The 56233-nt window shown below is 69.5% G+C and carries 50 protein-coding genes, 1 tRNA gene and 2 pseudogenes (1 of these 53 cut by a window edge); 25 read left to right on the forward strand and 28 right to left on the reverse strand.

Annotation, left to right across the window (positions count from 1 at the left end; all coding sequences use genetic code 11):
- From LXN57_RS32705 to LXN57_RS32715, 3 genes and pseudogenes are all read left to right on the forward strand, one after another.
- Positions 1-192: pseudogene (locus LXN57_RS32705) on the forward strand (IS5/IS1182 family transposase); the annotation flags it as partial.
- Positions 186-323: a hypothetical protein gene (locus tag LXN57_RS32710; RefSeq protein ID WP_251802058.1), complete on the forward strand. Its 138-nt coding sequence runs from the start codon at positions 186-188 to the stop codon at positions 321-323. The pseudogene LXN57_RS32705 and the gene LXN57_RS32710, both read left to right, overlap by 7 nt.
- Positions 320-598, forward strand: coding sequence for a hypothetical protein (locus tag LXN57_RS32715; RefSeq protein WP_251802059.1), 279 nt, complete (start codon positions 320-322; stop codon positions 596-598). Before LXN57_RS32710 ends, LXN57_RS32715 begins: the two co-directional genes overlap by 4 nt.
- Here the strand turns inward: LXN57_RS32715 and LXN57_RS32720 are convergent.
- The 3 genes from LXN57_RS32720 to LXN57_RS32730 all read right to left on the reverse strand — a co-directional run bounded on the left by LXN57_RS32720 (position 551) and on the right by LXN57_RS32730 (position 2266).
- Positions 551-1585 carry a tyrosine-type recombinase/integrase gene (locus LXN57_RS32720; protein ID WP_251802060.1) on the reverse strand — a complete coding sequence of 345 codons (1035 nt, stop codon included), beginning with the start codon at positions 1583-1585 and terminating at the stop codon, positions 551-553. The genes LXN57_RS32715 and LXN57_RS32720 overlap by 48 nt on opposite strands.
- Positions 1585-2109, reverse strand: coding sequence for a hypothetical protein (locus LXN57_RS32725; RefSeq protein ID WP_251802061.1), 525 nt, complete (start codon positions 2107-2109; stop codon positions 1585-1587). Before LXN57_RS32725 ends, LXN57_RS32720 begins: the two co-directional genes overlap by 1 nt.
- Positions 2110-2181: 72 nt before the next feature.
- A tRNA-Leu gene (locus LXN57_RS32730) sits at positions 2182-2266 on the reverse strand.
- Between the two features lie 183 nt (positions 2267-2449).
- Here LXN57_RS32730 and LXN57_RS32735 point away from each other — a divergent pair.
- The 6 genes from LXN57_RS32735 (at position 2450) to LXN57_RS32760 (ending at position 12985) form a co-directional block, all read left to right on the forward strand.
- Complete coding sequence (locus LXN57_RS32735) at positions 2450-4090, forward strand: tetratricopeptide repeat protein (RefSeq protein WP_251802062.1); 1641 nt, start codon at positions 2450-2452, stop codon at positions 4088-4090.
- 126 nt (positions 4091-4216) lie between these two features.
- Positions 4217-6838 carry a fibronectin type III domain-containing protein gene (locus LXN57_RS32740; protein ID WP_251802063.1) on the forward strand — a complete coding sequence of 874 codons (2622 nt, stop codon included), beginning with the start codon at positions 4217-4219 and terminating at the stop codon, positions 6836-6838.
- Between the two features lie 22 nt (positions 6839-6860).
- Positions 6861-7850 (forward strand): AAA family ATPase, encoded by a 990-nt coding sequence (locus LXN57_RS32745; RefSeq protein WP_251802064.1) that lies wholly within the window; start codon positions 6861-6863, stop codon positions 7848-7850.
- 401 nt (positions 7851-8251) lie between these two features.
- Entirely contained in the window at positions 8252-9172 is a 921-nt protein-coding gene (locus LXN57_RS32750; RefSeq protein ID WP_251802065.1) for a DUF58 domain-containing protein, read from the forward strand.
- Between the two features lie 41 nt (positions 9173-9213).
- On the forward strand, positions 9214-11388 hold the full coding sequence (locus LXN57_RS32755; RefSeq protein ID WP_251802066.1) for a transglutaminase TgpA family protein: 2175 nt from the start codon (positions 9214-9216) through the stop codon (positions 11386-11388).
- A 223-nt stretch (positions 11389-11611) separates the two neighbouring features.
- Positions 11612-12985: a serine hydrolase domain-containing protein gene (locus LXN57_RS32760; protein WP_251802067.1), complete on the forward strand. Its 1374-nt coding sequence runs from the start codon at positions 11612-11614 to the stop codon at positions 12983-12985.
- A gap of 106 nt (positions 12986-13091) precedes the next feature.
- On the opposite strand, the gene LXN57_RS32765 is transcribed toward LXN57_RS32760, so the two are convergent.
- Positions 13092-14561: a HAMP domain-containing methyl-accepting chemotaxis protein gene (locus tag LXN57_RS32765; RefSeq protein ID WP_251802068.1), complete on the reverse strand. Its 1470-nt coding sequence runs from the start codon at positions 14559-14561 to the stop codon at positions 13092-13094.
- 112 nt (positions 14562-14673) lie between these two features.
- Positions 14674-14919 (reverse strand): hypothetical protein, encoded by a 246-nt coding sequence (locus LXN57_RS32770; protein WP_251802069.1) that lies wholly within the window; start codon positions 14917-14919, stop codon positions 14674-14676.
- 554 nt (positions 14920-15473) lie between these two features.
- On the opposite strand from LXN57_RS32770, the gene LXN57_RS32775 reads away from it, so the two are divergent.
- The 3 genes from LXN57_RS32775 to LXN57_RS32785 all read left to right on the forward strand — a co-directional run bounded on the left by LXN57_RS32775 (position 15474) and on the right by LXN57_RS32785 (position 20827).
- Complete coding sequence (locus LXN57_RS32775) at positions 15474-17333, forward strand: PP2C family protein-serine/threonine phosphatase (protein ID WP_251802070.1); 1860 nt, start codon at positions 15474-15476, stop codon at positions 17331-17333.
- A gap of 159 nt (positions 17334-17492) precedes the next feature.
- Positions 17493-19634: a two-component system sensor histidine kinase NtrB gene (locus tag LXN57_RS32780; protein WP_251802071.1), complete on the forward strand. Its 2142-nt coding sequence runs from the start codon at positions 17493-17495 to the stop codon at positions 19632-19634.
- Positions 19631-20827, forward strand: a complete 1197-nt coding sequence (locus LXN57_RS32785; protein WP_251802072.1) for an HDOD domain-containing protein — start codon at positions 19631-19633, stop codon at positions 20825-20827. Before LXN57_RS32780 ends, LXN57_RS32785 begins: the two co-directional genes overlap by 4 nt.
- A gap of 32 nt (positions 20828-20859) precedes the next feature.
- Here the strand turns inward: LXN57_RS32785 and LXN57_RS32790 are convergent, their stop codons facing one another.
- Both LXN57_RS32790 and LXN57_RS32795 read right to left on the reverse strand, forming a co-directional pair.
- Positions 20860-23055: a PAS domain S-box protein gene (locus LXN57_RS32790; protein WP_251802073.1), complete on the reverse strand. Its 2196-nt coding sequence runs from the start codon at positions 23053-23055 to the stop codon at positions 20860-20862.
- Positions 23056-23067: 12 nt separating this feature from the next.
- A complete protein-coding gene (locus tag LXN57_RS32795) occupies positions 23068-24201 on the reverse strand; it encodes an FIST N-terminal domain-containing protein (protein WP_251802074.1) in 1134 nt (377 codons plus the stop codon).
- 110 nt (positions 24202-24311) lie between these two features.
- Here LXN57_RS32795 and LXN57_RS32800 point away from each other — a divergent pair, with 110 nt between their 5' ends.
- Positions 24312-25403: a response regulator gene (locus tag LXN57_RS32800; protein ID WP_251802076.1), complete on the forward strand. Its 1092-nt coding sequence runs from the start codon at positions 24312-24314 to the stop codon at positions 25401-25403.
- A gap of 10 nt (positions 25404-25413) precedes the next feature.
- Here LXN57_RS32800 and LXN57_RS32805 read toward each other — a convergent pair whose 3' ends face one another.
- The 6 genes from LXN57_RS32805 to LXN57_RS32830 form a co-directional block, all read right to left on the reverse strand.
- A complete protein-coding gene (locus LXN57_RS32805; protein ID WP_251802077.1) occupies positions 25414-27384 on the reverse strand; it encodes a PAS domain S-box protein in 1971 nt (656 codons plus the stop codon).
- 146 nt (positions 27385-27530) lie between these two features.
- Positions 27531-29159, reverse strand: a complete 1629-nt coding sequence (locus LXN57_RS32810; RefSeq protein ID WP_251802078.1) for a methyl-accepting chemotaxis protein — start codon at positions 29157-29159, stop codon at positions 27531-27533.
- Positions 29160-29530: 371 nt separating this feature from the next.
- A complete protein-coding gene (locus LXN57_RS32815; RefSeq protein WP_251802079.1) occupies positions 29531-31285 on the reverse strand; it encodes a DUF1996 domain-containing protein in 1755 nt (584 codons plus the stop codon).
- Positions 31286-31587: 302 nt separating this feature from the next.
- Complete coding sequence (locus LXN57_RS32820; RefSeq protein WP_251802080.1) at positions 31588-32859, reverse strand: lactonase family protein; 1272 nt, start codon at positions 32857-32859, stop codon at positions 31588-31590.
- A 122-nt stretch (positions 32860-32981) separates the two neighbouring features.
- Positions 32982-33470, reverse strand: a complete 489-nt coding sequence (locus LXN57_RS32825; RefSeq protein ID WP_251802081.1) for a MarR family transcriptional regulator — start codon at positions 33468-33470, stop codon at positions 32982-32984.
- Between the two features lie 7 nt (positions 33471-33477).
- On the reverse strand, positions 33478-34725 hold the full coding sequence (locus tag LXN57_RS32830) for an FAD-dependent oxidoreductase (protein ID WP_251802082.1): 1248 nt from the start codon (positions 34723-34725) through the stop codon (positions 33478-33480).
- A gap of 44 nt (positions 34726-34769) precedes the next feature.
- Between LXN57_RS32830 and LXN57_RS32835 the strand changes: the two genes are divergently transcribed.
- The gene (locus LXN57_RS32835; protein ID WP_251802083.1) at positions 34770-35003 is read left to right on the forward strand and encodes a nucleoside triphosphate pyrophosphohydrolase family protein; all 234 of its coding nucleotides are present in this window, start codon (positions 34770-34772) and stop codon (positions 35001-35003) included.
- On the opposite strand, the gene LXN57_RS32840 is transcribed toward LXN57_RS32835, so the two are convergent.
- The gene (locus LXN57_RS32840; RefSeq protein ID WP_251802084.1) at positions 34986-35258 is read right to left on the reverse strand and encodes an Atu4866 domain-containing protein; all 273 of its coding nucleotides are present in this window, start codon (positions 35256-35258) and stop codon (positions 34986-34988) included. The genes LXN57_RS32835 and LXN57_RS32840 overlap by 18 nt on opposite strands.
- Position 35259: 1 nt before the next feature.
- Complete coding sequence (locus LXN57_RS32845; protein ID WP_251802085.1) at positions 35260-35982, reverse strand: SDR family oxidoreductase; 723 nt, start codon at positions 35980-35982, stop codon at positions 35260-35262.
- Between the two features lie 67 nt (positions 35983-36049).
- On the opposite strand from LXN57_RS32845, the gene LXN57_RS32850 reads away from it, so the two are divergent.
- On the forward strand, positions 36050-36913 hold the full coding sequence (locus tag LXN57_RS32850; RefSeq protein ID WP_251802086.1) for a helix-turn-helix transcriptional regulator: 864 nt from the start codon (positions 36050-36052) through the stop codon (positions 36911-36913).
- A 50-nt stretch (positions 36914-36963) separates the two neighbouring features.
- A complete protein-coding gene (locus tag LXN57_RS32855) occupies positions 36964-37683 on the forward strand; it encodes a DUF8817 family protein (protein WP_251802087.1) in 720 nt (239 codons plus the stop codon).
- A gap of 106 nt (positions 37684-37789) precedes the next feature.
- On the opposite strand, the gene LXN57_RS32860 is transcribed toward LXN57_RS32855, so the two are convergent.
- Genes LXN57_RS32860 through LXN57_RS32870 form a run of 3 tightly spaced genes read right to left on the reverse strand, consistent with a single transcriptional unit; the run spans position 37790 to position 38986 of the window.
- Entirely contained in the window at positions 37790-38227 is a 438-nt protein-coding gene (locus LXN57_RS32860; RefSeq protein ID WP_251802088.1) for an SRPBCC family protein, read from the reverse strand.
- Positions 38220-38564 (reverse strand): ArsR/SmtB family transcription factor, encoded by a 345-nt coding sequence (locus LXN57_RS32865; protein WP_251802089.1) that lies wholly within the window; start codon positions 38562-38564, stop codon positions 38220-38222. The genes LXN57_RS32860 and LXN57_RS32865 overlap by 8 nt, the downstream gene beginning before the upstream one ends.
- Positions 38561-38986, reverse strand: coding sequence for an SRPBCC family protein (locus LXN57_RS32870; RefSeq protein ID WP_251802090.1), 426 nt, complete (start codon positions 38984-38986; stop codon positions 38561-38563). The genes LXN57_RS32865 and LXN57_RS32870 overlap by 4 nt, the downstream gene beginning before the upstream one ends.
- A gap of 315 nt (positions 38987-39301) precedes the next feature.
- On the opposite strand from LXN57_RS32870, the gene LXN57_RS32875 reads away from it, so the two are divergent.
- The gene (locus LXN57_RS32875) at positions 39302-40303 is read left to right on the forward strand and encodes a carbon-nitrogen hydrolase family protein (RefSeq protein ID WP_251802091.1); all 1002 of its coding nucleotides are present in this window, start codon (positions 39302-39304) and stop codon (positions 40301-40303) included.
- Between the two features lie 51 nt (positions 40304-40354).
- Here the strand turns inward: LXN57_RS32875 and LXN57_RS32880 are convergent, their stop codons facing one another.
- Together LXN57_RS32880 and LXN57_RS32885 are read right to left on the reverse strand one after the other, a co-directional pair.
- Positions 40355-40822 (reverse strand): GyrI-like domain-containing protein, encoded by a 468-nt coding sequence (locus LXN57_RS32880; protein WP_251802093.1) that lies wholly within the window; start codon positions 40820-40822, stop codon positions 40355-40357.
- Positions 40823-40881: 59 nt separating this feature from the next.
- Positions 40882-41253 (reverse strand): helix-turn-helix domain-containing protein, encoded by a 372-nt coding sequence (locus LXN57_RS32885; protein ID WP_251802094.1) that lies wholly within the window; start codon positions 41251-41253, stop codon positions 40882-40884.
- A gap of 107 nt (positions 41254-41360) precedes the next feature.
- Here LXN57_RS32885 and LXN57_RS32890 point away from each other — a divergent pair, with 107 nt between their 5' ends.
- Positions 41361-42512, forward strand: a complete 1152-nt coding sequence (locus LXN57_RS32890) for an epoxide hydrolase family protein (RefSeq protein ID WP_251802095.1) — start codon at positions 41361-41363, stop codon at positions 42510-42512.
- Positions 42513-42548: 36 nt separating this feature from the next.
- Here the strand turns inward: LXN57_RS32890 and LXN57_RS32895 are convergent, their stop codons facing one another.
- Positions 42549-43253 (reverse strand): helix-turn-helix domain-containing protein, encoded by a 705-nt coding sequence (locus LXN57_RS32895; RefSeq protein WP_251802096.1) that lies wholly within the window; start codon positions 43251-43253, stop codon positions 42549-42551.
- Positions 43254-44149: 896 nt separating this feature from the next.
- On the opposite strand from LXN57_RS32895, the gene LXN57_RS32900 reads away from it, so the two are divergent.
- The gene (locus tag LXN57_RS32900) at positions 44150-44440 is read left to right on the forward strand and encodes a hypothetical protein (RefSeq protein WP_251802097.1); all 291 of its coding nucleotides are present in this window, start codon (positions 44150-44152) and stop codon (positions 44438-44440) included.
- Between the two features lie 12 nt (positions 44441-44452).
- Here the strand turns inward: LXN57_RS32900 and LXN57_RS32905 are convergent, their stop codons facing one another.
- Entirely contained in the window at positions 44453-44944 is a 492-nt protein-coding gene (locus LXN57_RS32905; RefSeq protein WP_251802098.1) for an SRPBCC family protein, read from the reverse strand.
- A 163-nt stretch (positions 44945-45107) separates the two neighbouring features.
- Between LXN57_RS32905 and LXN57_RS32910 the strand changes: the two genes are divergently transcribed.
- Positions 45108-45971 carry an FAD binding domain-containing protein gene (locus LXN57_RS32910; protein ID WP_251802099.1) on the forward strand — a complete coding sequence of 288 codons (864 nt, stop codon included), beginning with the start codon at positions 45108-45110 and terminating at the stop codon, positions 45969-45971.
- Positions 45962-46213 carry a (2Fe-2S)-binding protein gene (locus LXN57_RS32915; RefSeq protein WP_251802100.1) on the forward strand — a complete coding sequence of 84 codons (252 nt, stop codon included), beginning with the start codon at positions 45962-45964 and terminating at the stop codon, positions 46211-46213. The genes LXN57_RS32910 and LXN57_RS32915 overlap by 10 nt, the downstream gene beginning before the upstream one ends.
- 7 nt (positions 46214-46220) lie before the next feature.
- Here the strand turns inward: LXN57_RS32915 and ligD are convergent, their stop codons facing one another.
- On the reverse strand, positions 46221-47384 hold the full coding sequence (gene ligD / locus LXN57_RS32920) for a non-homologous end-joining DNA ligase (protein ID WP_251802101.1): 1164 nt from the start codon (positions 47382-47384) through the stop codon (positions 46221-46223).
- Positions 47385-47603: 219 nt separating this feature from the next.
- On the opposite strand from ligD, the gene LXN57_RS32925 reads away from it, so the two are divergent.
- Entirely contained in the window at positions 47604-48572 is a 969-nt protein-coding gene (locus LXN57_RS32925; protein ID WP_251802102.1) for a hypothetical protein, read from the forward strand.
- Positions 48573-48643: 71 nt separating this feature from the next.
- On the opposite strand, the gene LXN57_RS32930 is transcribed toward LXN57_RS32925, so the two are convergent.
- Positions 48644-48898, reverse strand: coding sequence for a phospholipase D-like domain-containing protein (locus LXN57_RS32930; protein WP_251802103.1), 255 nt, complete (start codon positions 48896-48898; stop codon positions 48644-48646).
- Between the two features lie 166 nt (positions 48899-49064).
- On the opposite strand from LXN57_RS32930, the gene LXN57_RS32935 reads away from it, so the two are divergent.
- Positions 49065-49643, forward strand: a complete 579-nt coding sequence (locus tag LXN57_RS32935) for a peptidoglycan-binding domain-containing protein (protein WP_251802104.1) — start codon at positions 49065-49067, stop codon at positions 49641-49643.
- A 3-nt stretch (positions 49644-49646) separates the two neighbouring features.
- Here LXN57_RS32935 and LXN57_RS32940 read toward each other — a convergent pair.
- The 3 genes and pseudogenes from LXN57_RS32940 to LXN57_RS32950 all read right to left on the reverse strand — a co-directional run.
- Positions 49647-49976 (reverse strand): annotated as a pseudogene (locus LXN57_RS32940) (Fpg/Nei family DNA glycosylase); the annotation flags it as partial.
- 233 nt (positions 49977-50209) lie between these two features.
- Positions 50210-51859, reverse strand: a complete 1650-nt coding sequence (locus LXN57_RS32945) for a carboxylesterase/lipase family protein (protein WP_251802227.1) — start codon at positions 51857-51859, stop codon at positions 50210-50212.
- Between the two features lie 424 nt (positions 51860-52283).
- Positions 52284-52676 (reverse strand): MarR family winged helix-turn-helix transcriptional regulator, encoded by a 393-nt coding sequence (locus tag LXN57_RS32950; RefSeq protein WP_251802107.1) that lies wholly within the window; start codon positions 52674-52676, stop codon positions 52284-52286.
- A 380-nt stretch (positions 52677-53056) separates the two neighbouring features.
- Here LXN57_RS32950 and LXN57_RS32955 point away from each other — a divergent pair, with 380 nt between their 5' ends.
- Both LXN57_RS32955 and LXN57_RS32960 read left to right on the forward strand, forming a co-directional pair.
- The gene (locus tag LXN57_RS32955) at positions 53057-54028 is read left to right on the forward strand and encodes an aldo/keto reductase (protein ID WP_251802108.1); all 972 of its coding nucleotides are present in this window, start codon (positions 53057-53059) and stop codon (positions 54026-54028) included.
- Between the two features lie 97 nt (positions 54029-54125).
- Positions 54126-55217: a Gfo/Idh/MocA family protein gene (locus LXN57_RS32960; RefSeq protein ID WP_251802109.1), complete on the forward strand. Its 1092-nt coding sequence runs from the start codon at positions 54126-54128 to the stop codon at positions 55215-55217.
- A 127-nt stretch (positions 55218-55344) separates the two neighbouring features.
- Here the strand turns inward: LXN57_RS32960 and LXN57_RS32965 are convergent, their stop codons facing one another.
- Positions 55345-56233: the final stretch of a S9 family peptidase gene (locus LXN57_RS32965; protein WP_251802111.1), read on the reverse strand. The gene runs 1142 nt beyond the window's last position; 889 of the gene's 2031 nt are visible here — the last part of the coding sequence; the start codon falls outside the window, past its right edge; its stop codon occupies positions 55345-55347.

The raw sequence follows: 56233 nt of genomic DNA on the forward strand, positions 1-56233 counted from the left end.
GTCGACAACCGCACCTACAACCGGCTCCTGCGCGGCCTGCGCTGGCAAGGCGAACGCGGCTTCGCGATCCTCATCGGCCGCTGGAAAGCCCTGCGCCGCACCACGATCAGCCCACGCCGGATCGGCGACATCGTCACCGCCGCGCTGCACCTCACCCATTTCGAATACAAATACCTAACCGGATCTTGCTGAGATCAGCTCACTGCAACGGCCAGCCGATCACCCGCCGCCGATACGACTACCTGTGGCAACGCCTCGGCAATCACCTGCCCTGGGTAGCCACCCAGCAGGTCAGCATCACTGGCTACGGCACACCACCTTGACGTGGGTCGAGCGCAATTTCGGGTATGCGGTCGCCCGCGCCTATGCCGGCCACAACACCGGCCGCGACATCGGCGTCACCGCCACCTACGTCCGCGCCGACATCCACGAAGTCGCCCAAGCCCTCGCCGCCCTCACCGGCGAACCCCACCCCCTGGCCGACGCCGAGCCGGGCTCAGAAAACAGGACGGCTGACCCCAGCCAAATCAGGTTAGGGCCAGCCATCGACCTACCGCGGAGCAGAGCCGAGCGGATGCTGCTCTCCCGTCAGCGCTGACAACGCGTCCGCCAGCTCATGCATGCTCGCCTTCACATATCCAGCAGTGGCGCCAATATCACTACCGGTCGTCTCGGCATGGCCCGCATACGCGCGCGCCACCGCGTACCCGAAGTTGCGTTCCACCCAGGTGATCGTCGTGTGCCGCAACCAATGCGCACTAATCTGTTGCGCCGCCACCCACGGCAGCCGCGCCCCGATCCGCACCCACAGGTGGTCGTAGCGCCGGTACGTGATCTCCTGACGGTTGCGATACCGCAGCAGCTGCCCGGTTGGCGGAGCCTTCCGCTGTACGGCATGCGCCTGCAGATGATGCATCAACGTCGGTGACACCGGCTGCCACCGAAACGTCCCGCCCTTCTCCCGCAGCAGGATCAGGCACTGCTCCGCATCGAGATCCACCGGCCGCAAACCCAGCGCACCACCACGCCGGCACGCGGTCTCCACATGCAACCGGATCAGCAGCCCGTCGAGCTCGGGATCGTCGCCACTGCTCACCGCCACCTCGTACAGCTCCGACAACCGGCTGTCCGGCAACGCCCGACGCGTCGACGCCAGCCGCTTCGGTTTCGCGACCTTCAGCGCCGGGTTCTCCGCCTCGGTCATGAACCCATCAGCGGTGGCCCGCCGGTACAGGCACCGCAACGCGGAGATGACGTGTTCCTCCGCGCTGCGCCCGCCCCGGCCGTTACGCCGCTGCACCCGTTTGGCCTTGACGTCGGCGATCAACGTGCGGATCTCCGACGGATTTACTTGATCTATACGCCGATCGCCCCAGCGTTCGACCGCCCGGGCCCAATACGTGCCGTATGCCTTCCGTAGCCCCGCCGACACCGACGCCGACACCACCGGCACATACTCAGCAAATGTCGGCGCTGTAGGCCGCACCGGCGCGCCGGCCACAAGATCGTTCGGCGAGATTCCCATCCGCTCCAGCAGCATCCGGGCCGCGTCAACAGTCGACTGATCGAGCCTCGGCTCCTCCATCAGGCGCCAGCTCCCCACGCCTCGTTGAAGACCTGGGCGACAACCTCGTCCAGAACGACCGGCGGGTGCACCACCAGCAGACCACCCTCGGGGTAAGCAGCCAACAGCACCCGGCTTCCCACCCCCAGCTCGCACCACCGGCGAGCCGCAATCGGCAGATTCACAAAGCCGCGAGCCTTCACACGGAAGATGCCCCGGCTATCAGCGAAAATCGCGATCAATCCTTGGCTGACTCGGATATCGAGGCGTTCGTTCGGCTTCCAGCCCAGCGCCGTCATGATCGCCTTGTCCGAGATGCGCCCGCCGGTGTCCAGCGTGCTCAGCCCGTAAACGGCAGTGCCGACCCGCTTCCGTTCGAGCTTGAGCAACGGCAGAGGCGGCCGGGCGGCCAGTGCACCACGCTGGTTCCAGGCCGGCACCTCGGCGGAGCGGGCAGGGATGACCGGCGGGATGACCGCGGATCGAGATTGATCGCTCACGGCATCCCCCGCCCAAGCGAGGTGACCGATCTTGACCGTACCCAAGATGGGCGATTTGCGTGGTCAGGCATGCCTGACCACCAGTACGTTGAATAACGCACGGATGCGACAAGGTTGTGTCCGGAGGGGGACTTGAACCCCCACGCCCGATAAAGGGCACTAGCACCTCAAGCTAGCGCGTCTGCCATTCCGCCACCCGGACCTGCATTGCTGCCTATTGAGGGCCGACTTAGGTCGGCGTCCCAGCGGGCCGCACAGGAAAGAACTTTACACGGCCTCGGGCGGGGGTTGCAGGGAGGGTGGGGGTGGGGACAAAAGGGGGCATACGCCCGGGTTGAGTGGGGTGGGGTGGCCTGGGCGTTCTGTTGCGGGCAGCATGGCCTGCGTGTCGCAGCCATCGCCTCTTGCTCCCGCTCGGCAGCGGGCTCTTGCACTTGCCTCGTCGGGGGATCTGGCGGGGGCCCGGGCCATGCTCGAGCAGGCGGTGGAGCTGGGGAAGATCAATCTTTCCGAGGATGATCCGGACGTTCTTCTCACCGGCTTCGAGCTGGGGCGGGTGCTTCAGCAGAGCGATGATCCGATGGCGGCCCGGCGGGTGCTGGAGGAGGCTTACGCGGCTGGGCAGTGGCGGCTGGGGGACTCGGATCCGCTCATGTTGCAGATTTCGCACGACATCGGGGTGGTGGCCGAGGAGCTGGGAAATCGGCACGAGGCTCGTAAGGCCTTCTCCCGGGTAGCTGAGTTGGGGCCGGGCGCGTTGGGGGCCGGGCACTGGGCGGTTGCCCGGGCTCGGGCCTATCTGGGGCCGGACCAATTAGACGTACGGGGGAAAAGCGCTGCGCCTGTGGGTGATGCGCCGACCACCGTGTTTGAGGCCGTGCCTCCGGAGCCTCGGCGCGGTGAGGTGCTGCCGCCGTCGGACGCCAACCAGCAGGTCTGGACCGCGCCCGAGATGGTCAGCGGGCCCCGGCGGGCGCCGGTCGAGCAGCCGACGATCGCGCAGCCGGCCATCGACCCGCGATCCGGGTCGTCCGCGCCTTACCCGCACAACCGTCAGATACCGGCCCAGCGGTCCGAGGCGATCCAGCCAACTACGCCGGCCACCCAGGGCACGCCGTTCAGCGCAACCGCCCACCCGAGTACGCGACCCGACCCGAGCACGGCGCCCGGCACTCCCGCTTACCCCGGCGCACCGGTCACAGGCGTGGCCACGCCCGCCAGCGAAAGCAACCGACTCCGCCCGGGCGCGTCCGGTAATGAAGCCGCCCCGCCCCACCCGAACGCGCCCGCCAGCGGAGGAGCCTTCCACAGCGCGCCACCCGTCGGCCCCTTCTACCCTGACGATGGCGGCTATGCGGGGCCGCCGTACGGCGATCCCGCCCATCCGGGCGTGCCGTCGAGCGGAGGCCCCTATCCGGGGACGCTGCGCGGGGAGCCGGCCTACCCGGGCGCGCCGGGCAGCGGTGGCCCCTACGCGACCATGCCGGGTGAGCCGTATCCGCACGGGTCGGGTTACCCCGAGGCGCCGGGTGCGGGCCAAGTGTTCGCGCCTGCGTACCCGTCCGGCGGCTCTGGCCCGTACGTGCAAGCAAGCGACAGCCCCGCCGGGCGTAAGGGGCTCGGGGTTTTCGCCGCTGTGGCGGCGGTGCTGGCGGCCGTCATTGCTGTTGCGGCGCTGGTCTTCGTGCTGGCCAGCCGGACGAGTGACTCGTCTGACAATGACAATGTGCCAACTCTGGCGGGGCCGGCGCCCACCGATGTGCGGCTGCGGGACACCGGGGCCACGGTCGGCGTCACCTGGACGGATCCGACCCGGGCCACCGTGTCCTTCATGGTCATCATGGGGCGGCCGGCGCAGGAATTGAAGCCGGTCGGGACGGTCGGACCTGGGCAGACATCGTTCGAGATGACTGGGCTCAATGCCACCGTCAACTACTGCTTCGCGGTTGTCGCCGTCTACAGCGGGAATCAGTTCGCCACGTCGCCGCAGGCGTGCACCAGCCGGGCTTCGGCTACTCCACGATAGATGCTGGTGACTCTCCGGAAGAGATGATCACTCTGCGCTACCGTCCTTATCCACAGCGGGTATCGACGCCTGCCGCACTCCCCTATGATGGCCTGCGTTCCGGGTTCCAACGGGGAGGAAGTGGCAGTGACCAGCGCAGACGAGGTGACCGTCGACCAACCGAAGCGCCGCAGGCGCCGCGGCTATCTGGTCACTGTGGGCACCGTCCTGAGTCTGGCTGGTGGCCTCGCGCTCACCGTGCTGGGGCTGGGTTCGGCCGACCAGGCCGTCGCCAGTTTCGACTCCGCGTCGTGGGTCTGGAGCAAGACCAAGGGCGAGGTCGCGCGGATCAACGGGGTGACCGCCAAGGTCGACACGCGGGTCGACGTGCCCAAGGCCCGCGGCCACCAGGTGCAGATCGTGCAGAACGACCGCTTCGTGATCCTGCGGGACGTGAACACCGGCGCGATCGGGTCGATGGACCTGACCACGCTGCAGGAGTTCTGGAGCGCCTCCTCCACCTCGGGCATCGGGGTGCGGGTCGCGCTGCATGAAGACTCGGTGTTCGTGATCGACACCGTGCAGGGGCAGGTGCAGCAGCTCGACCCGCGCACGCTCGGCAAGGTGGGCAATCCGCTGCGGTTCCCGCCGGGTGTCGCGGGCGGGGTCTTCGACGGCAAGGGCCGGCTGTGGGTCGCGGCGCCCAGCGAGGGCACGGTCACGGCGATCACACCGGCGGCCACCTCCCCCTCCGCGCCGGTCAAGAACGAACCCCAGCGCGTACGTACGGAGACCGTGGCCGACCCGGCACACGACCTCACGCTCTCGACCCTCGAGGACGGCGTGGCCGTGCTCGACCGCACCAACAACAAGCTGCACACCGTGCTGGGCAACCAGCCGTCCTTCGCCAGCGTCACGCTGCCGCTGCCGGGGCCGGGCACGCTCGCCCCGCACACCGACGGCGAACGCGTGCCGGTGACCGTGCCCGACGCGCGACACGTCTATGTGGCCGGTGACAACGGGTTCCGCAGCGACTTCGCGGTTCCGGGCGACGGCGAGAACCTGCAACCGGCGGTGGCCTGGAAGGGCTACTTCTACGTGGCCGACGCGACCGGCGCGGTCCGCGTGTTCGACTCGGCGGGCAAACGGCAGAAGGACATCGGCTTCCGCAACCCGGGCGGGCCGCTCGAGCTCGAGGTGCGCGAGGGCTACCTGTTCATCAACGCGCCGAGTTCGTCGACCGCGCGGGTCGTGGACAGCTCGCACGGGGTGCGGACCGTCGACAAGTACGCCGACGACGTGCTCGGGGGCGACGCACCGCCCGCGCCGCCGGAGGCTCCTCCCCCGCCGCCCAAGCCCAAGAAGCCGGTCGTCACCAAGCCGAGCGCCCCGCGCAACGTGCGGGCCGCCGCCGGCAACGCCGAAGCCCGGGTGACCTGGCAGGCCGCGCGCGACAACGGCGCCGCGATCACCCGCTACGTCGTGACCGGTGCGGGCCGCAGCTTCCAGGTCGGCGCCGACCAGCGCGCGCTCACCGTGACGGGGCTGGTCAACGGGCAGACGTACGAGTTCTCGGTGCGCGCGGTGAACAAGAAGGGCGAGGGCCCGGCGCGGACGAGCAACTCCGTGCGGCCCACCTCCGAGGTGCCCGACGCGCCGACCGCGGTGACCGCCGAGGCCAAGCCGGACGGATCCGTCGTGGTGACCTGGCCGCCGGCCAACGGGCAGGGACTCGACATCCGCCGCTACACGGTGACCGCGATCAGCGAGGGCGGCAGCGCTCCGATCGGCGAGGCCACCGAGGCCTCGCTGACCATCAAGGACGGCGAGCTCGAGTACGGCAAGCAGTACGCCTTCACGGTCGTGTCGGTCAACGAGCGCGGGGCCGGATCGAAGGCGTCGCCGGTCAGCGGCAGCGTCGTGCCGTTCACCAAGCCGGGCACGCCCGAGGGCACCGACGCGGCGACTGCCGGCGACCAGGCCGGCTCCATCTCGGTGGCGTGGCAGCCCTCGGCGGACAACGGGCGCCCGATCACCAAGTACGTGGTCAGCGCGGGCGACAAGAGCCTGGATGTCACCGGCGGCACGGCGGCCACGCTGACCGGGTTCGAGTCCGGCGCCACGGTCGCGGTCGAGGTGCGCGCGGTCAACGAGGCCGGCGAGAGCGAGCCGGGCACGGCCACCGCCAAGACGGTCGCGCTGCCGCGGATCACGATCACCGGGGTGGACCCGACGTTCAACACGGCGACGGTGCGGTTCAGCGTGGACGCGGGCGGCGGCACGGCCAGTTGCACGGCCGCGGCCAACGGTGTCGCCGCGGTGTCCGGCGCGTGCACCGGCATCAAGGTCAACGGGCTCAAGCCGAGCACGCGGTACACGTTCACGGTGACCGCCAAGAACGCGGCCGGCACGGTCAAGGAGACCTCGACGGCCACCACCGATGCGCTCTTCGGCGTCGCCACCTGCAAGAACGGCCAGGAGGGCGAGACCGCGACGTACTGCGACAAGGATCGCGACGGCCGCAACGGCAACGAGATCTTCAGCGTCACCAAGCAGGACGACGACCGGCAGGTCGGCTGGGCCAAGCCGGGAACGCGGCTGCAGGCGTACTGCAAGAAGTCCGGCGAATCGGTGTACGCCTACATCTACAACAACGAGAAGCGCAGCACCTGGTGGGTTCAGGTCAACTACAGCGGCAAGAACTACATCCCGTGGGCGTGGCTGAACCTCGAAGGCGGGGACAACCTGAACAACCTGCCGACCTGCTGAGCTGAGCTACTGGGGAACACAAGTGACGGAACCACTGCCGCCGCAGCACATCAACGGCTTCGCCGAGGTGGCGGCCGCGCTCGCCGAGAGGATCGGCGCGGTCGTGCTCGGCAAGCCGGAGGTGGTGCGGCTCGCGCTCACCGCGATGTTCGCGCAGGGACACGTGCTGCTCGAGGACGTGCCCGGCGTGGGCAAGACGACGCTGGCCCGCGCCCTGGCGGCGTCGATTCAGGGGCAGTGGCGGCGCATCCAGTTCACGCCCGACCTGCTGCCCTCCGACGTGTCCGGCGTGACGATCTTCAACCAGGCCTCGCGCGGGTTCGAGTTCCACCCGGGGCCGGTGTTCGCGAACATCGTCATCGCCGACGAGATCAACCGGGCGTCGCCCAAGACGCAATCGGCCCTGCTCGAGGTGATGGAGGAGCGCCGCGTCACCGTCGACGGCGTGCCGCACCCGGTGCCGCAGCCCTTCCTGGTGGTGGCCACGCAGAACCCGGTCGAGATGGACGGCACCTACCGGCTGCCCGAGGCGCAGCTCGACCGGTTCTTGGTGAAGCTGTCGGTCGGCTACCCGAGCGAAGACGTCGAGGTCGAGGTGTTGCGCGGGGCGGCGCTGCGCTCCCCCGACGCGCTGGAGCCGATCACCGACACGGCGGTGGTCGGCGAGATGGTCCGCATGGCGACCCGGGTGCACATCGCCGACCCGCTCTACACGTACGCGGTGCGGCTGGCCGCCGCCACCCGCAACCACCCGCAGGTGCGGGTCGGGGTCAGCCCGCGTGGAGTGATCGCGCTGACCCGGGCCGCCTGCGCGTACGCGCTGATCAACGCCCGCGGGTACGTGCTGCCCGAGGACTTCAAGACGCTGATCGAGCCGGTGTTCGCGCACCGCGTGCTGCTCTCGGCCGACGCCCAGCTGCGCGGGGTGACGGCGAGCGAGGTGCTGCAGGACGCGGTGCGGTCGGTACCTGTGCCGCTGCCCGACACGACCCGCGTCACGGCCGGGGCGTGAGCACGCCCACGCCCCCGGGAGAGCCGCCGCTGCCGGTCGGCAGCGCTCCGCCGACCGGCGGCGGCTTCTCCCCCACCGGATCTGCCGACGCGGGGCCCGCAGACACGCCCGGTTTGGGTGCGACGCGACCCCGGCAGCAGGGCGCGGCCGGGCGGGCAGTCGGCGGTCTTCGGCAGTGGCGTGACCTGACCGGGATCACAGCCCGCGGGTACGGGATCGCGGCGGCCGCAGCGGGGCTGTTGGTGGCGGGATTCCGTTACGGGTACCCGGATCTGGCGATGTTGGGGGCCGCGGCGGGCGTCGCTCTCGTGTGTGCGGTGGGGTTCGCTTCGTGGCGGCCCCGGCTCGGAGTGGAGCGGGTAGCTGAGCCGGACCGGGTCGCCCGGGGTGAGGCGGCTCGGATGACGCTCACCGTGCGGAACACGAGCCGGCTGCGGGCCGCCAACCTGGTGGCCTCGGATCGGTGCGGGAGCCGGGCGGTTCCGGTGCCGCTGCTGCGGTTGCGGCCGGGGCGGGACACGACCGTCGGGTATCCGGTGCCGACCAGCCGGCGGGGCATCGTGCCGATCGGGCCGTTGCGGGTCACCCGGGGGGATCCGCTCGGGCTGGTGACGCTGGCCCGTACGTACGGCGGGCTCGCTGAAGTGTGGGTGCACCCGCGGATTCATCTGCTGCGGGCGGTACCGGCCGGGATGGCCCGCAGCCTCGACGGGCGCATCGACAAGGTGCCGCACGGGACGATCACGTTCGACACGCTGCGCGAGTACGTGATCGGGGACGAGCTGCGCCGGGTGCACTGGCGGTCCAGCGCCAAGGTGGGCGAGCTGATGGTGCGCGAGCAGCTCGACACGTCCGAGCCGACGATCGTCGTGCTGCTCGACGACCGGGCTTCCGCGCATCCGGAGCTGCGGGACGGGACGGCCGAGTCGTTCGAGGCGGCCTGCGAGGCTGCGGCGTCCATCGTGGCCGCGGCCGTGCGCGAGGACATCCCGGTCAGCCTGCACCTGGTCACCGACGTCGCGAGCGGGCCCTACCTCGACGTGCTCACCCGGGCGACGCTGCGGCCGGGCGATCTGGCGGCGACCTTGCGACGCGTACGGGCTCAGCGGCTCGGCGACACACTGGTGTTCCTCACCGGGCCCGGCGGTCGCGAGGACCTGGGCGCGGTGAGCGCACTGCGCGGCCCCTACCCCGTGGTGATGGCCGGCCTGTTCGGCGACCGCGACGGCGCCCCGGTCTCGGCGGGCGACGGCCTGATCGTCATCGAGGCCGCCGACGGCAACGAGTTCGCCGCCGCCTGGGACGGGGTCCGCGGATGGTGAGGTGGATTCGCGCTGCCGTTGTGACGGCGGCCCTGGCGGGGATGATCTCGCTGTCGGGGGTCGTGCTGGGACGGATCTTCGCCGGGGCTCTGCTGCTGGAACTGGTGGCGGGGGCGGCAATCGGATCGGTCGGGCTGAGTCTCGCCTGTCGGCGGCTGCCCAACTGGGTGGTGGCGCCGCTCTCGGCCGTGCTGCTGGGCGGCTACACCGTCTTGGCCCTGCTGATCGCGGCCAATCAGGCCGAGCTGACCGGACCGCCGATGCGGATCGTCCGGGAGAGCCTGGAGAACGGGATTCCGCGGCTGCTCACGGCCTTGATTCCGGTGGAGCCGACGCCGGACACCGTTGTCGTGCCGGTCGTCGCGGCCTGGCTGGCGGGGTTGGCGGGCGCCGAGATCGCGGTCCGGGCCGGCCGGGTGCTGCTGGGGCTCGTACCGGTGGCCGGGCTTTACGGTGGTTCGCTCTATGTGGTGGGGCCCAATGCCGATTCGGCGGGGACCACCACCGTTGTCTTCGCGGTGCTCGCAGTGGTCGCGCTGGCCGCCAGCGCCCGGGACGCCACACCGACGGGCGGGACGGTGGGTAACAAGGCTCGGGGACGGGCGTTGGTCAGTGCCGGGGCGGGGCTGGCGGCCGTGCTGGTGCTCATCGTGGCCGTGGGGCCGTGGATCGGCGGGCGGGTCGGGTCCACGCCGGTGGACCCCCGGCAGTACGTCGAGCCGCCTCAAGTGGACAGCCTGGACGAGAGCCCGCTCAACCGGATCTCGGGATGGGCGCTCACGCCCAAGGAGCCGCTGCTGAAGGTCTCGAAGGCGTCGGCCGCACCCGGCAAACGGCTGCGGCTGCGGCTCGCGGTGCTGCCGGACTACGACGGAGTGACCTGGCGGGTCGGCGCCACCTATCGCAACGCGGGGCGCATTCTGCCGGCTCAGCCGAGGATGCCGGACGCTCAGATCACCGAGGTGCGGCAGACCGTCATCGTGGACGGGCTGACCGGGCGGCTGCTGCCGGTCGTGCCCACGCCGACCGGGGTGGACGGGGCGCGGGTGGCGTTCGACGCGTCGACCGGCACGATGATCCGGCCCGAGGGGCTGACACCAGGTCTGCGGTACGCGGTCACGTCCGAACTGCAGACACCGGACCTCAACCTGCTGCCGACCGCCGACGTGCCGTCCGGGGACGCGGTGGCCCGCTACCTGGCCCTGGGCGCCTCGGAGATCCCGCCGCAGATCCAGCGCCTGGCCGACCAGCTCGCCGAGGACAACGGGGCCGCGTTCGACCGGGCCATCACCATCGAGGAGTTCCTGGCCGAGCACTACCGCAAGGTCGCCGACGCCCCCAGCGGGCACGCGTTCCCCAATCTGAACTTCTTCCTGTTCGGGCCGCGGCAACAGGGTGGGCAGGTCGGCACGTCCGAGCAGTTCGCGGCGTCGTTCGCGCTGCTCGCCCGGCTCACCGGGCTGCCCAGCCGGGTCGTGGTGGGCTTCGACGCGCCCGCCGCGGGCGGAATAGTCACCGCGGGCAGCGCGCTCGCCTGGCCCGAGGTGCTGTTCGACGGGCTGGGCTGGGTGGCGTTCGACCCGATGCCGAAGGACAAGAACCCGCGCCCGGTCGAGGAGGACTTCACCCCGAAGCCGACCAAGCCACCGACCCCGCCGTCGGAGCCGCCGCCCTCGGAGACTCCCTCGTCGGGGCCGCCCGCGGCGCTCGCGGCCAAGCCGGGCGAAGGACCGTCCGCGGCGCTGGTGGCGGGCGGCGCGTCCGGGTCGGTGTTGCTGGCGCTGGTCGCGGCGGCCGGGGCCATCGTGCTTCTGCGGCGCTCGCTGCGCCGGCGCCGGCTGTTCGCGGGCAGCCCGGACGACCGGATCACGGGAGCGTGGGCCGAATTCCGGGACGCGCTGCGACTGGCCGGTCAGCCGGTGCCCCCGCATCTGGCGGCCACGGAGGCGGCGGCGTACGCGGGGAAACCGGAACCACCCCGCAAGCGCCTGCGAAAGGCCGTGCCGGAGCCCGCCGCAGGCGAAATGCCGCCCCTGGACGAGCTGGTCGCCGGCATCAACACGGTCGGCTTCGCACCCGGCTCAGCCGACGACATCCAGGCCGCGAAGGCCGGCGACCAAGCCGTCGCGTACGCCACCGAACTACGAGCCCGCCGCTCCCGGTGGCGCCGCCTGTGGTGGACCATCCACCCCGGCCCCCTGCGCTGGCGCCGGTGAGCTCCGGTCAGCCTCGCCCAGTCTCCCAGGCCACCGCACACCAGGCGCCGCGTTGGTCGGAATCGGGCATGCATTCCGCATCCACCGTTCGGCAACGACCGGCCGCTGGCGGTCCACCTCGGCTGCTGGGTTGATTCGCGGAAAAGGCGGCACCACCAGGTCTCTTGCGTGATTGATTCTTTCCAGCCGCACCGTCGCGGCAACCGTTGAGGAAGAGAGTCACATGCGCACCAGCCATCCCCGCAGGTCGGTCCGGGTGAAAGCCGCCGTCACCGCCTTGCTGCTCGGCGCCGGCGGCATCGCCGCGGTGAGTGCCCCCGCCCATGCCCGGCCGGCCGTGCCCCCCTTCACCACCGGCCTGTCGCCGGAGCTGCAACGCCTGCTCGATCAGGTCGGACGGCACATCTCCCTGCGCGAGCTGGAAGCCGACGGCACCCTGGCGGGGCTGCAGCGCGCCACCCCAGCAGCCGATCCGAGCAGCCTCGACCTCACCGCCGAGGAGGCCGACCGGCCGCGGTCCGGCAAGGTCGCAACGCCGGGCACGACGTTCGACATGGCCTGGTTCGAGCGCAACCTGCGGGCCGCGCTGACCGGCAAGACCGTCGGATACGCGTACTCGATCGGCAAGGCCGGCCAGCTGGACCGGCAGGCCGGAGTCGGCTCCGCGCGGGTGGCGCCGGACAACCCGGTCACCGCCCAGTCGGCCACCAAGGCGATGACCATCGCCAGCGTCAGCAAGCCGGTCACCGCGGCGGCCGTGCTGCGCCTGCTGGAGCAGAAGAACATCTCGGTCGACAGCGGAATCGGGCCGTGGCTGCCGTCGGCCTGGAAGCGCGGCGCCGACGTCGACAAGATCACGTTCAGGCAGCTGATGACCCACACCAGCGGCCTGCTGCAGAACTACCAGACCGCCACCGGCACCACCGGCGGCAAGTCGACCGGCGCGTGGGACAACATCCGCATCGCGATCGGCCAGGACCTGGGGTCCAAGGGCTTCAAGTACGCGAACATGAACTTCAGCATCTTCCGCATCATGGTGCCGAAGATCGCGTACGGGGTGGACCTGAGCCCGCTGTACGACGCGCCGCCGGCCAACATCACCAAGGCGCAGATCGACTACCTGACCGGGATCGTGTTCCTCGGTCACCTCAAGCCGGTCCTGGCGCTGGCCAAGGCCCCAGTGGGCTGCGCCAACTCCGACGCCAACCCGACCAAGCTGTACGCGTATCCGACCGGCGGCCAAGCCGGCTGGGGCCCGCAGGACTACACCACCGGCTGCGGCGGCTACGGCTACAACATGTCCGCCAACGGGATCACCTCGTTCCTGTCGCACATCCGCTACACCGAGAAGGTGATCTCGGCGGACGCGCGCAAGCTGATGGTCGACGACAACGTCGGCATGTACTCCTACGACGGCGCCTACGGCACCTACCACGGCCACAACGGCTCGTGGACGCAGTCCGGCAACCGGGGGATGCGCAGCTGCGCCATGTCGTTCCACATCCAGGTCGACGCGTCGCTGCTGGTCAACAGCCGCGGCGACTACCCGAGCCCGTGCGCCGTCCTGCTCGACGCGTTCGACAACGCCTGGCACTGAGCAGCAGTTCGTGACGGCCGGGGCCTGCGGGCCCCGGCCGGCGCATGTCGTGCTGCATGTCAGTGCCGGCGCCCTCCGGCAGCAGCCGGCGACGGTGCCGTTCGCCTCAATGGTCGGCGCCGATCAGCTTCTGCAGGTCGCTTGAGAGCAAGGAGAGGTGAGCCGCGGTCTGCTTGGTCTGCAGGGCGCTGACCTCAGTCTCATGGCTGACCCGGGCCGTGTCCGACGCGGCCACGTTGACCTGCTCGACCGCGGAGGTCTGCTGCTTGGTGGACAGTTCGATCTCGCGGCTGGCATCGCCGGCCGTCGTGACGAGGCCGGCGATGCGGCGGAAGGAAGAAGTGGCGTCGCCGAACTTCCGTACGCCGGAGTCGACCGCATTGGCGCCGGCCTCCGTGGTCGTCACGGTCGTGGTCACGGCGCCGCGTACGTCCTCGATGAGCGTGCGGATCTGTTTGGCGGACCCGGCGGTGCGGTCGGCGAGCTTGCGGATGTCCTCGGCCACCACGGTGAACCGGCGTCCCCACTCCCCCGCGTCGCTGGCCTCGATGGTCGCGTTGATGGCGAGGATGTTGGTCTGCTCGGCCAACTCCGCCACCAGGTCTACAACGGCACCGATCTGCTGGGACTTCTCGCCCAGCGCCAGCATGTGCCCCACGATCTGGTCGACCTGGGTGCGGATCGCGTAGATCGATGCCCGGGTCTGCTCGATGGTGGCATCACCGTTGCGGGCGGCCTCCGCCGTTTCGCCGGCGATCTCCGAAACCCGCTGGGCGTTGTCCGCGATCCGCCTCGAGGTGATGAGCAACTCGCTGATCGTTGCCGTGATGTCGTTCATGGCTCCGGCCTGGTCCCGGCCGCCCGAAGCCTGCTGGGTCGCGGCCGCCTCGAGCTGGGCCGACGAACTCTGGATGTGCGCGACGGCGGCGCCGATCTCCCGGCGCAGCCCGCGCCGGAGCCGCGCCGAGATCACCACGGCCGAGGCGATGGAAATGCCGCCAAGGACGCAGACCACCACGATGGCGTTGACGGCGGTCCGCGACGACGCCGCACGGCTCTGTTCCACGTCGGCCTGGGTGCGAGCGAGGAGGTCAGCGATGGCCTTCTGCAGGGCTTCTCGTGCCGGCCCCACCGCGCCGGCGTTGAGCTGCGAGAGATTCCGCAGGCTGGTGAGCGATTTGCGCTGCTCCACCGTGGGGTCCAGCGCTGCCGTGTACACCTGCTCGGCCTGGGACACCTTCGCCGAAAGCTCCAACTCGACCGGATCGGTGAGCAACTCCCGTAACCGAGCGACCTTTTCCAGCATTTGGTCGCGGTCCCGAGCGATGGCCGTCAGGTCCTCGGGGCTTCCGGTCAACAGATAGGCGCGGTGGTCGGCGATCCGTTGGTCGGTCAGGGTGCTGAGCTGCTCGCTGTATGACAGGCGGAGGGTGGCGGACGCGATCACGTCGTCCTTGCTGTTCGTCACGGCCGCCAACGCGATGACGCCCACCGTACCCATCAGCACAGCCAAGCCCACCACCAACGCGAAACCGCCGACCAGCCTGGTGCTGAAGGTGCTTCTGGCTTTCTTCATCGTTGCTCCTCGGCGCAGAGTCACCACACAGTGGCGCCGGTCCGGCTGTTCGAGGCGCAGCACCTTGGGATGATGGTCGCAAACCAAGCTGCCGCCGTCCGTGAATCGACCACTAATCCGGACGTTTTCGGGCGCCGTTCAGCCGGCTGGCCTTCACCATGGTTTGCCGCGGACCGATGACACGGCCATCCGCAGTGACCTCGGTGCCGCGAACGTCGTACCAGCTCTCACCGTCGAGTACGTGGGGCTGTGACCAGTCGACGCTGCTGACGACTATCCGCAGCTCACCAGCGCCGAACCGGTAGTCCGTCTCCGCGAGGATCCACACCTGTGCGCCGGACCCGCTCTCTCGCTCCATGCCGCGCCCCGTCGTCGCCGGGAGCCCACAAGTAAGGCCCCGGATGCATCAAGCATCCCCGTGCGCGCGCAGCGGCGCGAGCTTCTGCACGTGCATCTGCACTGACGTAGCGGCGATTCCAGCTGAAGGTTCAACCACGGCCCTCCGTACGCACGATTGCCTGTGCGCGTGGTGTCGCCGCGCCGACACTCGTTCTGCGAGCCGCTGGATGAGGTGGGCACCGAGGCTCGGAAAGCCCCTACCGGGTGCCGAAACGCATGTGGACGGCAGTGGGGATCCAGGCGCACCGTCGGGCCGCAATCGGACTCGGTGTGCGACACCACGCCATCACGCGATGGGACAACCGTTGAGTCAACCAGACGGAGTCGAACGACCTTCACCACTCGACGACGGTTGTCGAAGCGGCCGCTGCCGGCGACACCGACCAAGCGGCGATCCAGTTGGCTGATCGGCACGCGATACACCGGACGTCCGAAGCGACCTCGTCGGGGTGGAGTTCATGGATTCGTCAGGCATCGGGGCACCGAGGCGATCGCGGCCGGATCGCGGTTGAGATGGCGAACTCGCCGCACGACTATCTGCGACGTCTGGCCGAGCTTGACGCGTCCATCGCCGGCGCCCAGCTTCCTGCGGACGCGCTCCTGGAACGTGCGGCCGGCCTCATCGCCGGTCGCGTCGGTTGCCGCGTCAGCGAGGCCCACACACAGATCTCGCGGATCGCCCAGGCGCAGGGATGCTCGGCGCAGGAGATCGCCGGCGACGTGTTGAGCACCTTGGAGTCGGGGCTGCCGCTGGACGCCCGCGTGGTCCGGGCCGCGATCGAGGAAGTGCTGCCTGACCGGCCACTTGTGCAGCAGCAGCCCGCCGAGCCGGGCCGGGCCGAAGTCGAGATGTCCGCCGACAACGGCTGGGTCCGTACGACCCAACAGGTGCTGGCGGCCGTCGGTGGTAATCACACTGCGGTGACGCCGGTCTGTGACCCGGACGGGCGGATCCGCGATTTCGGCATCGTGGCCGTCAGCCAGTCTGTGGTCGACCCGTCCGGTCGCCGCGGCGACGAACTCATCGGCTGTCTGGTCAGCGAGGCGGACCCCGGCCTCGTCGGCGGGCCGATCTGGCTGGCCTGGCAGGAGACCCTCGCCGACCGGACGCCACGCCGTGTCGGACCGCTGCCCTACGAGCGCACCTTCGGCGAGGCCACGATCGCGGTCCCGGTGGTTGTGCAGATCCACCCCGTCGGTCCCGGGCTGGTCAACACCTGGACACGACCGGACGACCAGAGCCGGCTCAGCGATCGGATCGCCCAGACCGAACGGCTCAGCCGTCTCGGCTGGGGTGAATGGGATCTGCTCTCCGGCGAGGTCGTCTGGTCCGACGAGATGTATCGGATCTACGAGCGAGAACCCGCCGACGGCCCGCTGAGCGGACAGCAGTCACGGGCGCTGTGGCTTGCCGAGGACGAACCGATCCATCAGCAAGGAGCCATCGCCTTCGGCCGCGGTGACACCGTGGACATGACCTACCGCGCCCGCATCGGCGGCAGAACCAAGCACCTGCGGTGCGTCGTCGACGCGGTACGCGACACCACCGGCCGTCCGATCAAGGTGTTCGGCGTCATCCAGGACGTGACCGCTCAGGAGATCAACCGAGCCGACCTGGCCAGGATCGAGCTGCAGCTGCACGAGCACCGGCTGAGCCTGCGGGCCCGCGACGAGCTCGCCGCCCAGTTGCAACACATCATCCTGCCGATCCCAGACGGAATCATCGAGTTACCCGGGCTGCACGCCGCAGTCCGGTACCTGCCCGCGGAGCAAGCCAGCCGGGTGGGCGGGGACTGGTATCACGCCGCCGCTCTGGGCGACGGGCACGTCCTGATCGCCATCGGTGACGCAGCCGGGCACGGCATCCAGGCTGCCACCACCATGGCACGCCTGCGTCACGCCCTCGCGGCTCTGAGCATCACGACCACAACCGACCCAGCGAAGTTACTGTCCTTTCTGAACAGGCTCCTGCGCGCCGGCGACCACAACATCGCCACCGCCACGGCCGTGATCGCCCGCTACCACCCGATCGATCGCACACTCGTCTGGGCGCAAGCGGGTCACCCGCCACCGCTGCTGAGCCACGAAGGCAGCATCACCGCGCTGAACCGGCCCCGCGGCCCGTTGCTCGGCGCCCTGCCCGAGCCCGTCTACGACACCGCGACAGTACGCCTGAACCAATCCGACGTGCTCCTGCTCTACACCGACGGGCTGGTCGAACACCGGGAACAACCCCTCGCCGACGGATTCGCGGCGGCCATCCAGACGTTGCGCGATGCCGGCGAAGACCCATCGTTGACCGACCTCGTCGGCCGGTTCCGCCGGGCCAACGCCGAGGACGACACCTGCATCATGGCCGTACGACCGGCGTAGAGCTCACCGCGCCGGCCCGTCTCCAGGTACGTCGTCCAGTGCTCGAGCGCTGAGATGACGGTCAGGAGCTCCGGGGCCATGTCGCGGCGAAGCGCCTTCACGTCGGACCGGCCCTGCCGATAGGGAATCTGGAGGATTGGATCGCCAGGGAGAAGCCTCTTGATCAACCTAGGCCGGTGGCTGCGCCCGGGTGCCGACGGCGCCTCGATGCTGGGACAGGTGCGTTCCCTGTTCCTGGTGTTCTGCCTGCTCTGGTCCTTGGTCGGTGTCTTCGGCGTGGAACAGGGCGCCGGCAGGGAAACCCGCGTCGTGACGGTCGCCGCCATCGTCTTGGTTGAGCTCTGCCTGTGCTGGGGCTACCGGCGTGGCACGTTTCCCCGGGCGTTGTGGCTTGTCGAGGCTCCATGTGTGTACCTGGTCGCTGCGGCTTCGAACTTCGGCGTCACCATCGGTCTGCTCTACGTGTGGATCAATTTTCGTGCGCTGTACGGCGGTCGCCTCGACCAATTGCTCGGGGCGACCTGCGTGGTCGCCATCATGGGGCTCGGGGTGGGTTTCGACAGCCTCAGCCTGTCCGACGCCGTGCCGCTGACGGTGACGGCTCTGGTCGGCCTCATCATCAATCACACCCTGGCCCGGGGAATCGGGGCTCGAGACAGGGCTGCGCTCCGCGAACGGGTCGTCGCCGCTGCGGGCGCGAGGTTCGCGGCAGTCAGCGACCGCGGGAACGCCGCGCGGGCCGCGGCCGAAGCGGTGGCCGCTTTGGATCGGAGCATCAGCGCAACTGTCCTGGGCACGATCGCAGCGGGAGAATTGCGGCCGATCGGGTACGCCGGCGTGGCGGGCCGGGACGCGGTCGACCGCACGGTGAACCTTGCCACGAGCGGGCCGGCGCACCAGGCAGCGCTGCGCCCGAGCGGCTATGCACAGATCGTCGGAGCTGACGCGACCCTGTTCGCCGACCAGCTGGGGCTCCCGGCGACCGATCGCGTGGACCTGGCGCCGCTCGCCGTCGGCGGCAAAGTGTTCGGTCTGCTGGTCGTCACGTATGACTGGTGCCCGCAGGATGACCTCTCCGCTTCCCTTTCCACGTTGGCTGACGAGGCGGCGCTGACCCTCGACCGGCTCCTGACGCGATCGCGGCTCAACATCGTGGTGGAACACTCGCACGATGCCCTTCTGCTGTGCGGCGAGCAGGGGACGATCCGATTCGCCAACCCGGCCGCTGCCCGGTTGCTCGGCATCCCGCGGGAGGCTCTGACCGGCAGGGAGCTGCACTCTCTCATCCATCCTGACGATCTCGCCGCGGCGTTGGCGCCGCAACAGAGGGGCGCACAGATCCGCCGGGTGCGCGGTCCCGATCCTGGCTCGTGGACCGAGTTCGAAGTGTTCGTGGCCTACGTGACCGAACACGACGGGTCGCGCAGCCTGATCTTCAATGCCCGCGACATCTCGGAGCGACAGCGCCTCGAGCTGGAGTTGCGGCACGCCCAGAAACTGGAGTCCGTCGGCCGCCTGGCCGCCGGCATCGCCCATGAGATCAACACGCCCATGCAGTTCATCGGCGACAACATCAGATTTCTCGACGAGTCCCTGACCGGCCTGCTGGCGCTGGTGGCCGAGGTCCGGGAACGCCTGGACGCCGACGCGGACCTCGCCCGACGAATGATCGAGCTCGATGTCGACTTCCTCGTGGAGGAGGCGCCGACGGCGATCCGTCAGACCCTGGAGGGCGTCGACCGGGTCGCCACGATCGTGCGGGCGATGAAGGCATTCGGGCACTCCGGCAACGACACCATGAGCCCCGCCGACCTCAATGAGGCGATCAGGAACGCGCTGACGGTCGCGGCCAACGAGATCCGGACCGTGGCAGACGTCAAGACCGACCTGGCGAAGCTGCCCCCGGTGCTGTGCCACATCGGGGACATCAATCAGGCGGTGCTCAATCTTGTGGTCAACGCGGCGCAAGCCATCGGCGCGGCGGGCAGAGGCCGAGGTGAGATTCGGGTGAGCACCCGGCTCGACGGTCACGAGGCGGTCATCGACGTGGCTGACACCGGCACCGGTGTGCCCCCGGAGATCGCGGACAAGCTCTTCGACCCGTTCTTCACCACCAAGCCGGTCGGCCAGGGAACGGGACAGGGCCTGCCCCTGATCAGGCGCCTCATCGCTGACCGGCACCACGGATCCATCAGCTTCACCAGCGAGCACGGAGCCGGCACGGTCTTCACCGTCCGGTTGCCGATCGATTCGCGTCACACACCCGAGTCCACGGCGGCACAGGCGGAGGTTCCCGTATGACCGGCAAGCCCCACGTGATGTTCGTCGACGACGAGCCACGCATCCTCGACGGCCTGCGACGCATGCTGCGTACCGAGCGAAACCGATGGGACATGTCGTTCGCGCCCGGCGGCGCGGAGGCTTTGGCGGCCATGCAGGACCGTCCGTGCGACGTGGTGGTGAGCGATTTCCGAATGCCGGGCATGGACGGCGGCGACCTGCTCAGCCGCGTCCGTGCGCTCTATCCCGGCACCGCCCGGGTCATCCTCTCCGGGCAGACCGGCGAGGACAACGTGCTCCGCGTCATCGCGCTGTCGCACCAGTTCCTCAGCAAACCCACCAGCCGGGAGCAGTTGGTGCAGACCCTGGACCGGCTCCTCGCGGCCCAGGCGGCCTCCGGTGACGATTCGGCACGCCGTGACGCTGCCATGGTGCAGTCGCTTCCGAGCGCGCCCAGCATCCTGCCCGAACTGATCACCGTGCTGGACGCGGAGGATTCATCGGCGGGCTCGATCGCCGCCGTCATCGAGCACGACCCGGCCGCTACGGCGAAGGTGCTCCAGTTGGCGAACTCCTCCGCGAGCATGGTGGGTCAGCAGATCAGCGACGTGGCCCAGGCGGTGGCGCTGCTCGGCCCGCCGACCGTACGAGGCCTGGTGCTGATGCACGACGTGGTGCGTAGTCTCGACCCCGCAGGGCTGCTCCCCGCCCGCTGGATCCAAGAGCTCACCGAACATTCCGTACGGACCTCGCGTCTGGCGCGGCTACTGGCCGACGGCGCGCCGTGGGAGCACGAGGCGTTCACGGCCGGGCTGCTGCACGAGGTGGGGCAACTGGTGCTGGCGTCATCGCGGGGTGATGGCTACCCCGCGGTCCTCCGGGTGTGGGCAGACGCGGACGCGTCACCGACCACCCTGGACGTCGCCGAACTGGCCGCGTTCGGCACCTGCCACAGCGAGGCCGGCGCCAACCTGCTTCATCTGTGGGGCCTGCCGGTCTCGGTCGTGTCCGCGGTGGCGGAACACGCACGCGCCGACGTGTGCCGGAAGGTGGACGACCCGGGCTCCGCGGTCGCACTGGCCCACCGGATCGTGGAGGCTGACTTCGGTGCCATGTGCGAAGCTCCCGGTCACCAGGACACTCTTGCCGGACAGGACATCGGCGCCGCAGAACAGCAGGTCGTCGAACGCTGGCGGGCGACGTCCCCGCGATGACCGGTGGCGCCGCCCTGGTGGCGGGGTGAACGTCAGGCGTCGGCGTCCGGGCCTTGTGGCTGCAGGGGAATCGTGACGGTGAAGGTCGTGCCGGCGCCGGGGCTGGAATCCACCTGGATCGTGCCGCCGTGTTTCTGCACGATGCTGGCGTACGCCATGCTCAGTCCCTGGCCGGTGCCCTTGCCGACCTCCTTCGTGGTGAAGAAGGGGTCGAAGATGCGCAGCCGGGTTGCCTCGTCCATGCCGGTGCCGTCGTCGCTGACCGCGATCTCGACCGTGGACGGCGTGCGTGTGGTGCGGATCGTGATGTGTCCCAGGCCGCCCTCGCGCCGGGCCGAGGCCGCCTCGATGGCGTGTGCGGCGTTGACGATCAGGTTGAGGATGACCTGCTTGAACTCACCCTCGTAGCAGGACACCAGGCCCACGTCGTCGCCCAGGTCGAGCGTGAGTTCCGCGTGGTACTTCCACTCGTTGCGGGCGACCTGGGCGGTGCTCTCCACCGCACGGTTGATGTCGACGTCGCCGCGTCCGTGCCCGGGGTGGGAGAAATCCTTCATGGCGCGCACGATCTGCGCCACCCGGCTGAGCCCTTCGAGCGACTCGGTGATCGCGGTCGGGACCTCGGCGAGCAGGAACTCGAGATCGACGTCGCGCAGCCGCTGGGCGAAATCCTCGTCGATCGCGGCGAAGCGGGTTTGCGCGTCCTGCACCAGCTCCACGATCTGGCCGAACGTCTGCTCGATGAAGCGGGTGTTGTCCGAGACGAACTGGATCGGCGTATTGATCTCGTGGGCGATGCCGGCGGCGAGCTGACCGATGGCCTCCAGCCGATTGGCCTGATTGAGGTGGCGCTCGAGGTCGCCGATCCGCGTGACGTCGGCGCCGATGCCGATCACCCCGCCCGCCTCGGGTTGCGGCAGCACACTCATCAGGATGGTGCGGGGCGGGCCGTCCGGCCCGGTCACCGTGACATGGTGGTCGACTACGGGGTTGTTGCTGGCCAGCACCTGGGCTTCGAGTTCGGTGAGGATGGACCCGAGGTCATCGCCGGCGCTGATGTCGCTCTCCAGCTTGCCGGTGAGGTCGGTGCCCGCGGCGAGCCCGCGCATGGCCAGGAACGCGGCATTGTGTCCCTGATAGAACCCGCGGGCATCTTTCCAGAAGATCAGATGCGGGATCGAGGAGATCACACCGGTCAGAACGGCCTTCTCCACCGACAGCTCGTGCGCCAGCGCCTCGGCCTGTTCCTTGGCGGCGAGGCTGGCCTGTTCGGCGTTGCGACGGGTGGTGACGTCGCGTTCGATGGTGACCCAGCGGACGATGTCGTCGTCGTCGACGACGCGGTAGAGCGCGACGCGCAGCCAGCGGCGCCGGCCGTCCTTGGTGCGGGTCTCGAACTCGGGGAGCACCTGTGACCCCAGCCCGATCAGGGCCTCGGCGTCCACGTCCGGCACGTCGTCGGCGCCGAGCATGTGCACTCGCTCGCGGCCCTCGCACTCGGCGAGGGTGTAGCCGCTCAGCTCGGTGAACGCGTCGTTGACCCACTCGATGCGGCCTTCGGCGTCGGAGATGACGACGGCGTCCTCCATGTGCCGGGCGACCTGGGCCAGCCGAGTCGCGTCCCGGGTGGCCCGGCGCAGCTCTTCCTGTGTCCGCACCGCCGCGGTCTCGTCGGTGAGTGTCAGGACGGCGCGGGCGGCGCCATGACCCAGTACGCGAGCGACTTGCATCCGCCACCAGCGTGGCCCGTGCCGGGTCTCGATCTCACGGCAGGACGCGGAACGGCTGGGCTGTCCGGCCAGCACGCGCCTGGCGTCGGCGGCGGCTTCGCGCATGAGCTCGCCCGCCCCGTCGGTGCTACCGGCGGCGACGGCGAAGAAGCCGATCTCGTCCGGAAAGCCGTGGGACAGCCGGGCGAGCATCGCGCTCCACGCCTGGTTGGTGTCGATGATCCGGCCGTCGTCATCGAGGATGCACAGCCCGGCGTCGATCGAGTCGGTGACCGCGCGCAGAAGCTGCTCGGTCGCCTGGATGCGCTCGGTGCGCTCGGCGAGCCGCCGCTGCAGCATCGCATTCCGTTGCCAGGTCGCCAACGCGGCGCTGTCCGGCTCACCCGCCGTGCGTCGCTCGGCAGCCGTGACGAGCGCCTCGATGGTGCGTCGCTGTTCCTCGACGGTCCGCCGCAGCTCGTCTGTCGACTGCGCGGCGAGCGCCATGCCGGTATCCACTGTGTCGGCTCCTCAGCTGAACGCCACCGCGACCAGGGTCTGGTTCATGTGCATGCCGTTGAACTGCTCGCCGTAGGTGCTGAAGCCCACCACGTTGTGCTCGGCGAGGAAGCCACCGACCCGGTCGGCGAGCTCGTGCTCCTCGAACTCCAGCCGCCGCAGAATGCAGTCGAACGCGAGCATCCCGCCGATCCGGCCGAGGTCGGCCTCGACCGCGGCGAATTGATGCTCGAGCTTCTCGATCATGCCCATCGGGCGCCCTACTCGCAGGACGTCGCCCACGTCGACCCGGGCGAACATGCTCAGCGTGCCGTCGGAGTTCGTAGCGGCGATGCTGCGGACCCAAGCGGATCCCGCCGCGTTCAGCAGCAAAGGGTGCTTGCCGTAGATGGTGGGGTTCAGTCCGGCGACCGGCAGGCCGACCGCTTCCGCGTACGCCGGTGCGGCTGGTCGCCCGTTGAAGGCTCGGATGATGCGCCGGTCGGGATCGACGTCGGTCGCGATCAGGATGGTGTCGGTCGCCTCATGATGCTGGAGGCGGATCAGCCGGAACGGCGCATCGGTGCAGACAATGGCGACCGACGCGAGGTTCGCCGTGAACGTGCCGTCGTGGTAGACGGCCGTGTGCCGGAAGCTCAGGTCGTCGCCGGCCGAGCCGCCGATGATCGGCACGTCGCCCAGAGCGGCCATCAGATTCGCGGCGAGGAGGTCCTCGTTGCGGGTGAGCCCGTCGGTGAGCAGGATCGCGAAGCTCTCGCTGTCGCCGACCTCGGAACGCGCTTCTGCCAGGTCTGCCGCCGCCCGCTCGACAGCGCCGGGCGCGTCGTCCAGGGGGCCGAGGGTGACGGTGCGGACTCGCAGGCCACCGGTCAGGGCAACGGCGCAGATGCCGGTACGGTCGTATCCTGTCGGTCCGATGTTTCCCGAGCTGGTGCAGCCGATGACGCGGTCGTCGAAGTGGTGCTTCAGCGCGCGTGCCACGGGGTCCAGGTCGTAGCCCGGTGCGACGAAGACCGCGTACAGGTCGGCCCGGGTGCCGAGGGCGGCGGCGATCTCCGCGACGGCGGCGGCCGGGTCGGGCTGGTGCGAGTCAGCGGATGCCACGATCGTGTGATGACCGGTGCGGGATGCTGTCAGCGTCGACATGTGTACCTCCGGGTTTCGCCGTGGTCCCCGCAGTTCCCTTCGGCCGTAGCCACGCGAGGTTGAGGACATTTCGGAACATGGCTGGACCGGACGGACATATGCTTCTCCCCGTGGCCGAGCGCATCTTGATGGTCGACGACGAGCCGAGGATCCTCGACGGATTGCGGCGAACCCTCCACGGCCGCTACGGGATCGACCCGGCCACATCCGGAGCCGAGGGGCTGACCCGCATCGCCGACGCCGCGGAGCCGTACTCCGTGATTGTCTCGGACATGAAGATGCCCGGCATGGACGGGGCCGAATTCCTCGCCCGGGCCAGGGCGGCCAGCCCCGACTCGGTGCAGATCATCCTCAGCGGCCAGGCGGAACTGACCTCGACCATCGCCGCGGTCAACGAGGGCAACCTTTTCCGGTTCCTCACCAAACCGTGCGAGCCCACCGACCTCACCCGGGCGCTGGACGCGGCGCTGGAGCAGCACCGCCTGGTGATGGCCGAGCGCGAGTTGCTGCAACGGACTCTCGACGGCGCGGTCGAGCTGCTCACCGACTTGATGAGAGCGACCAACCCGTACGCCGCGATGCGCACCGAGCGACTGCGCATGCTCGTCGACGCGGTTGCCCCCGCCGACGCGTGGGAGCCTCGCATCGCCGCGATGCTCGGGCAGGTCGGCCTGATGGCCATCCCCGAGCCGGTTCTGGCTCAGGTGCGAAGCGGTGAGCCGCTGGACGCCGAGAACGAGGAGCTGTTCCGCAGTCACCCGCGGCTGGCGTACGACCTGATCCGGCGCATTCCCCGGTTGGAGCGTGTTGCCGATTGGGTAGCCGCGCAGCCCGTCGTCTTCGGCGAGAAACCGCCCGCGGACATGGACTACGACCAGGCACCCTACGCCACGGCTGTCGCGTTCCTGGCCGGCGTGGAAGGCGGCCGGTCGGCGGGTCAGGTCGCGGGCAGCCTGACCGCGTACCCGAAGGCTCTGGTCGACCGTGTCGTGCAGGTCTTCGCCACCGCGCAGGTCCGCAAACCCCGACGAGTGACGGGCGCCGAACTCATGGTGGGCATGGTCGTCGATCAGGACGTGCTGACCGCCAACGGGCTCGTCCTTCTCCGCCGGGGCGAAGTGCTCAGCGAGTCGATGGCGATCCGGCTCCGTCACTTCGCCGGCGGGGTCGGGTTGTCCGAACCCATCTCCGTGCTCGTGTGAGCAGGCGCGGTCATAGCCGAACGTGGGACCGGCTTCTTTCGCGCGTCGCTGCGAGCTTGTGGAGCAGGTCGGCGGCGGTGAAGGGCTTCTCGAGGAAGGCGATGTCCTCGTCGAGGATGCGGGTCGTGCCGAGCAGGCCGTTGCTGTAGCCGGACATGTAGAGCACGGGAAGGCCGGGCTGGCGTTCGTGCAGCAGTTCGGCCAGGCGTCGTCCGGAGATCCCGGGAAGGATCACGTCGGTGAGCAGGGCGTCGCAGCCGTGTTCTTCGTACAAGGCAAACGCTTCCGTGGCATCGGCGGCGGTGAGCACGTGGTATCCGGCGCCGGTGAGGATGCGGGTGGTCACACGGGCGAGAGCTGGTTCGTCCTCGACGACGAGCACCGTGCTGCCGTCTCCTCGCGGCGGCGGCGTAGCCGGCACGGGCGAGGATGCGGTCGTGTCGGCCGCTGTGGTCACCAGTGGAAGGTAGATCCGGAAGGTGGTGCCGATGCCCGGCTCCGAGTACACGTTGACGCTGCCTCCGGCTTCGGTCACGATGCCGTAGACGGTGGCAAGGCCCAGTCCGGTGCCTTGGCCCTGGGGCTTGGTGGTGTAGAACGGTTCGAACATCCGCGCCGCGGTTTCCGGCGACATCCCCTCGCCGGTGTCGCTGACCAGCAGGCGGGCGTAGGTGCCGGCGGGCAAGGGTGGTTGCATGTCGACTTCGTCGCCGTCCAGGGTGGCGCAGTTGGCCTCCAGCACCAGCGTGCCGCCCTCGGGCATCGCGTCGCGGGCGTTGACTGCCAGGTTCAACAGCACCTGCTGGAGTTGGCCGGGATCGGCGCGCACGGTCACCGGCTCCGGTGAGGGCACAGCGATCAGGTCGATGTGCTTGCCGATGGTTCGCTCCAACATGTTCTGAACTTCGGTCACCGCTGCGTTGAGGTCCACGTCCTGAGGCTGGATGGCCTCCGCGCGCGTGAAGGTCAGCAGCTGCCGGGTCAGGTTGGTGGCCCGCTCCACCGCCGTACGTACCTGAGTCAGGTCGGCCTGAACGTCCGGCCGGTCAGTGGTCTGCTCCGCCACGAACTCGGTGTAGTTGGCGATGATCGCCAGGATGTTGTTGAAGTCATGGGCGACGCCGCCGGCCAGCTTGCCGAGACTCTCCATGCGCTGTGCCTGATTGCTACGTTCCTCGATGGCGCGCCGGCGTTCGGTGGCCTCCTTCGCCGCGGTGACGTCACGGGCGACGGCCGAGGCCCCGATGACGGCGCCGGCCTGATCCTTGATCGGCGTGATGCTCAGCGCGACGTCGACCAGTGTCCCGTCCTTGCGCAGCCGCCGCGTCTCGTACGCGATGCCACGCTCACCTCGCCTGACCCGGGCGAGCACGTCCTGCTGCTCACCGGATCCCGCCTCGTCGGCCAACATGGTCGCGAGCCGGCCGAGAACCTCGTCGGCCTTGTACCCGAACAGGCGTTCCGCGCCACCGTTCCACGCCGTGATGATTCCTTCCGGAGTGACGCCCACGACCGCGTCGTCGGTATGTTCGACCACGGTCGCCAGGGTGGCGCGATGAGCCTCAGCGGCGTCGCGGGCGGCGCGTTCCCGAGCGTCGGCTTCGTCCAGCCGCCGCTGGCCCCACGGGTCGACGTAGATGGCGCCCTTGCCGAGCAGGACGCCGTATCCCCGGCGCAGCGTCCAGTAATAGACGCCCACGGCGGCGGTGAAGAGGTCCCACAGCGCCGAGGACCATGGCCATCCGGTGCCGTCCGTGTGTGTCAGGTGAGCGGCCGGAACCTGCATGACTGTCCGGTAGGCCATGACCGCGTGCAGACCGTGGCCGACCGCGCAACTGAAGAAGATCAACGCGGTGGCGGTGGCGAGCCTGTTGCTGCGCAGTTGTCCGGCCCGGGCGACCGGTACCACGATCGCCACCGTGATTGCCGCATAGGCGGCCATGATCACCAGATTGCCCAGTAGATAGATCTGGTCCGGCATACCCCTCCGATCGGACAACCGCCCTGCAACCTGAGGGAGCCGCCCGTCCCTCCCCCGGTTCCGCGCTACGCAACGCGCGTCCGGCTTTACATTTCGGTCGTATTGCGAGGCTGGCGGAGGAATCGAAGAGGTTCGGGCGCAGGGTGTCAGTACGTGAAGCGGGACAGGCTGCCCTGCAGCGCGCTCGCGACGCGGGCGAGGTCGTCCGAGGTTTGTGCGGTGTTGGCGGCCGCGTTGGTGGTTTCCGATGCGGCGGCAGCGACCGCGGCGATGCTTTCGCTGATCTGGGACGCGCCGGTCGCGACCTCGTTGACGTTGCGGCTCATCTCGCTGGTGGTCGCCGTCTGTTCCTCGACGGCGGCGGCGATGGACGACTGGGTCACGTTGATCTGTTCGATGATCTGGCTGATGTCCTCGATGGCCACGACCGCCGCCTCGGAGTCGTCCTGGATCGCCGCGACACGGGTGGAGATGTCCTCGGTGGCGCGGGCGGTCTGCTGCGCCAGCTCCTTGACCTCACCGGCGACGACGGCAAAGCCCTTGCCGAGCTCACCGGCCCGGGCCGCTTCGATGGTGGCGTTGAGGGCCAGCAGGTTCGTCTGTTCCGCGATCGAGGTGATCAGCTTGACCACCTCGCCGATCTCGTTGGACGACGCGCCCAGCTTGTTGAGGATCTCGCCGGCCCTCGCCGAAGCCGTCACCGCTCCCGCGGCAACGCCGGCCGCGCTGGTGGTCGACCGGGCGATCTCACTGATGGACGCTCCGATCTCGTCCGACCCGGCCGCGATCGTGCTGATGTTCACGCTGATCTGTTCCGTTGCCGAGGACGCCGAGTGGGCCTGCGCGGACGACCGGTCGGCGGACTCGTTGACCAGCGCCGCAACAGCTGCGAGTTCTTCGGACGACGAGGCGAGCGTGTCCACGTTGCCGCCGATATCCCGCATCGCGCCGCTGATGCGGTCCAGCGCTGTGTTCAGCGCTCCGCCCATCCGCCCGACTTCGTCGGTGGTGTCCACCGGTAGCCGGCCGACGAGTTCACCCTCGGCGACCCGCTCCAGGACCGCCACCGCACGGCCGAGTGGCCGGGCCACCGCCCGACTGATGACGACCACGATGATCGCCGACAGGATGACCGCGGCCACGACGATGACGATGACGATCGTGGTGGCCCGGGCGGCTGCGGTATCGGACTCGCGTTGCGTCTGGACCGCGGAGGCTTCCTCCAACTGGATCAGCTCCGCCAGTGCCTTGTCTGTGGCGTCGAGGAAGGGTTGCGCTTCCGAGCCGCGCACCGCGACGAACCGGGCCACGTTATTCGCGAGCGCGAGGGGGATGAGCTTCTCGTCGCGTACCTTCCGGTAGCCGGCCAGACCTTGCTCGAGCGCCGCGACCTGAGTCTCGCGGCCTTCCACACCGGTCGACTTGTAGTCGGCGAAATTCGTGTCGACCTGACTGTCCAGAGCCCGCATCTTGTCCTGGGTCGCATCCATGCCGGCCCGGTCGGCGATGATCAGCAGATTGACCAGCTGGAACCGGATCTGAACGACTGCGGTACCGGTCGCACCGATGTACCCGACGGCCTTCAGGTTGGCGGCGTACATGTCCTTCATCCGGTCGTTGGCCGCCTGCACCTGCAGGACACCGATGACACCGATGACAACAGCCAGCGCGCACACGATCGCGAAACTGAAGACCAACTTGCCGGCCACCCGAAGGTTCCTCAGCTGGGCCAGCGGGCCTCGGGCCGGTGACGCCGCGGCAACATCGACCACCATGATCTGCTCTCCGTCTGTCGCGCCCCGGACGGTCCTCCTGAGGCCCTTCGGAACGTATAACAGCGGCATGCACGGAAAGGGTGGAAACGCGAACCTCGATGGCGGACCGGAAGATTAGTAGCATGTTGAAGGCATCGGTCCTAAGATTGGCGTCGAACGCGCCTGTTACTCCAGAGGAATCTGAGGCTCCTGAACGCTTTCGGCGCGCAGCGAACACTCCTTATTGGACAGGGCCTGGCGCGGGCCGGGGTCCGCGCCTCGGCGCCCTGAAGCTGTCACTCAACGAGGTGGACCAGCGCCTGTTCGGCGGTGGCCTGTCCGCACCGGTCGCGCCGCGCCGCTGATCGGCGGCGCGGCGGACGCGGTTCCGGTCAGCTGCAGGTCTTGCCCTTGTTGATGCAGGTGGCGATCTTCTGCATGCTGCGGTCGGAGTTGACGTTGATGAAGTCGTTGTGGTCGGAGAACGGGTTGTGGTCCTCCTCCGGGAAGGAATCCAGCGCGAACTGGCCCTTGGTCTGCACGTCGCGGGGAATGTCGTACGAGATGGTGATGCGCAACTGCGGGATGGCCACGAAGCCCTGCTTGCAGGCGCCGGTCGCCGCGTCGGCGAAGGCCAGGTGGTCGCGATGGTTGGTGCTGTCGATGTTCTTGCCGTCCCAGCAGCCCGGGAAGTCCTGCACGCGCTGGACCTGACTGCCGGCCGGGCAGATCGGGTACTTGTCGGCGAGCCGATCGGTGAAGCCGGAGCAGGTCCAGGTGGCGCGGGCGTTGGCCGGGCCGCGGCTGGTCGGCTTGGCGTCACCGGTGAGCGCCCGCAGGAACTTCGGCATGGGTACGACCTTGCTGGTGGCGTTGCCGCGGTACTCGATCAGCACTGCTGCGGGCCGGACGATGCCGCCGGTGTTGTTCGGGAGCTCGAGGTTCGGGCCCTGCGGGTCGGGCAGCGCGGCCGGAGCGCTGGGGGTGGCCGCTCCGCCGTCCTGGCCGCCCTGACCGGTCGAGGGTTGGCCGGTCGAGGGTTGGCCGGTCACCGTGCAGCCGGCCAGCGCCTCGAGTCCCTGCGGGCGGGCGGCGCCGCGGGAGATGGCGATGCCGATGCGGTCGAGGACGGCCGTTCGCTTGGCCTTCAGCGGACCGAGGATGGCGTTGTCGACGAAGTTCTTGCCGCCCTGTCCGCGGGTGGTGACCAGGCGCTCGTTGGCCTCGGACAGTTGCCGGTCGAGCTCGGCGAGGTTGCGGTTGACCTCGTCGACGGCTCGGGCCGGAACGCCGGGCAGCTTGTCGCGTACGGTCGGGCACTGGATCTGTGCGGAGGCGGCCAAGCCGGCCCGCAGGTCGGCGGCAGTGTGCCGCATCCCGGCATGCATGCCTTCGTAGTTGGTGTCGCACTCCACGAGCGAGACCATGCCGGAGGTGCGTCCGCCGCCGGCAGTGGCGATGCTGTCGCTGATGCCCTTGATCAGCTCGGCGCGCTGCTGCCGCAGCTCGGCCAGGACAGCCGAGTTGAGGCGGGCATCGATGCGACCCTTGCCCGCTGCCATCCGCTCGTTGGCCGCGGCGTACCCACGGTCGAGGGCGGCCAGCCGGCTGTCGACGGCGCGCTTCGCAGCCGCCGGTACGGCAGGCAGCCGGTCGCGCACGCTGGGACACGTCACCCTCGGGGTTGTCGCGGCGAGGGCGCGCTGGGCTTCGGCCCCGGACCGGACGGTCTTGTCGATGCGGACGACCGGCCAGAAGTACGAGGACTTGTCGCCGTTGCGGCACGTGGTGCCGGAGGCGTCCAGGTCGGCGTTGGACGAGTTCGTGGTGATGGCCAGGTTGCCGATGAAGTCGTGCAGGTGCTCGGCGCCGTTCTTGATGCCGGGCTGCGCGACGGGGTTGTCGGGGCTGAACTTGCCGTTGCCGTTGGTGCCGCAGTCGACGGTGAAGGACCCCTTCGACGCCTGCGCGCCCGGCGCGGGGTTCCGCACGTTGGGCTGGACGTTCTGGATGGCGACGAACTGGTTCAGTTCGGTGGCCGCGTCAGCGGCGCCCTTACCGCCGCTGGAGACAAAGGTGGCCGTCAAGGCCCCGGATGCGGCGACGACCGCCACGGCCATGGCGATTCGTGCGGTGGGTGTGTGCATTCGCCCTCGTCGGCGTGGTGTGGTTCGCACGCTGTACTCCTTGTGGCTCGTCGGTGCGGGGGTGGCTCCGGTGGAGCCTCGCCACTCGCAGGTACGGGTGGCGCGACGTGGCAGACGGGTTCGAGGTGCTGGGGTAAGCGGTTGGTAAGAACTCCCGCGGCCACCTCAGGGAGACACGGCGAGGCACGCGGCGGACATGCGGGGGGATGAAGCCCGCGCGCGTACCTCGCCTGCTCTTCGGGTCTGTTTCGTAGCTGGGGCCTCGCCGTAGCCCCGCCCCAGCTACGAAACAGACCCAGGGCCTACCAGACGACCAGGCCCTCCATGCCGGATCCGTCGGCGAAGACGGGGAGGCCTTCGTTCTCGGTCTCCACGAGAGTGAGCTCGCCGTTCGGGCCGACCCGGAACCCCTCGATGGTGCCCGCGAGGGTGTTCTGCACGTACAGCAACGCGCCGTCAGCTGTGGCGGCCAGGTCGATCGGTCCTGCCCCCGGCGCCCGGGCCGGTTCGGCGTCCGGATCGTCCGCAGCGGCCGCCGCCGCGGCGGCTACCTCCGCGGCTGCCTTCGGTCCACCGGCGACGGCGATCACACCGTCCTTGCCGCCGAGGGTGACCTTCCCCCGGCCGTCGACGGTGTAGAGGCTGATGGTCGAGCTGCCGGGATTGGTGCCGTAGAAGAACTTTCCGGCGCGGGCGATCCAGCACAGCACCTGCTGGCCCGACTCCACCGACGGCGTGATGACGTCGAGGGTTCCGTTCCGGCGCAGCTCGTACGAGGTGACCCCGGACTTGGCGGCCTCGGTGACCAGCAGATTGCCGGCCCGGTCGAAGACGAACGAGAACGGCACGTCCCCGGTCGACCTGGTCGTCACCGGCTTGGCGGAGAGCCTGCCGTCGGGGGCCACCGCGAAGACCTCGATCGTGTTCTTGCTCTTCGTGGTGACCAGCAGGTGCCGGCCGTCGGGGCTGAAACCGACCTGCGGCGGGGAGTCGGTGAACAGCGGCACGGCAGCGTTGGTGATGCCCAGTTTCCGGGCCGAGCGGGCAAGCGGGCGCAGCCCGTCATGGCTCAGCCGGAAGCCGGTCACCTTCGTGGCACCGCCGGCGTTGAGGACGTACACGGTCCGGCCGGACACGGCGATGCTGACCGGGAAATCGCCGCCGGAGCTGACCGTGCGCGGGTGGGTGAGCTTGCCGTCTCGTACGCGGAAGGTGGTGACCGAGTTGCTGCCGGCGTTCACCGCGATCAGCAGGTTGCTCCGGCGGTCGAACACCAGGGACTCCTGCGACGCAAGCGGGTCGAACGGGTTGTCCTTCTGGGCGCCGCCGCGACCCCCGGTGGGGTACTCCCCGGCCGCCGTCAGCTTGCCGTCCGCCGCACGCCGGAAGGCCAGGATCGAGTTGCGGTGCGGGTCGTTCGACTGGACGAAGACCATCCCGCCGCGTTTGACCGCCGCGCCGCTCCTGGAGTGCTTGCCGGCCGGGTTCTCATGCGCCGAGGCGATTCCCGTGGAAACCCCACCGGCCGTCAGCAACAGGCCCACGGCCACGGCGATGCCAGTTCTCCTACGCATGTCTGCCCTACCTTCGACGAACGAACAGTGCATTGCGTCATCCGGTACGGGCACTGCCGCGAGGCTGGTTGAACAGCGCAGCCGGTCGTAAGGAGTGCGTAATTTCTGGCCGCGGCAGCCTTTCAGGCGGAGCGCTGCGCGGCGTCGCCGCTGCGGAGGCGGTCCAGTTCGGCGAGGTACATCGCCTGCATGCGGTCGTAGTGCCTGACCAGCAGCCCGACTTCCTCGGCGCTGTAGCCCTCGATGAGCCGGCCCGCCCGCTCGGCGAACCGCTCGTACGGTCGTTCCAGCTCGGCGATCCGTTCCGGCCGCAGGGTGACGATCACCCGGCGCCGGTCAGCCGGGTCGCGTTCGGCCGTGACGTAGCCGGCCTGCTGGAGCCGGCGGAGCATGCTGGTCACGGCGCCGGTGGTGAGGTTGGTCCGCTCGGCGACCTGACCCGCGGTGGCGGATCCGGCGTCCGCCAGGAAGTCCAGGCACTCCAGGTCGCTCACGGTGAGGCCGAGGCGGTCCGCGATGGCGTACCGGAACACCATGGCCAGCCGCGAGGTCTCCCGCCCGGCACGCATGAGGTCGGCGATCGCGGGCGTACGGGCCGGCTCGTGGGACATGCCGCAATCATGCCTCCGGTACGGTGACCCGGTGTAGCCGAGGTAACACGCGCGTCAGCACCCAGTGCGGTGCCGCCGCGCCCCCGGTGAGGCGGCGCATCAGCCCAGCGGCGGTGTCGACGGCGCGGAAAGCGTAGGGCACCATCTCGTCCTGGTAGCCGGCGATGGCCTCCTCCACGGACATGCCGCCCGCCCGGGCTTCGACAAGCCTCTCGCCGAGCAGGGCGGCGTCGCGAAGCGCGGTGTTGCCGCCGTGAGCGCCGAACGGCGGCATGGCGTGTACGGCGTCGCCCATCATCGTCGCCCGGGGCACCGCCCACCGCTGCGGGCGCCGGCCGGTGACGAAGTGGTTGAGTACCGTGGCGTCCAGCTCGGCCGTCTCGACCAGCCGCCGGATGAGCGGGTGGAAGTCCGTGCTCATCCGGGCGGCCAGCTCCCGCAGCGCCAGCAGGTTCCCGCGGACGCCGGCGGGCACCTCCTCCCGCCGCAACAACAGCCCCCACATGACGTAGTCGTTGCCGGTGGGCGCGTAGCTGCCCGGGGCCATGCGTGCGAACGCCTCCCGCGGGCTCTCGCCGAACCGCATGGAGGTGAAGAAGAAGGCGCGCCCCGGACTGTCGGCGATGGCCAGAACCCCGCTGGTACGCAACGCGTCCGGGATGATGCTCTCGCCGTTCTGCCGCAGGGGCGTCCGGCCGTAGACGCCCGCCATCGGAGTGTTCGCCGGGCCCGCGTCCGGCATGAGCTGAGCGCGCAGGTCCGAGCCGACGCCGTCCGCGCCCACGACGACGGTCGCCGCGACGGCCCCGCCATCGGCGAACCGCAGCCGCAGCCCGGCCGGGCCGCCGTTGTCCACCGCGACGGCGGCCTTGCCGTAGTGGATGCGCCCGTCCAACCCGGACATCAGGATCGACCGCAGGGTCAGCCGGTCGACCTGGCGGGTCGCGTTCGGCTCGATCTTGAAATTGATGGTGAAGGCGTTCCGCAGCCGGCTGTCGGTGAAGCGCAGGTGCCCGCCGGGCTCGTCGCCGGTGGCCAGCGCCAGGCGGTACAGCGGGCGGGGCAGGCTCTCGCGCAGCGCCTCCAGCCCGTACCGGTCGAGAATGATCCGATAGCCCTGCTGCCGGACGAAGGGCCCCGGATCCCGCTCGTAGACGTGCACGTCGATGCCGGCGCGCATCAGGTACTGGGCGAGGCAAAGGCCGGAGAGGCCGGCGCCGGAGATTGCCACCGAGAAGTCGGTCGATATGCCCATGCGGTTATCTTAATGACTAAGATGATTCCGGCAAGGCAACCGGCATGCCACAGTCCGCCCTGTCGCCCGGCCACGCCCGTGAGCAACTCGGCGATCTGGCCAAACTCGTCATGGCGGTCGACGGGCGCCGGGAGATTCCCGACGCCCGCGCTCGTCTCGGCCATGAGCTCGCGGACTGCCTGTGGTCGGTCCTCGTGCTCGCCGACCGTTACGGTGTCGACCTGGCGGACGAGTTCTCCCGGATGACCGACGGCATCGAGTCAGCGCTGCAGTCCTGAGAGTCGGTGAGCCGGGCTGCCTTCGCGGTAGAAGACGTAGCCGCCGTGGTGCAGGATGTCGCCTTCGAAGTGGCCGTCGGCGGTGAAGCCGGTGTCGTCCCAGTAATAGATGTCGGCGCCGGTCACCTCGTAGCGGCCGGTGTAGGCGCTGGACCGGCGGCCGCGGGCCTCGTCGTAGCGGCCGCTGGGCAGTAGTTCCTGGCGGATGTGGTTGTCGGCGGTCACCCACATGCCGACGTACGGGTTGTCGGGCATCTCAGCCTCGCTGGCGGGTCGGGCGGACGATGATCTCGTTGACGTCGACGTCCGGCGGCTGGTTGACGGCGAAGGAGATCGCGCGGGCGATGGCGTCCGGGGGGATCGAGTTGCGGCGGTACTCCTTCATCGCGTCGCGGGCTATCGGGTCGCTGATCGTCTCGGCCAGTTCCGACTCGACGACGCCGGGCGTGATCGTGGTGACCCGCAGGCTGGGGTCGGACTCGAGGCGCAGGCCCTCGGTGATCGCCCAGGCCGCGAACTTCGTCGCCGAGTACACCGCGGAGGTCGGCACGACCTCGTGCGCGCCGACCGAGGCGACGGTGATCAGGTGGCCGCTGCCCTGACGCTGGAAGACCGGCAGCGCGGCCGCGACGCCGTGCAGCAGGCCGCGCACGTTGACGTCCAGCATGCGGTCCCATTCGTCGACCAGCAGCGCGTCGAGCCTCGACAAGGGCATGAGGCCCGCGTTGTTGATCAGCACGTCGGCCCGGCCGAACTCGGTCACCGCACCGGCGACGAATGCCGTGACATCGGCCCGATCGGTCACGTCGAGAGGTCGTACGCGAATGTTGTTGTTCTGACCGGCCAGCGCGGCGAGGCGGTCCTGGCGGCGGGCGCCCGCGACCACGTGATGCCCCTCGCCGGCCAGGCGCAGCGCGACGGCCTCGCCGATGCCGCTGCTCGCACCCGTGACCAGAACAACCTTGGGAGTGGATTCCATGAGACCCACCCTCCGCGTTCCGTTCGCGGCCAGGCAGGGTGAGTCACACCCAGGTTAGGTTGGAATCATGGACGGCATCTCTCCGCTCGGCGCTTTCCTGCGGGCCCGGCGCGAGCTGACCAGCCCGGAACAGGCCGGGGTGACCTCGTCGGGCCGGCGCCGCACCCCCGGCCTGCGCCGCGAAGAGGTGGCCCAGTTGTCCGGCGTCAGCACCGACTACTACACCCGGCTGGAGCAGGGCCGCGAGCAGCACCCCTCGGGCCAGGTGCTGGACGCGCTGGCCCGCACCCTGCGGCTCGATCCCGAGGAGACGGCGCACCTGCACCGGCTGGCCCGCATCGATCGCGGTCGCGTCGACCGGACCGTACGCGAGACCGTCCGGCCCAGCCTGCTGCGCCTGATGCAGGGCTGGCTGCACACGCCCGCTCTGATCGTCAACCGCAGGATGGACGTGCTGGGGGCCAACCCGCTCGGGCGCGCCCTGTTCGCCCGGGTCTTCGAGCAGGACGAGCCCAACCTCGTACGGTTCGTCTTCCTCAGCCCGCATGCCCGTTCCTTCTATCCCGACTGGGAGCAGATCGCGCAGTCGAGTCTGGGCGCGTTGCGCGCCGCGTCCGGCGGGCTCGACGAAGCCGGACTGGTCGACGAGTTCTCCGCGAGAAGTCGCGAGTTCCGCCGTCTGTGGGCACGGCACGACGTACGGGGAAAGTCTCACGAGGCGAAGCGGCTGCGCCATCACGAGGTTGGCGAGCTGACCCTCGCGTACGACTCGCTCACCGTCGACGGCGCGGGCGGCCAGCAACTCATCGTCTACCAGGCCGAGCCCGGCAGCGCCTCGGCCCAGGCCCTGGCCCTGCTGGGGACCGTGGCCGCCGACCTGCCCGACGTCAGGGCCAGTCACATCGGCCGATCGGAGGGGACGAGGCGATGATCGGCTATTTCCATGGGCGACGGACCGTCCGCAACCCCTAGGAAGGAGCCATGACCAACGAGGTTGCCGTTCCCCTGCTGCCCTGCCCGTCGATCGACGACGTCATCGCCTTCTACCAGGTTCTCGGCTTCAGCACCACGTACAAGCAGCGCAAACCCTATCCCTGCGCAGGACTGCAACGGGAAGGCCTGCACCTGCAGTTCTTCGAGATCGCCGGGTTCGATCCGGAGCAGTCCTACGGCTCCTGTCTCGTGATCACTCCGGACATCACGGAACTGCACCGGGCTTTCGCGGCCGGCATGCGGGCCGCGTACGGGAAAATCCTGGTGTCGGGAGTGCCGCGGATGACCCGGCCCAGGGCTCGAAAGAACGCCGACGGGCTGGGCGGGTTCAGCGTCATCGACCCGGGCGGCAACTGGATCCGCGTCTTCCAGAAGCCCGCCACGACGGCCACGCCGGCGCTCTCGCCCGCCGGACGACTCGCCAAAGCGCTGGCGAACGCCGTCGTGCTCGCCGACTCCAAGGGTGACGCCCGTCAGGCCGTCCGCATTCTCGACAGCGCGTTGGCTCGCCCGCAGGCCGACGATGACCCTGTCACACATCTGGAGATCCTGGTGTACCGCGCGGAACTGGCGATGGCGCTGAACGACCGGGAAACCGCAACGGAGATGCTGGCCCGCGTCGAGCACATCACGCTGAACGCGGACGAGACCGCGAGGGCGGCACCGACCTTCGAGATCGCCGCCGACCTCGCAGCGGCGCTGCGATGAGCTCGTCGTGGCCGGGGTGATCGAAGACTATCCGACCCGCGATGAGGGAGATTTCGCGCCGGGTGGGTTGCGGGTGGGCGACACGACATCCAGGGACACGGCCGACTCAGTGCCAGTCGCTGATCTGCACGTCGTCGGGCGCCGGGGCGCCGCGGCCGGTCTCGACCAGGGACTTCAGGCTCAGCAGGTAGGACGCCCACTTCGTACTGCAGTGATTCATGAATTCGACCGGCTCGCGCCAGCCCTGGTGTTCGAACAGGACGATCGTGTAGTCGCCGTCCTGGCGCAGCTTGAAGTCGACGGTGGTGCCGATCCATTCCTCGGGGCCGTCGGCCACGCGCCAGCGGACGTGTTCGGCGGGACGGGTTTCGAGGACCTCCATGTCGAAGCCGCCGACCGGGGGAAAGCGGAACTGGAGTACGCCGCCGGCCTCCTTGGTGTCGGCGGTCCACCACGCGGCCAGGCCGTCCACTGTGGTCAAGGCCTCGTAGACCTGGTTCGGGGTCGCGTCCTTGACGCCGATGCGGTGCAGGATGTCAGGCATTGTTGTTCCTTTCGGTCTGGATGGTCTCGGCGATCCGCTTGATGCGGCGCAGGCGGGCGTCCCATTCGGCGCCGACCGCGGCCAGCTGGGTCACCGCGCGTTCGAGCTGGGTGTCGTCGACCTGGTAGCGCTTCTCGCGGCCGGTCGGGGCCGCGCGGACGAGGCCGACCCGGTCGAGGACGCCGAGGTGCTTGGCGACTGCCTGCCGGGTGACCGGCAGATGGTGGCTGAGGGTGGTGGCGGTGCCGGGGCCGCCGGCCAGCAGCAGGTCGAGCAGGCGGCGGCGGGTGGGGTCGCCGATCGCCGACCAGAGCTCGTCGTCGACCGCGGTCGTCACGGGCGGACCGTCAGGGTGGCGACGTACGGGGCGATCCGCGGCAGGAAGTAGTCCCAGCCGTTCACGTGGTCCCTACGCGCTTCCTCGTCGCGGTACCCGGTCTCGGTCAGCTTGAGCAGGGTGCCGTCGCCCGAGGGGACCAGCTCGAACGTGACGAGCAGCGAGTTCTCGGCCGTCGCGGGCTCGCCGGGCGGCTGCGTCCAGCGGAACGTGAAGGTGCGTGGCGGCTGCACCTCGAGGACGGTGAACGCCTCGACCTTGTCACCGCCGAAGCCGAGCTCGCCGGTGGACCCGGGCACGGGCTCGTAGCGGGCCTCGTCGGGCCACCACCGGCTGACGTGCCGGGGGTCGCTGACGACCTCGAACACCACGGTGGGCGAGGCCTCGATGTAGATCTCGCGCTCGATGGATCCGATCTCCATGCCGCTCCTCCAATAGCAACCTTTGGTTGCACCAGACATTAGCGCGCAGTCCCGACTGACGCAACCTTAGGTTGCGCGACGTCAGGCGAAGAGTGTCAGCGGCCCCATGATTGCCGCCCGCTTCGCGGTGACGGCGGCGGGGTGCTGCTGCTAACGTCGTCGGTGGCGTGGCCCACGCCCAACCTCCGGTGACCGTCCCCGACGCGCGGTCCTTGTCAGAGGCAAAGGGATTCTCATCTCGGGTCGCTGTCCTCGTTCGTTGTCTCGGACGTCTTGGTCGCGCGGGGGATCGACGCACGGGACTGCGGAGGGCCGATGACAGCCAACAGGAACTTCAAGCGCCGGGTGCGTGCCCGCGCCGCCAAGACCGGCGAGTCCTACACCGCTGCGTTGCGGCACTTCCGCGCGACTCCGCCAGGAGAATCGATGCCGAAGAACACTGCCCTGCGACTGTCCGTCGCTCAACTGACCGTCGCGCCCGACCCCGGTGACACGGCGGCGCTGCGCGACAGCGGCGAGCAGATCCGTCGCCTCATGCGCGAGGCCCACGCAGCCGGGGCCCGGCTGCTGCACCTGCCCGAGGGCGCGCTGACCTGTCCCGACAAGAGGGTCATGTCAGCAACCGGTCCGCAGAACATCGGCGCGGCCGACTGGAGCCGGACCGACTGGGCAACCCTGGCCGACGAGCTCCGGGCGATCACCGAGCTCGCCGGCGAACTGCGGCTGTGGACCGTCCTGGGCTCGGTCCACCGGCTGACCGCGCCCCGCCGCCCGCACCTCAGCCTGTACGTCATCTCGGACAGCGGCACGATCGCCACCCGGTACGACGAGCGAATGCTGTCCAACACCAAGGTCAGCCACCTGTACACCCCCGGCTCGGCGCCGGTCACGTTCACCGTCGACGGCGTACGTTTCGGCTGTTCGCTCGGCATGGAGGCGGCCTTCCCCGAGATTTTCCTGGAGTACGAGCGCCTCGACGTCGACTGCGTCCTGTTCTCGACCCATGGCCCGGGGACGCCCGCCAACAACGGCCCGTTCGCCCTGCAGGCGCAGGCGCTGGCCGCGGCCAACAGCTACTGGGTCAGCTACGCCGGCACGGCTCAGGACGCCCCGAACGCCCCGTCCGGCGTCGTCGCTCCCCACGGCGACTGGCTCACCCGCTGCCCACCGGAACCCGTGCCCGCCATCGCCACGACGGAGCTCGACCTGAGCGCCGAGAACTACGCACGCCCGTGGCGACGGGTGGCCCGAAGCGGTCTGTACGCCCAGCACCAGGCGCCCAACGACCCCAGGAGCCTCGACCGGGTCAATCCCTGACCATCTCGATGTCGCCGGCCGGCACCGCGCCGGCCGGCGACACCCCACACCTCACACAGGCTGGACGATCTCGGTCTCCCACGTCGCCGGGTCCGGGTGGTCCCCCGGATCGGTCAGGTACGTCTCCCGGGGCGCTCCGGCCGCGGACAGCCCCTGGTCGCGCATCCACTTCTCGATCTGCTGGTAGGACTCGGGCAGGCTGTCGTACGGTCCACGATGGATGGTGACCACCGCGCGACCGGCGGGGATGACGATCGCCTCGATCCCGTCCGCGAGAACCGCCGACGGCGGTGGCTCGGCAACGGTTATGCCGCTCTCGATGACGAGCGACCCCTTCCCCACCTCCGGGTAACGGGCGAACGGCGGCCCGGCGATCGCCAGCCCTTGCCGCTGGGCGTAGTCGAACACCGCCGGCAGGCACTCGGCGAGCGCGGTCGCGATCTCGTCGCGCGTGACCCTGCGGCGAATCACGAGGGCATGGACGGTGGGCTGGTCACGAACGGAGATGTCCAGGGGCACAGCGGTTTTCCTCTCGGTGATGCTGATGCGATAGAGGCTGATGCAGGGTGCCGCCGACGTCACCGTCGAGGCGTGTACGGCGGCGATGTGCCGGCCGGGAACGGTCGCCCGCGGGCGCGGTAGCTCTGCGGACTGCGGCCGAGGTGGCGGGTGAACGTCCGGGTGAAGACCTCATGACTGCCGAAGCCGTGGTCGAGCGCGATCACCGACACCCGGCGGTCGCCGGTCACCAGCTCGCCCGCGGCCCGGGCCAGCCGTACCCGCGTCGTGTAGGCCTTCGGCGTCTGGCCCGTCAGCCGCCGGAACCGGCGGTGCAGATCGAAACGCGATCGGTTGGCCCACCGGGCCAGGGCGGACAGCGAGACGTCCTCACTCAGCCGGGAGTTGACGACGGCGAGGAGTTGAAGCAGCTCGCGGGTGGGCGACGACACGAACGGACGCTACCAATCAAGTGACGCCACCGGTTGACGGTTCTTGCGCTGCCGGAGCTTCGGCATCAGGACAGGAAGTGGCCTGAAGGGGCTTTAGCGTCGCTCGCATGACGAACAGCCAATCGGGCGTCCGCTCGTTCCGTATCGACATTCCGCAATCGCAGCTCGACGACCTGAAGGCCCGTCTGGCCAACACCCGGTGGCCGGACGAGCTGCCCGGGGTCGGCTGGAGCCGCGGAGTTCCCGTCGGGTACCTGCGGGAGGTCGCTGACTACTGGCGCACCGGCTACGACTGGCGGGCTCAGGAGGCGGCCATCAACGAGTACCCGCAGGGCCTGACCACCATCGACGGGCAGAGCGTGCACTTCCTGCACGTGCCCTCGCCCGAGCCGGAGGCCACGCCGCTGGTCCTGTTGCACGGCTGGCCCGGTGGGGTGGTGGACTTCCTCGACGTCATCGGGCCCCTGACCGATCCCCGTAGCCACGGCGGTGACCCCGCCGACGCCTTTCATCTGGTGATCCCGTCGTTGCCGGGATTCGGGTTCTCCACCCCACTGGCCGGGCCGGGGATGAACCCGGCCCGGGTGGCCGGGATCCTGGTGGCTCTGATGGCCCGGCTCGGATACGACCGGTACGGCGTCCATGGCTACGACTGGGGCGCGTGGATCGGCCCCAAACTGGGCGAGCAGGACCCGGAGCGGGTCATCGGCGTCCACCTCACCGCGATGGTCACCATCCCCGTCGGCGCCGACGGCGAGATGGACGGCCTCAGCGAGGTCGACCAGCAGCGCTGGCAGCGCATGCAGGACTCCAACGACGGCTACCTGCGCTGCAACAGCAAACGCCCGCAGACCGTCGGGTACGGCCTGACCGACTCCCCGGTCGGGCAGCTCGCCTGGATCGTGGAGAAGTTCAAGGAGCACACCGATCCGGAGGAGGGCCTGCCGGAGGACAGCATCGACCGCGACCGCATCCTCACCGACGTGTCGATCTACTGGCTGACCGGCACCGCCGTCTCCGCCGCCCAGATCTACTACGAGGAGTTCTCGGCGGGCGCACCGAGCGGCGGCGGCGGACGCGGGACCGTGCCCACGGGCGTCCTCGTGTCCGGTCAGGACCTCGCGATCCGGCCGTGGGCCGAGCGTGACCACCACATCGTGCACTGGACCGAACTCGGCAAGGGCGGGCACTTCCTCGCCCTGGAAGCACCCGGGCTGCTGGTCGACGACGTTCGCACGTTCTTCCGAAAGCTACGGTGACGGGCACACCTGGGCCGCCGCTTCCACTTGACGCCCTCAATCACCGCTCGCGGACGAACGGTGCTGTTCCGCGAACCGGATGATGGTGTCGCCCAGCTGTTCGAGGAACCGGCCGGCCATGGCCAGCCGGGCCCCGGCAGCGGTGCCGCTCCCCAGGATGTCGGCGCCGCGCAGCACGGTCGCGGCCAGCCGCTGGTTGGCGCGGACGTTGACGACAGCGGATCGGACACCCGCGTCCTCGTCGAGGAAGTACCGGTGGCGCCGGCTCCCGCCGTCACGGCTGCGGCGTATCAGCCCGTGCTGTTCCAGCAGCCCGACCGCGAGCGAGATCGTCGCCGGGCTGACCCGGAGGTGCCCCGTCAGCTCGGCGGTGGTGGCGCTGCCGTTCTCCGCGGTGAACAGACAGGCCAACACTCCGGCCGCGGTGCGGGGCATGCCGGTGTCGATCAGGGCCGCGGTGAGATCGGTGATCAACGCGATCCGCGCTCCCGAGTCGGGGCCGGCGGGTACGCGCCCGGCCTCCGATGCGGACGCCTGTGGTCGGCGCCGGCCGCGGCGGACAGTGGCCAGCTGCGCCAGCTCCGCGCGGTAGCGGCCCGGCCCGCCGTTGCGAGCGACCTCGCGGCTGACCGTGGAGGTCGGGCGGCCGAGATCACCGGCGATCTCGGCGAAATCGCGCCCCTGCGCCAGCCCGGCGGCGATCCGCTGCCGGTCGGCGCTGGTCAGCCTGCGTCCGGGCATTCCGTCCACCCTCCCCTGGAGGTCCGCGGGCCACCAGTGTGGGCGCCGGCCGTCGTACGGTGCAACGCGCGTGCTTTCGCTGACACCGTCATTGCAATCGCAATCAGCGCTTTGAACAGCGAAGACACCGAATCCAGCCGCGGGCTGGGTGGCTCGGCATTCGGACCATGCCTAACGTTCGGTTACCTGTTCAGCAACCCGAGAAGGAGCATGCGTGCGAGCCAAGGGCATCACCTACGACACCGGATTCGCCCCCGGTGGGCGGAGCACCCGGGCCGGCTTCGACCCCGGCGCAGTCCAGCGGGAGATGCGGATCATCGCCGACGATCTGCACTGCGACGCCGTCCGGGTCAGCGGCGGGGACCCCGAACGGCTGTCCGTCGCGGCCGGGCACGCCGCCGACGCCGGGCTCGAGGTCTGGTTCTCCCCGTTCCCCTGCGAGCGAACCGCTCAGGAGTTGCTGCCGTACTTCGCCGACTGCGCCGACCGGGCCGAGGCCGCCGGCGCCGCGGTCTTCGTCGCCGGGTGTGAACTGAGCCTGTTCAACTCGGGTTTCCTGCCCGGGGCCGACACCTTCGCCCGGATCAAGTCCCTGTCCGGCGGCGACCCGGCGGCGGTGGGCCGGCTCGCGGACGCTTCCGCCGCCGTGAACACGCTACTGGCCGAAACCGCGGCTACCGTACGCCCTCGATTCCGCGGCAAGATCACCTACGCCTCCGGAACGTGGGAGGACATCGATTGGACGCCCTTCGACATCGTCGGTGTCGACGCGTACGTCGATCCCGACGACCCCGGCTTCGCAACGGCTGTGGAGCACTTCCGCCGGCACCGCAAACCGCTGGCCGTAACGGAATTCGGCTGCTGCACGTACCGGGGGCGCGGCTGCGCGAGGCGGCATGGGCTGGGACATCGTCGATCACGAAACCGACCCGCCCCGCATTCCCGGCGACCACGTCCGCGACGAGGACGAGCCGGCCCAATACCTCCGCCGCCTGATCGGCGCGTTCGATCAGGAGGGCGTGGACACCGCGTTCTGGTTCACCTTCGCCAGCTACAACAGCCCGTACCACCCCGATCCGCACCTGGACCTCGACATGGCCGGGTTCGGGGTGTGCAAAGTGATGCCCGACGGCCGTCTCGAACCGAAGCGGGCCTTCCACGCCATGGCCGAGCTGTACGGGAAGTAGCGGCCAGGGTTCTCAGCCCTTCGCTTCGCGAACGTCCTGTCCGTGCTCGGCGAACGCCTTGAAGTCCTGCATGTGCTGCAGCGATTGCTTGCGGAACGTGCCGGGCATGAAGAGCCCCACGAGTCGCATCAGCAAGCCGCTGAACCGGTACTCGTTCTCGCTCACCCAGAGCGTCGTCTCCGGGCCGGTCTCAGTGAGGCGTTCGCGCGCGGCGCTCCACATGCCCGGGCCGACGATCTCGCGCTCGAAATGGACGACGCTCTCCCGCGGGATCTCGCTCAGGTCCACCGGTTCCCGCCGCGTGATGGTCTCGGTGCACTCGAACTTCTGCTGCCCCATCTGCAGGATCACTCGCGACTTGGTGCCGGCCTGCCCGTGCACCCCGCTCAGCGGCTCGTGCAGCACCAGTCCTCGGAGCCACTTCGGCAGATGCGCAGGGTCGGCGAGCAGCTGGGCGACCCTCTCCCGCGGCAGGGCGATCTCCATCGAGACGGTGTACTCCATGACGGCATGTTATCAGCTCCACCTTATATAAGCCCGAACCGAATTTTTGGCACGATACCCTCGCTTCCCAGCATCACCTTTTCGGGGGCACGGTCGGCTTCAAGGTTTAAGGACATGTGCGCCTGTCCATACGGCACCACAGATGTGGTGGAGGAGCGGTGCAATGAAGACTGCAGGTATGGAGTACGTCGTCGCGAGAAGCGTCGGTGAGGTGATCGACGCATTGGCCGATGGGGAGACATCCGTGCTGGCCGGCGGCCAGAGCCTGGTGCCGGAGGTGACACGCCCGGGCACGCGACCGTGCCGGCTGGTGGACATCAACCGGATCGACGGCCTCGACACGCTGGTCGAGACGGACGGGTACCTGCGTGTCGGAGCACTGGTCCGGCACCGGGCGTTCGAGTCCGACACGGTCACCGGGCCGCTCGGTGACCTGTTACGGGTCGTGGTGCGTCACATCGGACACCCGCCCATCCGGGCCCGGGGCACGATGCTCGGCAGCCTCGCCTACGCGCACCCGGCGGCCGAGTGGCCGGCCGTGGCGGTCACCCTCGGGGCGCGGCTTGTGCTGGACGGGCCGGACGGGCGCCGGACGGTGACGGCGGACAGCTTTTTCACCGCGCCGTTCGTCACCACCCGCCGACCCGAGGAACTGCTGATCGAGGCGCAGCTGCCCGTGCTGCCCGACGGCACCGGCATCGGCTATGCCGAGAACCGCCGCAATTCAATCTTTCCGCACGCGGCGGCGATCACGGCGGTCACGGTGACCGACGGTGTGGTCAGCTCGGCGGCGATCTGCCTGGTGAACTCCGGGCCCCACCCGGCACGGGCCAGCGCAGCCGAGGATGCGCTGGCCGGGACCACGTTCTCGGACACCGCCATCGCCACCGGCGCGGAAATCGCGGCGGAGCGGGACACTCGCCGCCTCGACGACGATGCCCGATCGCCGGAACAACGCCGAGCCTTTCGAATTCTGGTCAGCCGAGCGCTTCGCCACGCTCGTGAGGGAGCCCGCCGATGCGGGTGACGCTGACCGTGGACGGAACGCGTCATGACCTCGACGTCGAAACCGGCCGCAGGCTCGCCGACGTGCTCGGAACGGAATGCGGCGTCTCCGGCTGCCGCGTCGCCTGCCCGGACGGCACCTGCGACGTCTGCGCCGTGGTGGTGGACGGCGACGCGATCCGCTCCTGTCTGATGCTGGCCGTGCAGGCTACCGGCGCCCAGATCGACACGGCCGGCGACCGCGGCTTGCCACATCAGCGGTAGGCCCTCCTCAAGCGGCGCCCGAGGCCGAGGGCTGGCGGGCGTCGATCAGGTCGCCCAGGTGGACGCCCGCCTCGTCCAGCAGACGCTGGACGGTGGCGATGGACAGTCCGTCGACGATGTTGTCGCCGTGGATCAGGCGGTAGAAGTCCTGGCGGTTCCGGCGTACTGCTTCCACTCGCCAGCGGCCGTCGGGGGTCTGCATGGCGCCGATCACCGTGCCCTGGGAAGGGGGTGGGATCGGTTCGGCGGCACGGCGGATCGAGGAGGCGGCCCGGTCGGTGCGCAGACCACGCCATGACGGGTGGCGCAGGCGGCCGTCGGGGGTCCAGTTGCGGAACGCCACCTCGCCGATCAGGCAGGGCTCGACCCAGTGGGCGTGGCGGGCGTGTTCACGGGGAACGTCGCCGACCGGTGCGGTGGTGCGAGTCAGGGGGGCCAGTTCCTTCTGCAAGTGGGTCAGGGCAGCGTCGGTGAAGCCGGTGCCGACGTGGCCGGCGAACACCAGGCGGTCATGGTCGTCGTGGACGGCTAGCAGCAGGGAGCCGATCGTGCCGGAGCGTCGGCCGGCACCGGGCTTCCAGCCGATGACCAGCACCTCCTGCGTCTTGACGAGCGGCACCTTGGTCCAGTCGGCCGAGCGTTTGCCGGGGCGGTACGGGGCGGCCAGGCGCTTGGCGACCACGCCTTCCATGCCGGCAAGTTCGGCGGCTTGCAGCACCGTACGGCCGTCGACCTCGAGGAATCGGACGGGCACCCGGACGTGCTCGCTCGTCAGGTCGAGCTGGGCGAGGCGGTCGCGCCGGGTGGCGTACGGCAGGGCAGTGAGATCTTCGCCGTCGAGTTCGAGCAGGTCGAAGACGTAGTAGAGCACCGGGACGCTCGCGACCAGGGCCGGGCTCGGGATCGCGACGTGCATGCGCTGCTGCAGGCGGGCGAACAAGGGGCGGTCGGTCTCGAGCGCGACGACCTCGCCGTCCAGCACCGCGCTCCGGCCGCCGAGCAGCCCGGCCAGTTCACCCAGCTCAGGGTAGGTGGCGGTGATGTCGTTGAGGTTGCGCGAGAATGCTTCAACCCGGCCCGAGCGGACGTCGGCGATGACGCGTACGCCGTCGTACTTGAACTCGAAAGCCCAGCCCGGGCCGGCCGGCAGAGCGCCGGCGGCCGCGAGCATCGGGCTGATCACAAATACCAGTCATGCGCATAAAGACGGGGGCGGCAACCGGTACGCGGAAAGATCACCTAACTACATCAGTGTAGTTTCCCCAGCTCAGGAGCCCAGCCGGGTCGCGGGATCAAGCAGAACGGGTGTCCCACCGGCATGCGGGTCACCCCGAAAATGTGTTGAACGGTTCTTCTACGCTGATCGGGCCTTAACACGAAACGGGGAACCATGCGCGTTCAGCGTCATCTGGCCGGCGTCATCGCCGGTGTCACCACGCTTTCTGTGCTCGGTGGTTGTGCCGCCCAGCAGATCCAGGCGCTCGAGCCGAAGATCGAACTGCGCAACGCCGCCCAGCAGCTCGCCGACGCCCAGCAGACGGGCTTCGTCCTCAAGGTCACCGGCAACCCGGACGATCTGGTGGCCGCGGCCGGCAAAGAGGCCGACGCCGCCACGGTGGCGCAGTTGTTCAACTCGTCGATCACGATGACCACCGACAAGGGCGGCGCGGGCGAAGCGGACGACAGGTCCAGCCTCGCGGTCAACGTCGACGGTGTCACCGGCACCGAGATCCGGTTCGTCGACGGGGCGCTCTACCTGAAGGCGCCGGTGAAGGATCTGGCCGCCAAGTTCGGGGCCACCCCGGCCGACATCAAGGAGCTCAGCGGCGGGGCGCCCGGCCTCGACGCGCTCCTCGCCGGCAAGTGGATCTCGGTCGACACCAAGCAGCTGCCCGGTGCGGCCGCCGCCTCGGCCAAGCCGGACGCCGAGCAGCAGAAGATCCTGGCCGAGGTGACCGCCAGCGCCACCAACCTACTCGAAGGCGCCGACGTGGTCCGCGACAGCGCCGACGACAAGCACCTCATCGTCACGTCGTCCACGGCCAAGGGGTACGCCGAGGCCAAGCGCCTGGCCACCGCGGTCGAGCCGTCGCTGGCGTCGGAGTTCCCGGCTGCCCCCGAGAAGGACCAGCCGGTCGTCATCGACCTGTGGCTCGACGGCGGCAAGTTCACCGCGGCCGAGGTCAACGTCCTGCAGTTCGTCGAGGGCGCTCAGGGCCGGGTGGCCGCCCGCCTCGAGTTCACCGAGGGCGGCGCGATCGACGCCCCGGCCGGCGCGACCGCGGTCGACCTGTCGGGCCTGCTCGGCGCGACCGGCGGCACCATGCCGTATCTGAAGGATCTGCGCCCGGTGAACTGATCGCGCGCTGAGGGGCGGGCCGGCTGCGCGCCGGCCCGCCCCTCATTTCGTACGTTCGATGTCGCGAGGAGTCAGCTCAGCGGGTCGGCCTCGCCGGGCTGCTCCGCCGGCTCGTCCTCCTGAACCGGCGAGCCGGTGAGCAACTCGACCTCCCACCGTTCGGTGAGGGAGTCACTTTCCTCCTCGGGTTCGAGATAGCTGCGTACGCGGACACCGAGGCCCAGCTGGTTGGCCGCGCGCAGGTGTTCGGTCACCTCGTCGATGCTGGTCAGGTAGTACGTGGCGATCAGGTCGGGCAGGGTGGTGGTCTCGTCCAGGTCAGTCACCGCCCCAGGGTAGGCGGCCCGGCCCCCGCCCGCATGTGACGGTGGAGATACCGAATTCGCCGTGCAGGTGATTGACACCGCATTCACCCCGACGGGCGATTGTTGACCATGAATTCACCGGAAGAATGGCCGAATCCGGTCGGCTTTCTCCGAAAGGCCTCGCACTGTGCGAATTCGTCGATTCCTCGCGCCGGCATTGCTGGCTCTCACCCTTTCGGCCGCAAGCCTGGCAGGCGCGCAACCCGCGGCCGCCGCAGCCGCCGGCGACTACCGCATCACGATCGACATGCTCGAGTGCGACGTGATGGCGGTCGGCGTCCAGGGCACGTGCATCATCAGCCTGCAGACGTGGCTGAACATCTTCGACGACACGAGCATCCCGGTCACCGGCTACTTCGACCAGGCCACCAAGGACGCGGTGATCAAGTTCCAGAGCCGGCACGGCCTCCAGCCGGACGGCCGCTTCGGCGACCGCTCGCGCCTCGCGCTCTACCGCGACTACGTGCACATGAAAGAGAACAGCGTCGCCACGCCACGCCCGGGCGCGCCGATCGACGCGAAATGCAATCCGGCCACGGGCGTGAACTGTGACAAGGGCGCGGCCATTCCGGGCATCAACGGCGGGATCGTCCAGTCCGTTTTCTGCAACACGACCTCGGGCGGTCTGGGCCTTCTGAAGAGCGCCATCAAGGGCGGTGCCATCGGCATCGGCGCGGGCATCGCCTGCGACATTCTGCTGAGCTGAGGACTACGAGGCGAGAGCCTGTTCCACGCTGCACCACCAGCTCGTACGGCCGCCGACGGTGCTTTTCGCCATCGGCGCGCCGTCGCGAGGGCAGTGGGCGCCGGCGACCCGGAACGGGATCACCTTGAGGGTGTGCACGCCGCCGTCCCTGATCGCCGCGCGTACGGACGCACGGGTGGCCCGCAGCAGGCGGGCGATGTCGTCGTCGGTGAGCTTGTCGACGCGGCGACCCGGGTTGAGGCGGGCCGCCCACAGGATCTGGTCGGCCAGCAGATTGCCGATGCCGGCCACGGCGTCCTGGTCGAGCAGGCGGGCCTTGACCGGGGCAGTGCCGAACGCGAGCGCGGCCGGAACTGCTGCGGGGTGATCTTGCGACCCAGCCCGGCCCGCTCGATGACCGCCCGGGCCGACTCGACTTCCGGCAGCTCCGGCATGGCGCCTCCCGCGGCTCTCGTTCCGCGGACCCGGCCGCGGCTACCCAGCTGCCTGCAGGTCACCACCCTACTTGCCGGCTTGACACCACCGGGCCGACAACCCCGCCGGCAGCGGAAGCAACGTTCCACTCCTCAGGGAATCGGCCCGGCGTAGCCCATCCAGAAATCGACGGCCGCTGCCCGCGGGCGGGGCGCGAGCGCGGTGTCGTCCCCGAATTCCATGATCTGCTCGGGCGCCTGTTTCACGGTGGGCCATTGCGGCAGACCAGTCGAGTTCGGGTCGCCGTCACGCACGAAACTGATCCAGTAGGCGCTCATGTGGTCGCGCAGCCGCATGTCGGCCTGTTCATAGTCGGGGTCGCCGTCCGCGCCCAGGTTGTCGAAGGCATACATGATCTCCGCACCGTGGTAGGCGCCGAACTTCTGCAGTCCCTTCTCCGGCGGTACGCGCGTGAAGAAGTAGAGGTAGGCCGCAGACTTGCCGGACTGCGTGTGCAGTTGGGCCCAGCGGTACATGGCCCGCGTCATGATTTTGTCGGTCTCGGCGTCGAGGAGCGACTCCAGCACCCGCTCCGGCGACCCGCCTGGGTACAGGCGCAGGAACTCCCCGGCCCGGGGGCCGTACGTCTCGCGCACCGATGTCTCGTAGGCGGCCACATCGGTGTCGGGCGGGTCCGCCAGGGCGAGAGAAGCCTCATCCGCGTTGCTGCCAACCAGGATCGGCACATCGAGCTGATCCCCGGCCGCATAGATTTCCGCGGGCGTGCCGCTCAGCACATGACCGTCGACGGACGGCCGCCAGTGCGAATCGAGCGACTGGGCCGCTTCCCGGATCCGCTCGACCGGCATGGCACGCATCGCGTCGATCGTCGCGCCTCCCAACTGTTCGCTCAACCGCTTCCCGGCGTCCTCCGCCACGGCTCGGGTATCGGCCTGATCGCCGTTTTCTGTGTCTCCGGTGGTGCCCATGCACGCGCCACTACCCGCGATGATGCCGTCCACCAGACCTCGCGCCAGCGGAGTCGCCCCCAGCATGCAGACGCTCTGCCCACCGGCGGACTCCCCCGCGATCGTCACGCGGTCGGGATCACCGCCGAACGCCGCGATGTTGTCGCGGACCCACCGCAGCGCGGCGAGCTGGTCCAGGATCCCGTAGTTGCCCGACACCCCCTCGGCCGACTCAGCGGCCAGCCCCGGATGGGACAGGAAGCCGAACACCCCCAAGCGGTAGTTCAACGTGACGCTGACGATCGCCCCCCGGGATGCCAGGGACTCGCCGTCGTAGATCGGCAGGGCACCCGAGCCGGTCGCGAACCCGCCGCCGGCGATGTAGACCAGAACCGGGAGCTTCGCCGAGCCCGGCTTACGCCAGATGTTGAGCGACAAGCTGTCCTCGCTGGAGGGATACGGGTTGAGGAAGGTGCCCTCCAGCGGAACCTGGACGACCTGCGAGAGCGCCCGGCTGAAGAAGTTGGACGTCGGCTGTATCGGGACATCGGAGAACCGGTCGGCGGTGAACACGTGGCTGCGCCGTGCCGCAGGCTGAGGTGGACGCCATCGCAGGTCGCCCACCGGCGAGCTCGCGTAGGGTATTCCGGCGAAGATCTCGACCGTACGGTCGTCGTTGTAGACGCCGGTGACCGGGCCTTCCCTGGTCGGCACCGGAGCGGTCGGGCGGCGATCCTCGCCGCCCGCGACCCGGTTCTGCAGCGGCGGATAGGCGACGACAGCCGTGGCGCACACGACAAGGCCGACCAGCAGCAACGCAGCCACGCGGAACATGACCCGCCCCCGCAACCACCAGCGTGTGGTGATACCGAACCCGCCCAGCAGCGCCGCGACGAGCACCCACCCCCACCACGGGCTCCGATTCAGCCAGGCCAGGGCGCAAGCGATCACGGCCAACGCAAGAAGAGGTCCCCAGTGCCAGCGGGGCTGCCGACGACTTCCCACTTCTTCCTCCACGACTGCACGACTGCACGACACAATGGCTGTTCCCGCGTCACTGCCCGGCGAGGACAACGTCGGTCAGGTCCTGACCGGCAGATCGGCGACGTTGCTGCAACCCGGACGCCGGCGTACGGGACGACTACTCGAACGGCGGCGCTGCTTGATGCGACACCGTGTTGCCGGAACACAGTCAAGCCGCTGGTGGCCAGGCACAAGATCAGCCCACGGCATCCACCCGCCTCGGCCGGCAATGGGGTCACGGCGCTTGGTCAGGGTCGGCGTCGGGCCTCCTCCCGTTGATAGCGGCCTTGACGGCGGTGCCGATGCGGCGCAAGGCGGCCAGATCGTGGGGTTCGAGCTGGTCAATCAGGTATTCGCGGACCGCAGCGACATGCCCCGGCGCGGCCGCCACGACCTCGTGGTGGCCGGCCTCGGTCAGCGTGGCGACGGTTCGCCGGCCGGCGCCGGGAACCCGGGCCCGTTCGATGAGCCCGCGCTTCTCCAGGCGTCCGACGACGTGCGACAGGCGTGACAGCGACGCCGACGTCCGGGCGGCGAGATCGCTCATTCGCAACGTTCGTTCCGGCTGCTCGGACAAGACCGAGAGCACGATGTATTCGAAGAACGTCAAAGGCGTCTCGCGCTGCATCCGCGCGTCCAGAGCTGCGGGCAGACTGATCATGATCGCGGAGTTGGCCCACCACGCCGCCAGCTCGTCCTCGGTCAGCCAGCGCGTTTCGGTAGCCGGCCTCACGGACTGTCCCGCACCGGACTCCGGCTCGGCTGCCCTGCCCGTCGCAGGCGCCGCGGATCCGGAACTCGGCGTACTGCGGGCGTGTGACGGGCCGAGTTGTCCTTTCGCATTCGCTGTGGTCTTCGCCATGCCGCAACCCTAGCGCACCTTGTTGACGCATCAAGTTCGCGCGTGCTCTGATGTTGATGCATCAAGTTCAGCCTCCGCACCACACCCCGGCCCGCCATTTCATGGCGGCTGCCCGGCACAGTCAGATCGAGAAGAGGACCACACACATGCAGATCACCCATCTGGGCGCGCTGGAGGTCTCGCGCATCGGCCTCGGAGTCATGGGGATGTCGGCCTACTACACCGGCGCCGGCCGCGATGTCAGCGAGTCGATCCGCACCATTCATCGCGCCCTGGATCTCGGCGTCACCCTCCTGGACACCGCCGAGGTGTACGGGCCGTACGTCAACGAGGAACTGGTCGGTCGCGCGATCAGGGGCCGCCGGGACGAAGTCGTTCTCGCCACCAAGTTCGGTCTCGTCTCGCACACCGGCAGGCCGGGCCTGGACAGCACACCCGCCAATATCCGGGCCGCGGTCAACGGGTCACTGCGGCGCCTCGGAACCGATCACATCGACCTGTACTACCAGCACCGGATCGACCCCGGCACACCTGTCGAGGAGACGATGGGAGCGCTGAGCGAGCTGGTGGCGGCAGGCAAGGTGCGCCACGTCGGTATGTCGGAAGCCGGCGCGGCGACGATCCGCCGGGCTCACGCGGTCCATCCGCTGACTGCTGTGCAGACCGAGTACTCGCTCTGGACGCGCGACCCCGAGGCCGGCATCCTGCCGACGCTACGTGAGCTGGGAATCGGTTTCGTGCCCTACTCGCCTCTCGGGCACGGCTTCCTCACCGGCAGCATCCGGACCCTCGACGGCCTGGACGCCGGCGACTGGCGTCGCACCAACCCCCGGTTCACCGGTGACAACCTCACCCGCAATCTGCGCATCGTCGACGAGGTGAGCCAGGTCGCGGGCGAAGCCGGCGCCACACCCGCGCAGGTTGCTCTGGCCTGGCTGCTCGCGCAAGGCCCCGGCGTCGCGCCCATCCCGGGCACCAGGCGGGTCGACCGGCTCGAAGAGAACGCCGCCGCCGATCGCCTCCAGCTCAGCGCCGATCAGATCGAACGTCTGGACCACCTGGCCCCGGCTTCTGGCGATCGCCACGCCCAGGCTGACATGGCTGTGATCGACCGCTGACCGAAGCAGGGACGGACGGGAGTCGCCCGGCCGTGCCCAACCGAGCGGCACGGAAAGGCCGTGCCGCGACCGAAAGAGAACCAACGGAGCTGATTTCATGTCTGGTGCAGTGATTCGCGTGGGCATCATCGGGGCGGACACCCGGGCCAGCTGGGCGGGAGCGTCACACATCCCCGCACTGGCGGCACAGCCGCAGTTCACCCTGGGCGCGGTGGCCACCCGGCACGAGGAAAGTGCCAGCAGCGCCGCCGAAGCCTTCGGCGCCGACCGCTGGTTCGCCGATCCCCTCGAGCTCATCCACGACCCCTCGATCGACCTCGTCACCGTGGCCGTCAAGGTCCCGGCCCACCGTGACCTCGTGCTCGCGGCCCTCGCCGCGAAGAAGGCCGTCTATTCGGAATCGCCGCTCGGCGCGACCGTCGCGCAGACAGAAGAGATGGCTGCCGCGGCCGGCTCGTTGCACACGGCGATCGGTCTGCAGGGCCGGCTGAACCCGTCGGTGCGTCGCGCGGCCGAGATCATCGCAGCGGGCCGGCTCGGGCGGTTGCTGTCGGCAAGGGTCGCCGCCACAACCTTCGGCAACGGCCCGGAATCGATGAGCGCATACGAGTACTTCGACAAGGCAGCGGCCGGAGCGGGCTTCCTGACGATCGCCGCAGGCCACGTGCTGGACGTGGTCGAGGCGGTCCTCGGCGACATCACCGACATCGACGCCCGCACGGAAATCCTCTGGCCTCAAGTGAAGCTGACCGACACCGGCACAATCTCCGTCCGGGAGGTCCCGGATCACCTCGACGCCATCGTCAAGACCACCTCGGGCGCTCCCGTGGGAGTACAGATCCTGGCCGGCGTGCCCGGACCCGATGCCCACTTCCGCCTGGACATCCGCGGATCGGAGGGCTGGCTGACGCTGACCGGCAACCACCCCGCGGGCGTTCAGGTCGGCGACCTGACACTGGCGTCGAACGTCGAGTTCGACGCGCCCGACAGCCCCGTCGCCACCGGCCTCGGCCCGACCGCGGCCGACATCTGGGCCGGAGCATCCATCAACGTGGGCGAGGTCTACGCCAGCCTGGCGCGCGACATCACCAACGCGACCTACCACACCCCCGGCTTCGACCACGCCGCCCACAACAGCCGGCTGATCGCCCGCGTCGAACAAGCCGCGCGCACCGGCATCCGGCAGTGACGGTGTCACTCGGCAATCCTCTGCTCACCAACGTCCGTGGCACCCTGCTGACCACCCGGGGCGCCCTCCCCCATCTGACGAACGGCGGCCGCAGCATCACCATCGGCTCGACCGGCTCCAGCTTCATTCAGCCCAGCAGGGGCGGGCGTTGCCAATCCTCGCCGCGTACGTGGTGGTCGAGGAAGGCCAGCATCGTGGAATGCCAGACGGCGAGGTTGCCGGGCTTGGCCACGCCGTGGGCTTCGTCGGGGTAGTAGAGGAACTTGTGGCGGCCGTCCGAGGAGCGGGACAGCAGGTCCCACCACAGGCGCAGGGCCTCGCCGATCGGGACGCGGTAGTCGTTGTCGCCGTGGATGACGAGCATGGGCGTGGTGATGGCGTCGGCGAAGTGGTGCGGGGAGTTGGCCTCGAGGCGGGCCGGGGTCATTTCGCGCAGCCAGTAGTACGGGTGGTCGGTGGTCGTCATCATCTGGTCGAGCGCCCACAACGACGCGTGGGTGACGATCGCGGCGAAGCGGGTGGTGTGGCCGGCTATCCAATTTGCCATGTAGCCGCCGTACGAGGCCCCCACCGTGGCCGTCCTTGATGGGTCGAGGTCGGGGCGGGTGAGCGCGGCGTCGGTCATGGCCATCAGGTCGTGGTACGGGGTTTCGCCCCAGGCGCCCCAGCCGCGGCGCAGGAAAGCGTCGCCGTAGCCGGTGGACAGGGCCGGGTCGGGCATCAGCACGGCGTAGCCGCGGGCTACGGCCAGCCACGGGTTCGAGTTCCACTTCCAGATGTTCCAGGAGGCGAGCGGGCCGCCGTGGACCCACAACAGCAGGGGCGCCGGCGTTTCGGCGCCGGTCGGTAGCGCGAGCCAGGCGCGCAACGGGGTGCCGTCGGCGGCTTGCGCTGTCACTTCTTCCACGTTCCCGGGTACGCGCACCGCCGGCACCGGACTGGGCAGAAGTTCAACCTCGTGGGAGTCGAGCGACACCCGCACCGGGTGCGGCGGGCTCGCGATGGTGTTGCGCAAC

The organism is Paractinoplanes hotanensis, from assembly GCF_023717965.1.
In the GTDB taxonomy this organism is placed as follows: domain Bacteria; phylum Actinomycetota; class Actinomycetes; order Mycobacteriales; family Micromonosporaceae; genus Actinoplanes; species Actinoplanes polyasparticus.

Excerpts from the sequence above, each read along its gene's own strand:
- LXN57_RS32720 (WP_251802060.1), bottom strand. The coding sequence starts at position 1,585 with ATGGAGGAGCCGAGGCTCGATCAGTCGACTGTTGACGCGGCCCGGATG.
- LXN57_RS32750 (WP_251802065.1), top strand. The coding sequence starts at position 8,252 with ATGACGCTCACCGTGCGGAACACGAGCCGGCTGCGGGCCGCCAACCTG.
- LXN57_RS32755 (WP_251802066.1), top strand. The coding sequence starts at position 9,214 with ATGATCTCGCTGTCGGGGGTCGTGCTGGGACGGATCTTCGCCGGGGCT.
- LXN57_RS32760 (WP_251802067.1), top strand. The coding sequence starts at position 11,612 with ATGCGCACCAGCCATCCCCGCAGGTCGGTCCGGGTGAAAGCCGCCGTC.
- LXN57_RS32765 (WP_251802068.1), bottom strand. The coding sequence starts at position 14,561 with ATGAAGAAAGCCAGAAGCACCTTCAGCACCAGGCTGGTCGGCGGTTTC.
- LXN57_RS32770 (WP_251802069.1), bottom strand. The coding sequence starts at position 14,919 with ATGGAGCGAGAGAGCGGGTCCGGCGCACAGGTGTGGATCCTCGCGGAG.
- LXN57_RS32775 (WP_251802070.1), top strand. The coding sequence starts at position 15,474 with ATGGCGAACTCGCCGCACGACTATCTGCGACGTCTGGCCGAGCTTGAC.
- LXN57_RS32785 (WP_251802072.1), top strand. The coding sequence starts at position 19,631 with ATGACCGGCAAGCCCCACGTGATGTTCGTCGACGACGAGCCACGCATC.
- LXN57_RS32795 (WP_251802074.1), bottom strand. The coding sequence starts at position 24,201 with ATGTCGACGCTGACAGCATCCCGCACCGGTCATCACACGATCGTGGCA.
- LXN57_RS32805 (WP_251802077.1), bottom strand. The coding sequence starts at position 27,384 with ATGCCGGACCAGATCTATCTACTGGGCAATCTGGTGATCATGGCCGCC.
- LXN57_RS32810 (WP_251802078.1), bottom strand. The coding sequence starts at position 29,159 with ATGGTGGTCGATGTTGCCGCGGCGTCACCGGCCCGAGGCCCGCTGGCC.
- LXN57_RS32815 (WP_251802079.1), bottom strand. The coding sequence starts at position 31,285 with ATGCACACACCCACCGCACGAATCGCCATGGCCGTGGCGGTCGTCGCC.
- LXN57_RS32820 (WP_251802080.1), bottom strand. The coding sequence starts at position 32,859 with ATGCGTAGGAGAACTGGCATCGCCGTGGCCGTGGGCCTGTTGCTGACG.
- LXN57_RS32825 (WP_251802081.1), bottom strand. The coding sequence starts at position 33,470 with ATGTCCCACGAGCCGGCCCGTACGCCCGCGATCGCCGACCTCATGCGT.
- LXN57_RS32830 (WP_251802082.1), bottom strand. The coding sequence starts at position 34,725 with ATGGGCATATCGACCGACTTCTCGGTGGCAATCTCCGGCGCCGGCCTC.
- LXN57_RS32835 (WP_251802083.1), top strand. The coding sequence starts at position 34,770 with ATGCCACAGTCCGCCCTGTCGCCCGGCCACGCCCGTGAGCAACTCGGC.
- LXN57_RS32840 (WP_251802084.1), bottom strand. The coding sequence starts at position 35,258 with ATGCCCGACAACCCGTACGTCGGCATGTGGGTGACCGCCGACAACCAC.
- LXN57_RS32845 (WP_251802085.1), bottom strand. The coding sequence starts at position 35,982 with ATGGAATCCACTCCCAAGGTTGTTCTGGTCACGGGTGCGAGCAGCGGC.
- LXN57_RS32850 (WP_251802086.1), top strand. The coding sequence starts at position 36,050 with ATGGACGGCATCTCTCCGCTCGGCGCTTTCCTGCGGGCCCGGCGCGAG.
- LXN57_RS32855 (WP_251802087.1), top strand. The coding sequence starts at position 36,964 with ATGACCAACGAGGTTGCCGTTCCCCTGCTGCCCTGCCCGTCGATCGAC.
- LXN57_RS32860 (WP_251802088.1), bottom strand. The coding sequence starts at position 38,227 with ATGCCTGACATCCTGCACCGCATCGGCGTCAAGGACGCGACCCCGAAC.
- LXN57_RS32870 (WP_251802090.1), bottom strand. The coding sequence starts at position 38,986 with ATGGAGATCGGATCCATCGAGCGCGAGATCTACATCGAGGCCTCGCCC.
- LXN57_RS32875 (WP_251802091.1), top strand. The coding sequence starts at position 39,302 with ATGACAGCCAACAGGAACTTCAAGCGCCGGGTGCGTGCCCGCGCCGCC.
- LXN57_RS32890 (WP_251802095.1), top strand. The coding sequence starts at position 41,361 with ATGACGAACAGCCAATCGGGCGTCCGCTCGTTCCGTATCGACATTCCG.
- LXN57_RS32895 (WP_251802096.1), bottom strand. The coding sequence starts at position 43,253 with ATGCCCGGACGCAGGCTGACCAGCGCCGACCGGCAGCGGATCGCCGCC.
- LXN57_RS32900 (WP_251802097.1), top strand. The coding sequence starts at position 44,150 with ATGGGCTGGGACATCGTCGATCACGAAACCGACCCGCCCCGCATTCCC.
- LXN57_RS32905 (WP_251802098.1), bottom strand. The coding sequence starts at position 44,944 with ATGGAGTACACCGTCTCGATGGAGATCGCCCTGCCGCGGGAGAGGGTC.
- LXN57_RS32910 (WP_251802099.1), top strand. The coding sequence starts at position 45,108 with ATGAAGACTGCAGGTATGGAGTACGTCGTCGCGAGAAGCGTCGGTGAG.
- LXN57_RS32915 (WP_251802100.1), top strand. The coding sequence starts at position 45,962 with ATGCGGGTGACGCTGACCGTGGACGGAACGCGTCATGACCTCGACGTC.
- ligD (WP_251802101.1), bottom strand. The coding sequence starts at position 47,384 with ATGCTCGCGGCCGCCGGCGCTCTGCCGGCCGGCCCGGGCTGGGCTTTC.
- LXN57_RS32925 (WP_251802102.1), top strand. The coding sequence starts at position 47,604 with ATGCGCGTTCAGCGTCATCTGGCCGGCGTCATCGCCGGTGTCACCACG.
- LXN57_RS32945 (WP_251802227.1), bottom strand. The coding sequence starts at position 51,859 with ATGTTCCGCGTGGCTGCGTTGCTGCTGGTCGGCCTTGTCGTGTGCGCC.
- LXN57_RS32950 (WP_251802107.1), bottom strand. The coding sequence starts at position 52,676 with ATGCAGCGCGAGACGCCTTTGACGTTCTTCGAATACATCGTGCTCTCG.
- LXN57_RS32955 (WP_251802108.1), top strand. The coding sequence starts at position 53,057 with ATGCAGATCACCCATCTGGGCGCGCTGGAGGTCTCGCGCATCGGCCTC.
- LXN57_RS32960 (WP_251802109.1), top strand. The coding sequence starts at position 54,126 with ATGTCTGGTGCAGTGATTCGCGTGGGCATCATCGGGGCGGACACCCGG.